We start from the raw sequence: 57,671 nt of genomic DNA on the forward strand, positions 1-57,671 counted from the left end.
GCTATCGGCGCCGCCACATCGGCTTTGTCACCCAGTTTCTCAAGATCCTGCCCCGTATCCCGGCCCTGGATGTGGTGGCGGCCCCGCTCATCGAAACCGGAACCCGAAAGGATGAGGCCAGGGAACGGGCAGCCGAAATGCTCCGCGCCCTGCACATCAGGGAGGAGCTCTTTTCGATCTCCCCGCTGACCTTTTCCGGCGGCGAGCAGCAGCGCATCAACATAGCCCGGGGAATCATTGCCCCCAAAAAGCTTCTACTCCTGGACGAGCCCACGGCCTCCCTGGACGAGCAGTCCGCCTCCAGTGTCCTGCAGCTGCTCCAGGAGCTGAAACGACAGAAGATCTGCATGGTCGCCATCTTCCACGACAGGGAGCGCATGGTGCAGGTCGCGGACAACGAATATCACCTTGAGCAGGAGACCTGATGCAGACAACCATACTTCGTTCGACCAGGGTCCTGGTGGAGAAGACTGTCACACCGACGGATATCGTCCTTGTCGGAGGGCGTATCCGCGAAATCGCGGCCCATGGCTCCTTCATGGGCGAGACCATTGACCTGGGCTCGCTGCTTGTCCTGCCCGGGCTCGTGGACCTGCACTCCGACGCGGTAGAAAAAGAGATCGAGCCCCGACCGGGCGCCACATTTCCGATCCGCGCAAGCCTGGTCGAACTGGATAAGAAACTGGCCATGGCCGGCATAACCACCATGTTCCACGCTGTTGCCTTCAATGATGAATCCATTACCAGCAGCCGGGGGACGGAAATGGCGGCCGCGATCATCCGGGAGACCGGAGAAGCCAACCAGAACCTTCTCGGGGTCGACAACTTCATCCACGCCCGCTTTGAAATCACCTCGTTTTCATCGGCACCCGTCATCAGGGAGTTGATCGCCAAAGGGCATGTCCACATGCTTTCGATCATGGACCACACCCCGGGCCAGGGGCAGTTCAAATCCATCGAGACCTGGAAACGGTTCCACCTGCCCACCTACGATCTCTCCGAGTCCCGGGCCGAAGCCATTATCAGAAAAAAGCTGGCCGACCAGGAACTGGCTTACAACCGGGTCCGAAGCCTGCTGGAATTTGGCCACCGGCATGGACTGGTCCTGCTTTCCCATGATGATGACCGGCCGCGTAAAATCGATCTGATCCGGGAGATGGGAATCACGGTTTCGGAATTTCCTCTTGATGTGGACGTGGCCGTCTACGCCCGGGAACAAGGCATGACCACCGGTATGGGGGCACCCAATGTAGTGCGGGGAAAAAGCCAGAGCGGCAATATTTCCGCCCGGGAGCTGATAAGAGAGGAGTGCTGCGACTTTCTCTGCTCCGACTACCATCCCAGCTCCCTGCTCCAGGCCGCCTTTGTCCTCCACCGGGAAATGGACCTGGACCTTGCGGCGGCCATGGCCATGGTTAGTTCCTTTCCGGCGGACATCGCCGGTCTGACCGATCGGGGCCGTATCGCCCCGGGCCTGCTGGCCGACCTGACCGTGGTGGACGACCGGGATGTCCCCAGGGTAGTCGCCACCTTCAAGACCGGTGAGATGATCTATAGTTCGCGCACCTGTGGCCGGCGACAGAGCGCCTGCCCGAACCCGGCCGGGCAGACGCCGGAATGGAACCATCACCCCTATCCTGGACAGGCATTATGAACATCGCCCTGATCGTCGGTGCCAGCGGCACCGGCAAGGACACCCTGCTTCGGACTGCCGGGCACTACTTTGCCAGCAATCACAGGATCGTCTTCCTAAAGCGCTATATCACCCGGCCCCCGGACATCCACGAAACCAACTACTTCCTTGATCCGGGCGCCTTTGAACATCTGCTGGCCGGCAACTTTTTCATCAGTCACTGGCAGGCCCACGGCCACCGCTACGGCGTCGCCCGGGACCATCTGCGGCAGGTACCTTCCGGCGGCCTGGGCCTGGTCTCGATTTCCCGCACAGCGATAGCGGATTTTGAAACGCACTATCCCCGGGCCGTCACCATCCAGGTCCAGGCCGACCCGGATACACTCGGCAAGCGGCTGCGCGTGCGGGGTCGGGAAGAACCGGATAAAATAGACAACCGGCTGGCCCGAGCCAGGCTCCCGGTGGCAGCCCGAAACTTGATTCTCTTTGACAACTCCCGCCCGCTCTCCAGGACAGGCCCGGCATTCATCAGCCTGCTCGAATCTCTCCTGGACCGATCCGCGCCGCCCCGGCGGCCGGAAACCTAAGAGCATCCGGCCCCGGTTGTCAAGCAGGCGTACCCCTTGCCGCGCTCTTGCGGGTGGTCCAGATAAAGATCAGCGGAATAAAGAGCAAGGTGAGAAAAGTACCCACCAGCAGCCCGCCGATGGCCACAGCCCCCAGCGGTGCCAGCCGCTCCAGGCCGATGGCCGAACCAAGGGCGATGGGGATCATGCCCACAGCCACCGCGAAGGCGGTCATCAGGACCGGTCGGGCACGGATACGAATACTCTCCAGCATGGCGGCCCGCCTGTCCATGCCCTCGTCCATCTTCTCCTGGGCGAAATGGATCAGGAGGATGGCATTGTTGACGATGATGCCGGACAGGAGGATAAAACCCATCATGGCCGGCATGGAGACGTGGTAGTCGAGCAGGAGCAGGGTCCAGGAGGCGCCGATGATGGTCAGGGGGATGGAAAGGATAATCATCAGCGACACCTTGACCGAGTCGAAAAAGGTGATCAGGGTGAAAAAGATCAGGATCACCGCAAAACCAATGGCCGTGACCATGCGCCCGGCCGAATTCTTGAACTCCTTGATATCGCCCACCTGTTCCAGGGTCACCGAGGGTGGTAGTTTCGTACCGGTAAAATTTTCCTGGAAATTATCCATGATGTGGGAGATGGCCGCCTTCTCCCGGTATCCGTAGACGTTCAAGGTGTAGTTGAGCCCCTCCCTGTTGATCACCCCGGGTTCAAAGTCCCGGGTTATGGTCGCCAGGGCGCCCAGGGGAATCTTCTCGCCCCCGGGGGTATCGATCAGGATGGTGGAGAGCAGCTCCAGCCGATCCCGCTGGCTTGCGGGCAACCAGACCCGAACCCCGAAATCGCTGCTGTTGGCGGCCGGGAAGCTGGACACCAGGGCGCCGCGGAGCAGGGCCTGGAGCTGACCGGTGATATCGGAGTTACGCAGACCGTACAGGGCCGCCCGCTCCCGATCGATCTCCAGGTTGTAGACCGTCTTGTCTATATCCCAGGTCCGGCCCACGGACACGACGCCCCGGGTCCTGTAGAGGACCTTTTCGACCCGGTCGCCGGCCTGGACCAGGTCCTCGAAATCCGGGGCGGAAAGCATGATATCGATATTGGCCCGGATACTGGAAAGGGCTGTAGCCCCGTAATCGGACACATCGACCCGCTTGACGTTTTCGATCCCGGCCAGCTGTTTGCGCAGCCGTCTCTCGATCTCCCAGACAGACTCGTCACGCTCGTATCGATTGACGTAGGTGGCGGTCACCGCGATGTGATCGCTGCCCGAGCCACTGCCGATACTCAGCACCCCTGCCTCGCTGCCGATAGCCGCCGAGAGCCGGTCCAGCTTGCCGTTTTTCTTAACGATCCGACTCACCTCCCGGGCCACCTGGATGCTCTTTTCAATGGGCAGGTTGGGATCAGTTGTCACCTTGATCTGTACTCCGCCGGTATCCATGGGCGGCATCAGCTCCCTTCCGACAATAGGCATGATTCCCCGGACACTGACCACAAACAGACCGATCAGGAAGATAAAATAGAGCACGGCAACCACCCTGCGGCGCAGCGCCAGGTCCACGGCTGAGGCGAAGAACTGCTGGATCCCATCGTTGACCCGGCTGGTCAGCCGGTGAAACATGGCCTCGGCCTTGAGCAGCCAGGGATAATCCAGCCTGAGGATGGCCAGGGACAGCAGCGGCACCGCAGTGATGGAGATCACATACGAGGCCGCCAGCGCCAGGAGCAGGGTCGAAGTCAGGGGTCTAAACACCGTCTGCGGATAGCCGCCGACAAAGAGAATCGGCGCTAGGGCGATCATGGTGGTTACGGTACCGGAGAGATCGGCGAACATGATCTCCCTGGTCCCCTCCATGACCGCCTTGTGGATCTCGGATCCCAGTTCCCGGTAATGGCGCTCGATGTTCTCCATGACCACCACCGCGTCGTCAAGCAGCAGGCCCAGGGCCAGAATGATACCGGTCAGGGTCACCACGTTGAACTCGATGCCCACCAGCCACATCAGGGCCACGGTGGCGGCATAGACCAGGGGAATGGTGAACAGCACCACCAGGACCTGCCGGAAACTGGCCAGAAAGAGGAAAACCACGAAAATGGACATCAGGATCGCATCGCGGAGCGACTCGAACATGTTCTCGGTGGACTGGACAATGGTGTCCTTCTGGGTATCGGTAATTTCAAAATGCAGCCCGGGATAGCGGGCCCGGATCCTGTCCAACTCGGCCTCCACCCGATCGATGGTCCGGACCACGTCGGCATCAAGGCCGCGTTGCACGGCCAGGGCGATGGCCTCCCGGCCGTTACCGAAATAGGAGGCTGAGTTCTCGTAATGACCGAAATAGACCCGGGCCACATCGGCCAGGGTCACATCCGGGGTCAGGCGCAGGGAACGGATACCCTCGATACTCTCGGCCCGGCCCGGAGATTTGAGCAGGTACCGGCTCGACTCGCTCGAGAGAAAACCGATGGCATAATCCCGGTTGTTGGCCTGGAGAACCGACAGCACCTGACCGATGCCAAGCCCGTAGCGGTCCAGTTTCTCCTTGTCGACGATGACCTGGATTTCCTTTTTATAGCCGCCAAAGACATCCACGTTGGCCACCCCGGGGAGCTTGATCAGCTCCTGTTTGAAAGTATTGTCCGCCAGCTGGCGGATATCCTCGAGCGGGATGGAGTCATCGCCCGGGCTTATGGCGATCACCACCACCGGCGCGGTGGCCGAGGAGATCTTGTGGATCTGCGGCTCCAGGATATCGGCCGGCAGGGAGGAGCGGATCTTGCCAATCGCCGTGGTCACGTCGCTGGCCGCCATCTCCAGGTTCCTGGAGTACTCGAACTCGGCCCGGATCACGCTGACCTCGTCGATGGTTGTGGAGTAGACCCGGCGGACCTTGTCCAGGGTATAGAGTTCCTCCTCCACCGGCACGGCGATATTTGCGGCAATGGTCTTGGCCGAACCGCCTGGCTGGACGATAACCACCGCGATCTCGGGATAATTAGAATCGGGAAAGAGTTTCCGGTCCAGCCGGCTGTAGCCCAGGACCCCGAGAAAGAGAAAAAGGGTCAGAAACGAATAGATAAAATAGGGCCGCCCGAGCAGCCTCTCAATCCAGCTCTTATTCATTGGTCTCCCCGGCAAACACTTGAACACCAGAGGTCGGCAGCAGGCCCAGCTTGGCCTCGGAGGCCACGGCCACCGGCCCGTCCACGCAGGGCTCGATCAGAGCGTAGCCGGCGTCACGGGCCAGCACGGTGACCGACTGTTCGCGGAACCGACCGTCCAGGTAGAGCATCACGCTCTCGCCGTCCGGCCGATGCAGCAGCGAGCGCACCGGCACTCCGCAGCCGGTTCCCTGCCCGGTGACCACCTCAATGGTCAGGTAACTGCCCGACGGCCGCTCCAGCCGGTTGTCCAGGACAACCTCGGCTACCCACAGTCCCTGCCTGGCATCATCATAGACCAGGGCCACCGTACCGATCTTCACCCCTTTGTACAGTACATCCTGCCCGGTCTGGACTCCGCCCGGACAAGGCATGAAGGAAAAGGTTAGTTTCTGCGGCAGGGAGTTCAGGCGCAGAACGGGCCGTCCCGGGGTGGCCAGGTCTCCCTGGTGCAGGAACACGGTACCCACGATCCCGTCAAACGGGGCCATGATCCGGCTGTAAGCCAGCTGGTTTTCCAGCCCCCTGATCTTCTGCAAAATCTCCTCTACTGTAGCCGATGCGGTATTGCAGGCCACCTCGGAGGCCTCCAGTTTTTCCCGGGCCAGGCCACCGGCATCGAACAGGGCCCTGTTACGGTCCAACTGTTTTTTCGCGTAGTCGCGCTGCGACCTGGCCGAAGCAAGGGAGGCCCGCAAGCCGTCGATGGAGGCCTGAATCTCCAGGTCGTCCAACTGCACAAGCAGGTCACCTTGGTGCACGACCTGGCTTTCCCGGACCGGCAACGCACCTATCCGCCCGTTCAGCTTGGAGGCGATCTCCACGCTGTGGCGCGATTCCAGCCTGGCGAGAAAGGTATTTGTCTGTCGCACGGTGCGGGAGGAAGGCTCGACCGTGCGGACCCGGTAGGTAACCGGAATCGGCAGCGGGGTCTGGACCATGGCCTGTTTCCGTTTTTTGACCAGCTTGACACCGCCGACCACCAGGACGACAAGCAGAAGAACAAGGACTATTTTCTTCATCGGTTTTCTCCCTTCTCAAGCAGGTAATCAAGATAGAACCTGGCTGAGGTATAGTTGTACGAGGCCTCTATGAGGCTGCTTTTCGCCAACTGACGGCGGGCCTTGGCATAGAGCAGATCATTGATGTCCGCCGCCCCCTTATCGTAACGCACCTGTTCGATCTTTTCGGTTTCACGGGTCAGGGCAAGTTCCTCACGGGCGCTGTGGTAGCTGGATACGGCGGTATTGATTTTTGCGACAGCCTCCTGCAGGGCCCGCTGGATCTCCAGCCTGGTCCGGGCGAGTTCGTAGCGACTCTGGCGTTCCATGTTTTTTGCTTTGCGAACCCTGGCCCGGTTGGTACCGAAATCAAAAACTGTCCACTTCATGCTCAGGCCCACCTGCCACACCTCCTGATTCTCCCAGTCGCCGCTGTCGGGATTGGTGGAATCATTGGGACCGTAGTTCCAGCCATAGGAGGTATTGAGAACCAGCTGGGGGTAGAAACCGCTCCTGGTCTTTTCCGCCTGTTTGGCGTTTTTCTCCACCGCCAGCCGGGCTGCGCGCAGACGCTCCAGGGTGTCGAGGTCTCCGGCCGGTTTGTCCTGGAGAACAACTTCCGACCGCTCGGAGGGGGGCAGCTTTTCCAGAGTATCAAGTTTATCCACACCCAGCAGGGCAGCCAGGCCGGCCTTCAGGATGACGATGTTACCTTCGAGCTGCTCCACCCGGGCCCGTGCGTTCTGCAGGTCCGCCCTGGCCTTGAGCAGGTCGATTTTCGCCCTGGTTCCCACCTCAAACTCGCGGGCAATCTTGTCGTGCAGATGGATGAGCGCCCGGACATACCCTTCCTGGGCTTCTTTTTGCGTCATTTGGGACAAGATGTTTACATAGAGCGTCCTTACATTGTAGATCAGCTGCTCCCGGTTCAACTTCAAGGTGGCCGCGGCCATTTCCCTCTGCAAGGCAGCAATCTCCACCGCCCGGGTCCGGGCGAAGCCGGTAAAGAGGGGCACCTCATAGACCAACCCGGAAAAAAACAGGTCTTCGGTGGTGGGTATTGTGCCGGTCCCGGCCGTGGCTATGGTGGCCGGGGTCATGGGAGTGAGGGTCCGGGGCAGGCTATAGTGGGTGTAGGAGGAAACCAGATCCAGCCGGCCGAAATTCTGCGCCTTCTGCTCGACTACATCCTGGTCAGCCAGCTTGAGCCCAAGGCGTTGTTTCTGCAGATCCGGATTGTTTTTCAGGGCCAGGCTGACGCATTCATCAAGCGTCAGGGCCTGGCTTTGCATGGGGGTAACCACGCAGAGTATCTGGGCAATGATACACAGCAAGAGGCCCAACTTGAACAGGTTCATAACAATTTCTTTGACATATAAATTAAGTTCTGCTTGAATAGACCCAGGCCTTAAACAAACGTTTAATCAAGAGTAATGGCGTGACAAAAAAAGTCAACAGTAAACAGCGCAAAGGGTCCTCCCGGGAACGAATTATCCATGCGGCGGTCCGTCTCTTCGCCCGACATGGATTTGCCGGCACCGGCCTGCGCGAGCTGGCCTCGGCTGCCGATGTCAACCTGGCCATGATCAACTATTTCTTTGGCTCCAAGAAGGAACTGCTCAAGGAAATTCTTGATATCTTTCTTGCCGGATACCTGGAACTGGCCCGCCTGGAACTGGCAGGCAACGAAGAGCTGGAGGTCAAGCTGGATCGGTTTATCCGCAGTGCGGTGACCTACTTTGCCCACCACCGGGACTACCTGCTGGTCACCATCACCGAACTGCCCCACGACGACCCGGAAATCATCGAATACAAGGCCACCTGGGGCCGGCAGATCATGGAGATAATGGAAAAGGAGGTTTGCCGCCACCTCTCGACCCGCACCGGCGAGCGGATCTCACCCGTGGTCATCGGACCCATGTTGACCTCCATGATGGCCTCACGTTTCCTTTTTGCCCCGGTGATGAACCAGGTACGTCCTGAACATGAAAAGGAACCGCCGACCGGTGACTACCAGGAGATCATCAGCCGGATCATCCTCGGGGGCTTAGAGATTTTCGAAACGATGCAGAGAAGGAAGAGAGGGGAAGATAAGAGGCGGTGGCGGTCTCAGGGCTGACAGGAGTCTTGGAACCGCGAGGCGACCAAACGACAAAAACGACAAAAGCCCGAGGGAGATCCCCTCGGGCTTTTTTATGCAAACATCCTGAAGATGGTTTTATCTGGCTCCTCGGGAGGGACTCGAACCCCCGACAGGGTGGTTAACAGCCACCTGCTCTACCAGCTGAGCTACCGAGGAACACACGAGGCATCGCCTGTTATGACTCCTGCCTCGTTGAAAGGCAACCTTTAATAGCACAGCGCAGAAAACGAGTCAAGAGAAACTTTAGCCCGGGCCGGGCGATTTTCATTTTGCAGGGTTTTGTCCACCAGGAGCACGTAACAGGAAAAACCACTTATAATTATTTAATTTTTTTCAATCCACAACTGGTCAGAACGCGGAACCCAGATTTAAAAAATGGTTGCGTTCACCAGGAAAACCCAGTATCAGAGTATCCACTTTTCATCTACTGCCGACCGGGTCGGGGCGTAGCGCAGCCTGGTTAGCGCGCCTGCCTTGGGAGCAGGAGGTCGCAGGTTCGAATCCTGCCGCCCCGACCAAAAAATTTAACTGCCACAATGAATTGTGGCCATTTTTTGTTTTATTCCCTCCTGTAGACTTGCTGGTTTTTAGCAACATGCTGTCCCAGCAGGATACGGACGTACTCCTCGAGTTTCTTGCTTGCCCTGTCCACTCCCCTTACAAGGAAGCGAGGTATCGCTGCAAGCGATCACCTCGTGAAGGTCGACCGATATTCTGGGCTTGATCGATGGCATATTCCCCGTTCTCTGTTCCATGATCTTCTATTCCTGCCTTTCCCTGTCCGCAAACTCTCCCGTGGACAGGCTGCGGTCCACCAGCCGACCGCCGGCATAGATCAGAAAAACCAGAAAGCCAAGCCCCCCGAGTATCAGCAATGCCTTGCCGTCTCCGCTCCGACCGGGAATCAGGCAGGACTGCCCGGGATATGCCGGATTGTAATAGACCTGGACCCGGCTGCCTACCTCATAGGGTGCCACCAGCTTTTCTGCAAGTTTTCTCCCGTTGTCTCCCTGTTTACAGGGTGACCCGCCGTAATAGATATCATCGTTTACCCATCGGCCCGTGGGACTGTCATAACTGTATCGGACAATTCCCTGGTAACAGGTGCCGGTGGCGCCACCCCGTCCCATGTACAGGGTCCCGGTGGTGATTTCTCTGGAAAGGACCACTCCGGGGACCGATAGCCAGGAGGAAGACAGGTCCGAAGTTCGCAACATCAAAAAACCGCTGCCCACCGCGCCCAGCGAACCGAGCAGCAGCAGGGCTGCCCGAAGGACGAACTTCCTGCTGAAATAGCCTGGATCAGCCATAACAAAAAGATCCCGTCCCGACCGGTCAGCTGTCCGGATGTTCCAGTGCCGGCCGGTACTCCTTGAGGTAGATATCGGACAGGGTGAGAAAGCCGGTCACGATCAGGGGCCCGTAGATGATACCGAGCACCCCGAACATGTTCATCCCGCCGATAATAGCCAGGAAGACCAGCAGGGTATGCATCTTCACATGGCTGCCGACAAACTTCGGCTTGATCAGGTATTCGACAGAAAAGGAGAGGACGACGTAAAAGACCAGGGTAAACATGGCCTTTTCAAAATAGCCGTTGATGAGCAGAATGGCCGCAGTGGGCAGCAAGACCAGGCCGATTCCGAAAATGGGAAGAAAGGCGAGAATGGCCATAACCCCGCCCCAGAGCACAGGCGATTTGAACCCCAGGAGGACAAAAAACGCACCGCCCATGATTCCCTGGAAGACACCACTCAACCCGTTGCCCACCAGGATGACGCCGGAGATCTCGAGAAATTTTTTCATCAGCAGATCGTCCTGAGTATCGGGCAGCGGCGAGAGGTGCTTTATGAAATTGATCAGCCGCTCAAGTTCGATGAGCAGAAAAAAAATCACCAGGATCAGGATACAGAACTGGAGGACGAAGTTCATAATATTGGCAGCCCAGTTGGAGGCCTTGCCATAGATGAACAGCCCCACGGTTTTACTCAAATCCGATACCAGGCCAATGACATCCGTGGGTTCAACATTTATCCCCATGTCGGCGAGTACCACTTGTGCCTGTGCGAGCAATGTATTATTCTGAATGAATTGCTGCAGTTTAAGGAGAACATTGGAATCCTTGCCCAGATGGTAGAGGCTGAGAGCCTCAGATGAGAGGGCGCCGATACAGAAGGTCAGCGGCACAAAGACGATGAGCACGATCAGGCCGCAGGTCAGAAGCGAAGCCATCCAGGGCGAAACCCAGCGGGTCAGCCAGAGGTAGATCGGCCGGAAGATCCCGGAGAGCAGGAAGGCAAGGACCAGCAGTTGCCAGAATGGCGACAGAACCAGCCCCAGCAGGCAGAGCGCTGCCAGGAATATAAAGAAGAAGTACCGGGTCTGCACCGGTCCGGGCCGGCCGCTGCCCGCGCCCGTTGCTGTTCTCTCCCGACGGACGGCGGCAGATTTTTCCAACTCGGATTGTTTCATCGGTTAGTAATCTGCAGGTTCTGTTTATTTTCAAAGACTGGCATCACAGTAAATACTACCGCTTATGGTTAAAAAAGAAAATTATAACATGCAACAGGATCCCGACCATGCTGTATAAAAATCTCGAAATCACCCTCCACAAGGCTTCCCCGGAACAGAAAAAAGAAAAACCGGACCAGGACAAACTCGGTTTTGGCGTCCACTTCAGCGACCACATGTTCACCGCCCGTTGGAACCGGGAAAAGGGCTGGCACGACGCCGAGATCAAGCCCTACCGGGATTTCGAACTGGACCCGGCGGCCATGGTTTTTCATTACGGGCAGGCCATCTTCGAAGGCCTCAAGGCCTATCGCGGAAAAGACGGCCAGGTGCTGCTCTTCCGGCCCAAGGACAACCTCGAGCGCCTCAACCGCTCGGCCCTGCGGATGTGCATGCCGCGCATTCCGACGGAGCGGTTTCTTCAGGCCCTCAAGGCATTGGTCTACCTGGACCGTGAGTGGATCCCCGAGGCAGAAGGTGCCACCCTCTACATCCGCCCGACCATGATCGCCACAGAACCGGCGCTGGGGCTTCGTCCATCGGACGAATACCTCTTCTTCATCATCAACAGCCCGGTGGGGGCCTACTATTCCGAAGGGTTCAACCCGGTGAAAATCTACGTTGAGGACAGCTATGTCCGGGCCGTACCCGGCGGCGTGGGCGAGGCCAAAACTGCAGGCAACTACGCGGCCTCGGTCAAGGCCCTGACCGAAGCCCAGAAAAAAGGCTACACCCAGGTCCTATGGCTCGACGCCATCGAGCGCCGCTACATCGAGGAGGTGGGGACCTCCAATATCTTCTTTGTCCTCGGCGACGAGCTGGTCACCCCGCCCATCAGAGGTACCATCCTGCCGGGTATCACCCGTGATTCCGTGCTCCAGCTGGCCCGGGACTGGGGACTCAAGGTCGCGGAACGACCGGTGACCATCGACGAGGTCATCGAGGCGGCGGAAAACGGCACCCTGAAGGAGGCCTTCGGCACCGGCACCGCGGCGGTTATTTCCCCAGTGGGCGAATTCTGCTACAAGGACCGCAACATCGTCATCAACGACGGCCGGACCGGGAAACTCTCCCAGCGTTTCTTCGATGAACTCCAGGCTCTGCAGCGTGGCTTTCGCGACGACGTGCACAACTGGGTGGTCCGGGTCGGATAATTTTTCTCCCGCCATCTTTCCCTCCAATCAAAAAATTCCTTTTTTCAACAGATTAGGCGGAAAAATTTTTTTCCGCCTGATCCCTTGATTTTTCAAAAACCGTCCCTATTGTTTTGCGCAGCATGAAGCACGAAACAGTGTTTTTGTCCGGTCATGGCGGATTTGGGTCGAATACCGGACTCAATCATTTTTTACGGCTCAAATCAATTTCACGTTAAAAAATCAGCAATAGGAGGTTTGTCCATGAAAATTCGTCCATTGAATGACCGCATCCTGGTCAAGAGATTGGAAGGAGAAGAGAAAACCGCTGGTGGAATCATCATTCCCGATTCCGCCAAGGAAAAACCGGCCGAGGGCGAGGTTATCGCTGTAGGTCCCGGAAAGCTTGGTGACAATGGCGAGCGCGTGGCCATTGATGTCAAGGTGGGTGACCGGGTTCTGTTTTCCAAGTACGGCGGCACCGATGTCAAACTGGACGGCGAAGATTACCTCATCCTGCGTGAGGATGACATTCTCGGTGTTGTTGAAAACTAAGGACGATAACTACTGCTTATAAAAAGGAGAAAAGGATATGGCTGCAAAAGAGTTGAAATACAGCGCAAAAGCCCGCGAGGCTATGCTTGCAGGTGTCAACACCCTGGCAGATGCTGTCAAGGTTACCCTTGGTCCCAAGGGTCGCAATGTGCTGATTGAAAAATCCTTTGGCGCACCCGTCATCACCAAGGACGGCGTGACCGTTGCCAAGGAAATTGAGATCAAGGATAAGTTTGAGAACATGGGCGCCCAGATGGTCAAGGAAGTCGCTTCCAAGACCTCGGACGTTGCCGGTGACGGCACCACCACCGCCACCGTGCTGGCCCAGGCCATCTACAAGGAAGGCGCCAAGCTGGTTGCCGCCGGCTCCAACCCCATGGAGATCAAGCGCGGTATCGACAAGGCCGTGGACGCCGTTGTCGCAGAACTGGCCAATATCGCCAAGCCGACCAAGGAGCAGAAGGAAATCGCCCAGGTCGGTACTATTTCTGCCAACAACGACGAGACCATCGGCAACATCATTGCCGAGGCCATGGACAAGGTCGGCAAGGAAGGCGTCATCACCGTCGAGGAAGCCAAATCCATGGATACCTCGCTGGACGTGGTCGAGGGTATGCAGTTTGACCGCGGCTACCTGTCGCCCTACTTTGTGACCGATGCCGAGCGCATGGAGGTCAACATGGAGGATCCGCTGATCCTCATCAACGAGAAGAAGATCTCCAACATGAAGGACCTGCTGCCGATCCTCGAGTCGGTGGCCAAGATGGGCAAGCCGCTCGTCATCATCGCCGAAGACGTGGACGGCGAGGCCCTGGCAACTCTGGTTGTCAACAAACTGCGCGGTACCCTGAACGTTGCCGCGGTCAAGGCTCCCGGCTTTGGCGATCGCCGCAAGGCCATGCTTGAGGATATCGCCATCCTCACCGGCGGCCAGGTCATCACCGAGGATCTCGGTATCAAGCTCGAGAACGCCACCGTTAACGACCTTGGTTCGGCCAAGCGAGTGGTCATCGACAAGGACAACACCACCATCGTTGACGGTGCCGGAGACAAGGAGAAGATCGAAGCCCGCGTCAAGCAGATCCGGGCCCAGATCGAGGAGACCACCTCGGACTATGACCGTGAGAAGCTGCAGGAGCGCCTGGCCAAGCTGATCGGCGGTGTGGCTGTTATCAACGTTGGTGCTGCCACCGAGGTTGAGATGAAAGAGAAGAAGGCCCGCGTCGAGGACGCCCTGAACGCCACCCGCGCCGCAGTTGAAGAGGGCATCGTTCCCGGCGGTGGCGTGGCTTACCTGCGCTGCCTCAAGGCTCTGGAAGCCCTCGAACTGCCGGCTGAGCAGGAGCTGGGCAAAAAGATCATTGCCCGGGCCCTGGAAGAGCCGGTTCGCCAGATCGCAGCCAACGCAGGTCAGGAAGGCTCTGTCATTGTCGAGAAGGTCAAGGAACTCGACGGCCCCAACGGCTTCAACGCCGCCACCGAAGAGTACACCGATCTGCTGGAGGCTGGTGTCATCGATCCGGCCAAGGTTACCCGTACTGCCCTGCAGAACGCAGCTTCTGTATCTGGCATGCTGCTGACCACCGAGTGCATGATCGCCGATGAGCCGGAAGAAGAAGGCGCCGGCGGCGGCGGAATGCCTGCGGGCGGCATGGGCGGCATGGGCGGCATGGGCGGCATGATGTAACATGACCGACCAGCTTATGCTGTGATTTCCAGTCCTTTTCCTGCCCCTGCGGCGGGAAAAGGACTTTTGTCTCCAGGGAACCGGTAAAATGCACGGTTTCCTGTTGACAAACTCTGAAAAATTTTGAATATTGGCACGGTTTCAATATACCGCTGCAAATACATGGCGATGTAGCTCAGCAGGTTAGAGCATACGGCTCATATCCGTAGTGTCCGGGGTTCAAGTCCCTGCATCGCCACCAGATATACCCGGCCAGGCCGGTTTCCATAAAACCCCGAGTCCTTGTGGACCCGGGGTTTTTCTTTTTCCTCTGTTTTCCAATAAAACAGCCTGGCTGAACCACTCCGCAGTATGCTCCAGCCAGGCCGGTTGACAGAGATACCGTTATCCGCAACTCCATATCAGAGTATCCAGACACACTGGCTTTTTTCATGGTCCACTCCCCACTCTGAAAAAATCGCAAAACCCGGGGTACTTCACAGACCAAGGGCCACTTCTTGCCTCATCTTCCTTCCTCAGTCTGCTTTTTTCTTTACGTTTCATTTACTTTTTGCTATTTCCCTGCCTAACGTTCGTTAAGGACAATTGTTCCAGCTGGACAAAAAGGAGATGGAAACATGTCAACCATACGGGTTTGCCGCATTTTTCTTTTTTTCGCTGTGTTCTGGACAGCGAGCAGTGGTTGCCTGGCTGGCACGGGCGGAAAAGGGACCGTGGTAACAGTTGCCCCGGTTATCCGCGACACTGTGGTTATCACCGAAGAGTCCATGGGATGGATCGAGGCGGAAACCAGCCCGGCAGTGGCTGCGGAAGTGGCTGGTAAAATAGAAAATATCTTTGCTGATACCGGTCAGACAGTGCAGGCCGGCACCCTCCTGGCCTCCATCGACAATACGCGGCAGAAGCTTGAAATAAAAGCCCTGAAGGCAGAGATTGGCCGGCTCAAGGCTCTGATCACGAACCAGGAACGGACTGTTAAACGCTACCGCAACCTGTTGGCAAAAAACTCCATTTCCCGGAACAGGTTGATAACGCGGAGGTACAACTTGTAGCGCTTCGCAAGCAGCTTGAAGCTGCCCATGCCCGTCTGGCCGACAGCGGACGCCGTCTTGGCAAGACCTCGGTGGTTGCCCCGGTAGATGGCAGAATCGAAAAACGGTTTGTCTCGACAGGTGATTTTGTCGATACAGGAACCCCTCTCTTTCGGATGGTGGCAACTCAGAAGCTGCGTATCGTGCTGCCTTTTCCTGAAAATGCCGCGGCCAGGCTCACGGTCGGACAACAGGTTACATTGACTTCACCCCTGACTCCCGGCCGCCTGGTCGAAGCTGGAATCGATCAGATACGCCCGGCAATAACTCCACGAAGCCGGGCGGTGGAAATTCTTATCTATATTGACAATCCTGGCGGGTGGCGGCCCGGAGGTACCGTCAACGGAACGGTCATCATCGACAGACACGAACATGCCCTGCTGGTTCCTGCCCAGGCTGTGGTCAGACGCCCGGCCGGGGAGGTTGTTTATCAGGTTGTGGACAATACTGCCCGCCAGATCCAGGTGACCACTGGACAGCACCAGGGCAATCTTGTGGAGATAGTCAGCGGCCTGTCCGGAAACGAGCGGATCGCTGTTGACGGGGCAGGCTTTCTTACCAATGGCGCCACGGTTTACGAGAAACAGGTACACCGAAACCAAAAAAATGAATCTTCCTGAACTCTCTATCAGACGCCATGTTCTGGCCACCATGCTCAGCGCGGTGATCATCCTCTTTGGCCTGGTGAGCTATAACCGCATTGGTGTGGACGAATATCCGGAGATCGATTTCCCGATGATCTCCATCACCACCACCATGATCGGCGCCGATCCGGATATCATCGATACCACGGTCACCAATGTCATCGAAACCGCGGTCAACTCGACGCCCGGTATCGAGCATATCACTTCCCGCTCCGCGCCCGGAGTTTCCGTGGTTGTTATCAAGTTCGAGTTGAGTCGGGATGTGGACGTGGCCTTTAACGAGGTCCAGGCCAAGGTCAACCAGTCCCTGCGTGACCTGCCAAAAGAGGCTGATCCGCCGGTGGTTGCCAAGGTTGAGGTCGGCGCCGCGCCGGTGATGTGGCTGGCCCTGCTGGGTGACCGCACCCTGCAGCAGCTCAACCAGTATGCCCGCAATACAGTCAAGAAACAGCTGGAATCCATCGATGGCGTGGGCGAGGTCAGAATCGGTGGTAAGCGTGATCGCACCATTCGGGTCAATCTGCACCCGGAGGCCATGGCCGGCCTGTCCATAACCATCGGTGACGTCATCCGCGCCTTTCAGATCAACCACATTCAGCTCCCGGGCGGTTATCTCGTGGGCGGCATGACAGAAGACCTCATCAAGCTCAATCTGGAATTCCACAGAGTCGAGGACATTGGTGATCTGATCATTGCCTACCGGGAAGGAGCCGCCATCCGTCTGGACCAGATCGCCACGATTACAGACGGCCTGGAAGACAAACGCAAGCTGGCCCAGTTCAACGACCAGCCCTGCGTCAGCCTGGGCATTGTCAAGGTAACCGGTTCCAATACCGTGGCCATTGTCAGGGCGGTCAAGGAAAAGCTGGACCATGAGATCTCTCCCCAGCTGCCGCCGGGATTGCGTATAGAGATTGCCTCAGACGACTCCAACTTCATAGAGGAATCGGTGAACGCCCTGAAAGAACATATCATCCTGGGCACCCTGTTTGCGGCCCTGGTCGTCTTTGCGTTTCTCCAGTCCTTCCGTTCCACCCTGATCATCTCGGTTGCTATCCCTGTTTCCCTGCTGGGAGCAGTGATGGTGATGTATTTTTCCGGTTATACGTTCAACAAGATGACCCTGCTGGCCCTGCTCCTGCTCATCGGTGTAGTGGTGGACGATGCCATTGTGGTTCTGGAAAATATTTTCCGGATCCGGGAAGAAAACCCTGCCATGGATCCGCACAAAGCCGCTCTCATTGGTACCAATCAGGTGGCCTTTGCGGTGCTTGCCGCCACTTTTTCCCTGGCCTGCATCTTTGCACCGGTCATCTTCATGGGGGGCATAATCGGGCGTTTCTTCACTGCCTTTGCCGTGGTGGTCACGGTTGGCGTGCTGACCTCTCTGTTCATAGCGATCAGCCTCACACCCATGCTCTGCTCCCGTTTTCTGCGCATTGCCACCAGACGAGGACGGCTCCATGGTCTGCTGGAATCCTTTTTCCAGACCATGGAACGGGGTTATGCAGCCACATTGCGTTTTGCCCTGCGTTTTCGCTGGACAGTGGTTCTTCTCACCGTTGTGGTAGTCGCCCTCCTCTTCCCCCTGTTTGGCAAAATCGGAAAAAGTTTCATGCCCAATGAGGACAAGGGCCATTTTCTCATTACCCTGAAAACCCCGCTGGGCTCATCCATCGAGTATACCAGCGACCGCCTTGCCGAAGTCGAGAAGGTGCTGCAGACCCATCCCCACGAAATTGCCTCCTACCTTTCATCCATCGGCACCGATGCCACCGGGCAGGTGTCCAGGGGAGAAATTTCGGTACGGATGAACCCCCGCTCGGAACGTACGCTGAAACAGTATGAATTCATTGATATCCTGCGTAAGGAACTGGCTGCGATTCCAGGGGTCCTGGCCTTTCCCGCACCCGTATCCGTGGTGGGCGGCATGCGGGGAGAGCCGCTGCAGTTCAACCTGACCGGACCGGAACTGGGCCGGGTCGCGGAACTGGCCCACAGGTTGAACCGGAAACTGGCAGCGGATCCGGACCTCGGCACCATTGACCTGGATCTGCAGCTCAACCTGCCCCAGGTCAAACTGGTGATTGACCGCACCAGGGCGGCTGACCTCGGGTTATCCGCGCTTGATGTGGCCCTGGCAGTCAATGTTCTGGCTGGCGGCTATGACGTGGCAAAATACAATGATGAGCCCGGCGATGGCGAACGCTATGACATCCGGTTGAAAACGGCTGCCGGAACTATCAATACGCCACAGGATCTGCGTCGTATCTATCTGCGGAGCAGAAGCGGCGAGCTGGTCCGGCTCGACACGGTGGCCCATCTGGAAAAAGTGGTGGGCCCGGCGGTGATTTCCAGGTACGATCTGCAGTACGCGGCGGAATTTTTTGCCACCCCGGCGGTTCCCCTGGGCACGGCTGTGAACAAGGTCAAAACAGCGGCCAGGGACCTGCTGCCCCTGGGGTATCAGATCAAAATGACGGGCCGGGCCGAGGAATTCGGCAAGACCGTGCATTATATCAGTTTTACCTTTCTCATGGCCGTTATCCTGGTGTATATGGTCCTGGCCAGCCAGTTCAACTCGTTCATCCAGCCCCTGATCATCATGGTGGCCCAGCCCCTGGCCATTGTCGGCGGGATTGGCGGCCTGTATCTTTTCCACCACGGCCTCAATATCTTTTCCATGGTCGGCCTGGTGCTGCTCATGGGCCTGGTGGCGAAAAACTCCATACTCCTGGTGGATCTCACCAACCAGTTCCGGGCCGAAGGCAAGTCCATCCTTGAGGCCCTGAGCACGGCCTGTCCGCTGCGGCTGCGGCCGGTTCTCATGACCTCCTTTACCGTCATCCTGGCCATGCTGCCGGCAGCGCTTGGCTATGGCGCAGGCGCCGATACCAACGGTCCGCTGGCTGTGGCGGTTATCGGTGGTATGCTCAGCTCCACCATGCTCACCCTGGTGGTGGTTCCAGCGGTCTATTCCCTGGTTGAAAACGGCCTGCTGCGGCTGCGAAACCGGTGGACAAAACAAGGCTGATTTTTAAAGCAACCAGACAGATGGCAACTACTCATGAAACCTGATCTGCCAGTGTAACCCATGTTCTCTCCGCACCCATGTACCCATGTCTGACTCTTCCTGTTTTCGTCTGCAACTGACTGTCTTTGCGCTGGTGTCTGCTTCGTTTACGAACATATACATCACCCAGCCGGTGTTACCTGTGCTGCAGACCGAATTTGGTGCTGACATGGTAACAGTTTCCTTCACAGTGTCCGCTGTCATCCTCGGCATAGCCCTGTCCAATCTGCCTTTCGGTATTCTGGCAGACCGGTTGCCGATAAAGCCCATTATTCTCACCGGCGGTGTTCTGGTGGCGTTAAATGGCATCATCTGTGCCATCACCCATAATCTCTGGATTTTAATTGGCGCCCGATTTCTCCAGGGTGTTTTTCTCCCTGCTTTGACAACCTGCCTTGCGGCGTATCTGGCAAAGACCATTCCCGATTCAAGGCTGACCGTTGTCATGGGATCCTATGTGTCGGCAACGGTGCTCGGTGGCATGGGAGGGCGCCTGCTTGGCGGCTGGATTCACCCGCCCCTGCACTGGCGCTATGCATTTGTCTCTGCAGCAGCACTCATCCTCGTTGCAACATTTACTGCTCTGCGGACACTGCCGGCCACTGAGACCGGCAGAGGCCGACAACAGGAAACCACCGGGTTTGCAGCTTTATTAAAACGTCGGGAGATCCTGCTTATCTATTTCTGTGCATCAGGCAGCTTTGCAATTTTTTCCTCGGTTTTTAACTATCTGCCGTTCCGGTTGAGCACAGAACCTTTTCATTTTTCCACCCAGTCAACGACCATGCTGTATCTTGTCTATATCATGGGCATCTTTATGGGGCCAACAGCCGGCAAAATCAGCAACCGCTTCGGCAGCGGCAACACTCTGATCGCAGGCAGTATTCTCCTGGGGATTTCATTGCTCCTCATTTTGCTGCCTTCTGTTCCTGCGGTGGTGACCGCCCTGCTTGGAATCTGTGCCGGCTTTTTTACCGTCCATGCTGCCGCTGTCGGTTCTCTGAACCGCAAGCTGACCAGTGGCCAGGGAAGGGCCAACGCTCTCTATGTTCTGTTTTATTATATGGGCGGATGGCTTGGCATTACCGGCGCCGGGTTCGCGTATAAACACGGCGGCTGGAGCTTTGTGGTGTATATCTGTCTGGTTCTCCTGCTCATTCCCTTAAGCGCCGGTATGGGTGAGCGGAAGATGAATAACGCGCAGGAAGCATCCGCACACACTGGATGCACATAAACATCGCCCTGAAATCCTGTAATAATGAGTGCTGGTAAACAAAAAACAAAAGCGGAAATACTGGATATCGTCATTCCCCTCTTTGCCAGGAGCGGCTATGCCGGAGTAAGCATGCGCCAGATAGCCCGGGCAGTGGGCATTAAAGCGGCCTCACTGTACCACCATTTCCCGGACAAGCAGACGCTGTATGTCCAGGCCCTTGCCCAGGCATTTTCCAGGCGTACCGCTTTGTTGCATGACGCCCTGGCCCTGTCTGCCGATCCGGAAGAGCAGTTTCGCCGGCTGGTGCACAGCCTGTGCAGACTGGTGCATGACGATACTGATTTCAGCAGGCTCATTCAGCGAGAGATCATGGATGGCGACGAAAAGCGGCTGCAGCTGCTTGCAGACAACGTCTTTGGCAGTTTTTTTCAGGAAATGACCATACTTTGCCGTGCACTTGCCCCTGACCGGGATCCCCATCTGCTGGCCATTTCTATCCTTGGGCTGATCATTTATCATTTTCAGATCACGCCAATCCGGTCTTTTCTTCCAGGGTTTCAGGAATCCCATAACGACCCGGAAGCTGTTGCCAACCATGTTATTTCTCTGCTGAAAAATGGATAACTTTCCTGCACTGGCCGGAATTGCCGGCACGTCATTTATCCTGGCCCTGTCCGGGGCGCTGATGCCCGGACCGCTTTTCACCCTGACCGTGGCAGAAGCTGCCAGAAGGGGAACACGGGCCGGACCGATGATTATCACCGGTCATGGTCTTCTTGAGCTGCTGCTGGTCGTTGCCGTTATCAAGGGGCTGGGTCCGTTTCTCAAGGAGCCACCGGTTATTGGCACCATCGCCCTTCTCGGCGGGATTATCCTGCTTGTCATGGGGATAGACATGGCGCGCAAGGCTGGTTCGCTTTCCCTGGAGCAGGATACGGTGCAGAGCGATCAAACCCCTGCCCGCCATCCCATTGTGCTCGGATTTGTCGGCAGCCTTGCCAATCCGTACTGGATCATCTGGTGGGTGACCATAGGTCTTGGTTACCTGATCACAGCCAGTCACTTCGGCTGGCCGGGCCTTGTGACGTTTTTTCTTGGCCACATTGCTGCCGATTATGCCTGGTATATCCTTATAGCACTGAGCGTCAGCCGCGGCAGGGGCCTACTGTCTGACAATAGCTATCAGACAATGATACGCTGCTGCGGCATATTTCTCATTGGCTTTGGCACCTGGTTTTTCGGCACAGCTTTCAAGCATTTGTCAGGCAGTATTCTGTTACTGTAGCGAAATGATGGGGTACATCACCCGGAACACTTCTGCAAAACAGGCTTTGCCCGAAAAGGCTATTGAATAACCAAATCAGGAGAACAGGAGAAAATTATCTCGTGGATCTGCAAACTTTTTTCCAGAAAGATTCATTTGCCCGGTATGTCGGCATTGAACTCCTCGACGTTGCACCGGGCTACGCCCGGGTACAGCTCGATATCAGCAGCCATCATTTGAACGGTGTCAATATTGCCCATGGCGGCGCCATTTTCGCCTTGGCCGACTATGCCTTTGCCGTGGCTTCCAACTCCCATGGCACTGTAGCTCTCGGGATCAACGCGACCATCTCCTACCTGAAAGCCGCGGGAGAAGGGCTGTTGACTGCCGAGGCAAAAGAAATTTCAAGAAATCCAAAACTTGCCACATATCAGGTCAGCATAGCCGATGCCGATCGCAACCTTATCGCCGTTTTTCAAGGCACGGTATACCGGAAGAAAGATAAAATCGCCAACCGATAGAATACAGGTACGTCAAGCCCTCTACCCGTTCTGTTCATTTGCAGTTACCGGGAACGTGCTTACTCTATTTATGAAGGGCAGGGAGCAAGTCAAACCCACAGGGGAAAAGGTGCTGCCTTTTTGTCTGCCTGATCTGTCAGTCGGAAGATCTTAATGACCCGTTTACCGGAAGAAACGACCTGCGATGAAACGGATTATTAGCACAGAAAAGCGGCCCATCAAACTCTGGCTCGACGATGTTGAAGCCGGAACCATGGAGCAGGCGAAACATCTTGCCAACCTGGATTTTGTCCATGGACATATTGCGCTGATGCCGGATGCCCATCTTGGCTACGGCATGCCCATTGGCGGGGTTATGGCAACGACGGATGTGATCGTGCCCAATGCGGTGGGAGTTGACATCGGCTGCGGCATGTGCGCTCTCCAGACGTCCCTTACCAATATCGACACTGATCAGCTCAAGTCCATTATGGCCCTGATCCGGCAAACTGTCCCGGTGGGATTCAAACACCATAAAAAAAAACAGGACCCTGCCCTGATGCCGCCAACGCCAGGGAATGTTCCCCTGGAAGATCTCTATGTTGTTTCGCGGGAATACAACAATGCCCTGACGCAGCTGGGCACCCTGGGCGGCGGGAACCATTTTATCGAGATCCAGAGGGGCAGCGACGCTCAAATCTGGATCATGGTGCACAGCGGCAGCCGTAACCTGGGATACAAGGTGGCCAATTATTACAACAAGCTGGCAATTCAGCTCAACCATAAATGGGGCGCAGCGGTACCGCCGAAATGGCAGCTTGCCTTTCTGCCCCTGGACACCGAAGCTGGGCGAAAGTATCTTCTGGAGATGCAGTACTGCGTGGATTTTGCCCTAGCAAACCGCCAGGTAATCATGCAGAAAATAAAAGATGCCTTCACTATGGTGATTCCCGGAGTATTTTTCCCCAAGTTTATCAATATTGCCCATAATTATGCGGCAATGGAGACCCATTTCCACAAAAATGTTGTTGTCCATCGCAAGGGAGCGACCAGAGCCAGACCGGACGAACTGGGTATTATCCCCGGTTCTCAGGGAAGCCCCAGCTACATTGTTCGCGGCAAAGGAAACGAAGAAAGTTTTATGTCCTGTTCCCATGGCGCTGGCCGGAAAATGGGCCGTAAACAGGCAAAAAAACAGTTGGATTTACGTGCCGAGCAGAAACGACTCGAAGATCAGGGAATTATTCATGCCATTCGGCACCGGGGGGACCTCGATGAAGCAGCCGGGGCCTATAAAGACATCGATGAAGTTGTGGAGAACCAGCTCGATCTCGTCGAAGTGGTGGTTGCCCTGAAGCCACTGGCGGTCATCAAAGGGTAGCCGACCACCCGGACGGGATAATCTGTCAATTCAGGTGCAAGGGAGGGAGCCATGAGTAAGCAGATTTCCTTTACCAGGATCGAGAACGACCTGCTGCCCGAGTACAGAAGAAAAATCAGCATGGCCGAGTCCACCGAGGACATCAGAAAATTTTTTGTCTACACCATCCAGGAACTGCTCCAGCGGGCTTGTAACGGGAATATAGCCATTACCTATGAGGATATCGTCCTGGACCAGGACAATCCTCCCCACTACCGGCTCTCCGAAACCCTGCAGACCCAGCAGGAGTTCGCCGCTGTCTGGACCGGTTCGGATCTCGCTCATATCATCGCCCGGTTCACCGAAACAGCCATGAACCATTACAGGCACCTGGCCAGGAACCCGGATAAAACCGAGGCCAAGATCAGAATGTAATGACCTGCAGGGGTAATCACGTCATGACCGCCACCAAACGGCAGCAGCTCATGGATATGCTGCGGCAGGAAGAGCTCACCAGCCTTGACATCTCCGCCATGCTGGGCATCCCTGAGAAGGAGGTCCATACCCAGCTTGGGCATATCCGCCGCAGCCTCTCCCGTCGGGGAGAAAAACTGGTGGTCACGCCGTTTTCCTGCCAGAGCTGTGGCTACCTGTTTAAGAAACGGCAGCGCCTGGACCGGCCAGGCCGCTGTCCGAAGTGCAAAAGCAGCCACATCCGCCTGGCAACCTTCCGGGTAGGGTAGGTTCCGGGCTGCCCCCAGGAGGGAGTGCGGCGGACAAAAAAGTTGGTCAAATCGGGAAAAATGCAGTATAAAGAGTAGTTGCTCCGGAGCAGATTCCGTACCTGGAATCTGCCGGACACGCTGTGCATCTCACACATCACGTCCTGGTCAGGCAGGATAATCCAGGCAGAACAGAAAATAATCTTTTTGGGGGTATACTCATGGGAAAAGGTGATCTGAGAACCAAACGGGGAAAAATCGTCCGCGGGACCTTTGGCAACAGTCGTCCCAAGAAGAAAAACGCCAAGAAAAACAAGAAATAACCTTAAGGGTGCCTTCCTGGGGCCTACCCCGAAAGCAACTGCAATCGAGTAGGGTGAGGCAAGTTAATTACGCTTGCCTCATCCCTCTCACAGAACCGTACGTACGGGTCTCGTATACGGCTCCTGTTTATTTTCCTTCATATTGAAACAGAGATTCCAGTAGATACAGCACCAAGATCAAAGAGACCCAAGCCCCGGTGTAAATATCCGTTGGGCAGGGCATAATGGCTCAAAGGACTTGCCGCATTGGCCCAGGAGTTCATTTTGATCGCATCAAACTTCCCCCTGTATCCAAGCTGCCTCAGCCTGCGGTGAAGCCGATTGGGCTTCTTCCACAATTTCAGCTGGATGGCTCGCAGTCTTCTCCGAATCCATCTCATCAGCCTTGAAAATTCTCCTGTGCAGTTCGCTATCCGGAAGTAGTTGGCAAATCCCCTCAAGAGCGGATTGAGATCTGCAATCACTTTCTCAAGATTCACCGGGGAATTACGCCGGGTCATTGCCTTGACCTTTGCCTTGAAAGACTTAATCTTGCCTCGCTGGATTTGCGTATACTGAGAGCATACGGATACTCCCAGAAAGTTTACGCCCCGACTGCTGTGGCAGATATGGGTCTTTTCACGGTTGACAGTCAGCAGCAATTCTCCTTCAAGATAGTGCCGTGCCTGCTCAAGAGCATTCTCGGCCGCTTTCTTTGATTGGCACAGAATCAGGATATCGTCCGCATAGCGGACTATTCGGTGGCCACGATTCTTCATGAATTGATCAAAAGAATCGAGATACACATTGGCTATCAGAGGGCTGATCACGCCGCCCTGTGGACTGCCGATCTCGCTAGCCGTAAATCCCGAATCCGTCATTACACCGCTCTTCAGAAACTTCTCCAGGAGACCGAGGATACTCCCGTCCCTGATCCGGCGACGAAAGGCGCTGAGGATGAGATCATGGTCCAAGGTGTCAAAGCATTTGGACAGATCCATATCAACTACCCACTTTCGATCGTAGTCACGGATAAACATCGTCGCCTTGGACAGGAGTTTATAGAATCCTCCATACTTTTTCATTAAAATGACGGTATTCCAGAGTGATAAATCTATATTTCCTGTAAGACCCCACCGGCTATTTTCCATCCAAATGCCCGCATAATATCAGCCTGAGCCTCGTCCGGTTCTTCCAGCATACGTACGGCTTTCCTTTTTCCGGGTAACCACAGAAGGCAGGAGTGCAAATTGCCCATATGGCGCATAGCTGCCTTGGCTGTCATGTTAACACCTGCCTTCCTGAGCCTTAATTCGATGATGCGCAGGAGTGCCAGGGCTGCTATGCAGGTGAAGATGTGGCACCTGATCTTGCTGTCAGTCCAATGACGTACCGGCCTGAGCGCCACCTGTGACTCATCTTTTGTCAGCCGGAAAGCATCCTCAACAGTCCAGCGGTCCAGGCTTGCCTGGACGATTTCATCGGTTGACCAGTCGGTTATATTGGTAATGATGATATTCTTGCCAAACCGGTCAATATAGCGCCCAATCCGGTAATGGTTCTTTCGAAAATTCATTCTGAGCCGCTTGTCTGTAACATAAAATTCAACCTTGTACAGGTCTGACGGGATGTGCAACTCCGAGCAGATGTCCATGTACCGCTTGAGAACAACTGATTGCTTACGCCAGTACGGGGCCTGCCTGTTGACCCTGGATTGAAATTCAAACAGGGTATCCTGAAGGCGAAGCATCTTTTTTTCAAAGGCGTAACGCTGTTTTGCGGCCGTCAGTGGATTGTATGTAACCACCACTGTGCGCTTCCGCCCCCAGTATTCACCTTGAGTCCGCCAGGCCAGCAACCGGTCATCTTCTCTGCCCTTTTGAGCAAGTTTCCGGTTTTTCCGAGTATCAACAGGCTTGAATCTGTCCAGATCGACATGGACAAGATGGTCAGCATAATGGGTTGAATATGTGGTGATAAAGTTGACACCTTCCCTGGCATCGATGGCGGCGATATTATCCTCACTGTTCATTCCCTTGTCAAAGACAACGGTCAAGGCACCATCTTCCCCAGCAGAGTCGCGCATGACCCTGAACATATCCTCCATGGTCTGAAGAAACATTTTTGAGTCGTGCCGATTGCCTTCGTATTCCCTGTAATAGAGCGGGATTCGTTTATCCCGACTGACAAGAAGAGCAACGCCTATCTGGCGTAACCAGTTGCGCCCTTCCTTGCTTTTCCCCCTCTGGGCCAGTACCGACTCGGTATCTGTGGCCATAAAGGTGTAGTAATTGGTTGTGTCAAACATGAAGCAGTCTGAAGACGAGGACTCTATCCTGGAGATGCGCCGAAGAAAATCCTTCGCGATCTGCTGCAGTTGCCGCTCTCCAACCTGATTCCATTTGAACCAGAACATCTGTGAGTTGAGCTCGTCAATCTGAACAGGGCGAATATGCTGGATGGCAGTGGCCTTATACCATCCCGGCATTGCCCGTTTCGAACAGGCCTGGATCATCCGGTTATAGACGGCATAGAGAAAATATTCGCCCACAGATGGCGCATTATCTTTTTCTTCAGCCACGATCCCGTCAATCAGACCGGCAAGGTCTATTTCCTTTTCAACGAGATTCGCGAGCCAGAGTGCACCAAAGGCTTGCGCCTGGATTTTTTTGGGCATGCTGTTGCCGCCCTGTGCCATCTCGAGAATACGTTCAGGTGACCCCAGGTATATCTGATTGATGACCTTGGGTTTGCCGTCGACCCGCGCGATCTCCCGGACATAATAGTAGGGCCTTCCCTTTTTCATCTTTTTATGCAGGTGTGCCATATCCACAAGATATCAGTAGGGTCTTACATGTGCAAGCGAAAAACGCCCATTATCTTGTTTTTCTATATTTTTTTGGGATGAAATCTTGGGAGGCGTGTAGGGTCTTACATGTTTTGTGAAAGCAACTAGCTGAATTCTTGAAGTTTTTTTGTTAAAAATGGTGAATCCCTATAAACTCCTGTTGGATATCGCCTGATGACAACTGCGGCCTGGGCGATAGCCATAGCTCGACGGGTGGAAATCCCGATCGAATATCGGCAGGAGAATGTCGAGCAGTGCCTGCTGCACTACACGGTCACGGACTGCTGGAATACCGAGCAACCGAACTCCTCCGGTTGGCTTGGGTATCTCTACCCGGCGCACGGCCAGTGGCTGGTAACTCTTTTCCCACAGTTCCTTCAGGAGACAGTCGATGTTGGCTTCGGCTGATGCGGCAAAGTCCTTGATGGACTGGCCGTCTATTCCGGCAGCTCCCTTCGCAGACCTCACCTTCCCAAACGCCTTGTGCAGAGCGTCCCTGCTCAGCATCCGGTCATACAGACTGTACCAAACGTCAACCATGCTCCTGTCCTGCGTCCCCATCCCTCCACTTCTGCCTGGAATCCCCGGGTCTTCACCCAAATGAGAGCGCCTTCTATCCCAATGGGCAATGTACGCTCAACTGTTCAGGTTACTCCGATGAACGGCCAAAATCAGCAGACGGCCTCTCACAGCATACCGCCGAAAATGTGCCCCGCCCCGTCGGGCAGCTTGTGTTCTGACTCCAGACCTCCATGATCTTCAGGGAACCTTCAAATAAACTTCATCCCTTCGCAACTGATACCGCTTTTGGCAAATACCAGCCCCTGTCAAACAACGCTGACAGGTCATCCCGGTTTTATCCTCCACGCTGTTACCAGGCTTCTCCGGCCGGGATTTCATCACTACTACGGAATCATCTGCCACCTCCCACCGCTTCGGTAGGCCTTGGATCTCTCCTTGAACCTTCCTTAACTCTCGTACTGCAAGTACGCTAGGAGGCTTCCCCGGTTAAGGCGAACTCCCGGTGAGCAATCCCATCCTCAATCACGCCAAAGGTCTGACCAGGTATCGGGCTTCACGCTATTGTGCACGCTTACCCACCTATGACGCCGAATCAGGTTCACTTACGCTATGTACCGCTCACTTCCTATCGCTTCCTTCAGACCCTGCCGTTGCCAGCAACGCCCTTGCGATTCGGATTGTCTTCCCCCTGGTCGGGGTGACGCCTGCGTTCCGCAGGCTGGGTTTGCCCGCCATGCCGGGCAAACACAAAAAGGCAGGAACCGGACCGGTTCCTGCCTTTTTGTTTTCCAGATCAGGCCAGCATCAGGACAGGGCCTGCTCGATGGCCACCGAGACCGCCACCGAGGCACCGACCATGGGATTATTGCCCATGCCGATAAAACCCATCATCTCCACATGGGCCGGTACGGAAGAACTGCCCGCGAACTGGGCATCGCAGTGCATGCGACCCATGGTATCTGTCATGCCGTACGATGCAGGTCCGGCAGCCATATTGTCCGGATGCAGAGTCCGGCCGGTACCGCCGCCCGAAGCCACTGAAAAATATCGTTTTCCCTGCTGGACACATTCCTTCTTGTAGGTTCCGGCCACGGGATGCTGGAACCGGGTGGGGTTGGTAGAGTTGCCGGTGATGGAGACATCCACCCCTTCCAGGTGGTTGATGGCCACACCCTCGCGGACATCATCGGCACCAAAACAGCGCACCTTGGCCCGCTCTCCTTTTGAATACGGTGTTTCCTTCACCACCGCCAGTGTACCGTCCTTATAGTTGAATTTTGTCTCCACATGGGTAAACCCGTTGATCCGGGAGATTATATGGGCCGCATCCTTGCCAAGCCCGTTTAAAATAACCCGCAGCGGCTCCTTCCGGACCCGGTTGGCGGAGCGGGCAATGCCGATGGCCCCCTCGGCGGCGGCAAAGGACTCATGCCCGGCGAGAAAGGCGAAACAGCGGGTCTCCTCGGAAAGGAGCATGGAGGCTAGGTTGCCGTGGCCGATACCCACCTGGCGTTCCTCGGCCACCGAGCCGGGGATGCAGAAGGCCTGCAACCCCTCGCCCAGGGTGGCGGCGATATCGGCGGCCCTGGTCTGGCCCTTTTTCAAGGCAATGGCCCCGCCGAGGATGTAGGCCCAGCAGGCGTTTTCAAAACAGATAGGCTGGACATCCCGAACAATGGTATAGGCATCCACCCCCCGATCAAGCAGCATCTGCCGGGCGGTCTCCAGGCTCTCGATCCCGTACTGATCCAGGACTTTCTCTATTTTCTCAATTCGTCTCTCGTATCCTTCAAACTGCGCCATGGTTCTCTCTCCTGCTACTGATGTCTCGGATCAATGGTTCGGACCGCCTCTGCAAAACGGCCATAGGTGCCGGTGGCCTGGGCCAGGGCCTCGCCAGGGTCCAGACCGTCCTTGATCGCATCCATCATCCGGCCGAGGTTGACAAACTTGTAGCCGATGATCTCGTCGTTCTCGTCCAGCCCCTGCTCCAGGACATATCCCTCGGCCATCTCCAGGTAGCGGGGCCCCTTGAGATTGGTACCGTACATGGTCCCGGTGACCGAACGCAGCCCCTTGCCCAGGTCCTCGAGCCCGGCCCCGACGGGCAGTCCGCCCTCGGAAAAGGCCGACTGGCTGCGGCCATAGCTGATCTGCAGAAAAAGCTCTCGCATGGCGACATTGATGGCATCACAGACAAGGTCGGTGTTCAGAGCCTCGAGGATGGTCTTGCCGGGCAGGATCTCCGAAGCCATGGCCGCGGAGTGGGTCATGCCGGTACAGCCGACGGTCTCGATCAGGGCCTCTTCGATGATGCCATTTTTTATGTTGAGTGTCAGCTTGCAGGCACCCTGCTGCGGCGCACACCAGCCCACTCCGTGGGTCAGTCCGTTAATATCGCCGATCTGGCGCGCCTGGTTCCATTGCCCTTCCTGGGGGATCGGGGCCGGACCGTGATTGGGTCCCTGAGCGACACAGTACATTTTCTCGACTTCAGGGGTATACTCCATACTGTTCCTCCATAATGCTGTTACTTTCCGCCTGGGCGGTGTTGTTCAAAAAATTCCATGAAAACCGGGACAGGTGCTACGAATCGGAGTTGTTGTCCGCTGGCGTCTCCGTCCCGGTGGGATGTGCCTGGGCCAGCAGATACTGAAGAAAAACCGATGCCACCGGCGAGAGCTCCCGCCTTTTTCGCCGGATAAGGTAAAACGGCCGATGCATAACCACGTCGTTGACCGGCACGGTGACCAGCTGACCGCAACGCTCATCATCGGCCACAGCCCGGCTGGAAAGAATGGAAATACCGATTCCGGCCCGGACCGCCTCCTTGACCGCGGCGGTGGAACCGATCTCCGCCACCTCCTGCAACTGCGAAGGCCGCAGGCCGTGCTGTTCGAGAATCTGGGTGAATACCCGCCGGGTACCGGAACCGGACTCGCGGAGAATAAAGGGCTCGTGAAGCAGCTCCTCGAGATCCACCGAGTTCCTGGATGCCCAGGGATGGCCCGGCGAGACCACCAGCACCAGCTGATCGGAGAAAACCTCCTCCCAGATCAGGCCGGTTTCATTCCAGCGGGCGCCGATCACGCCGATCTCCAGTTCCCCGTGCAGCACTTCCCGGGCTATATGACGCGATGCGGAAATACGCAGCGTCGCCCGGATGGAAGGATATTGCCGCCGGAAAGAGCCGATCAGCCGGGGCAGAATATAGGTGCCCGGGATGGTACCGCTGCCGATGAGGATCCGGCCGATCAACCGGCCGCCGTACTGCTCCACCGCCTGCAGGGCATCCTGGTGCAGTCGTATCATTCTCCGGCCATAATCGTAGAGCAGCCGCCCCACCGGGGTGGGTTCGATCTCCCGTCCCAGCCGGTCAAGCAGCTTCTGGCCCAGCTCCTGCTCCAGACTGCGCACATGTTCGCTCACCGTGGGTTGTGACAACAGCACGGCCTCGGCGGCGCGGGTAAAGCTGCCCAGTTCCACGACTTTGCAGAAGACTTCCAGTTTCCTCAATTCCATTATCGGCTACCCCTGTATATCACCTGGATCTCTCTGACCTCGAAGTCATTTTCACCATCAGATTCCGGCACCCCTCATTATCGGCATCACACAAGGTAACGATTCTGGTTCCCCAGCCAGGATCCCGCCTTCATACCATAGATTTTTCCGATCTGCATTATCCAGGAAACCGGGAAAGATGAATAAAAGAATACCTGAGCAGGCGGGCAAGGGCAGAACGTCTCAACTACGAAAGTATCGGGCAGGAAGGTTTCTGTCCGAGAATCCGATGGACGACCCGGGCTATCTCTTCCAGGGTGTAGGGTTTTTTGGTAAAGCCACAGGCTCCGAGGGCGCAGGCCCTGCGAACCTCCTCGCTCTCGGAATAGCCACTTACAATCAGGGCCTTCTGGCCGGGACGTATCTTGAGGATTTCCTCCAGGGTCTGGCGGCCGTTCATGCCCGGGTCCATGATCATGTCCAGCACGACAAGGTCCACCGCCCGGTGGCGAAGAAATTCCACCGCCTCCTCGCCACTGCCGACGCTTTCCACCCGGTAGCCGAGCATCTCCAGCATGCGGGAGGCGACATCGCGCTGCATCTCGTTATCATCCACCACGAGAATGGTTCCCTCACCGCGCCCGAGGACTTCAGGAACTACGGAATCATCCCGGCTGTACGGCTGCTCCTCGGCTGCGGCTGGCAGCAGGACACTGAACCGGCTGCCGTCCGACCCGGACTCCACGGTGACTGTGCCGCCATGGTCCTGGACCGTGTTCCAGACAATGGCCAGCCCCAGGCCGGTACCGCTCCGACCCAGCTTCTTCTTGCTGTAAAACGGTTCAAAGATATGCGGCAGGTCCTCATCTGAAATCCCCGCTCCGGTGTCCTCCACCACAAGTTCCACATAGGGCCCCGGCGCCAGACTCCGGTCCGGCACGCTGTCCGTGGTCACCATGGTGTTGGCGGTGCTGATCCGGACCCGGCCCGGACCGCTGATCGCTTCGAAACCATTGGCCAGCAGATTCATCAACAGTTTCTGGATATGCACAGGGGAACAGCGGCACCAGTGCAGGTCCGGGGCCAGGTGGGTCTCCAGTTCCACCTCGGGATACGTCTTGCCCAGCAGGGCAAATTCCGGTGAACCAAGATACTGCTCCACCAGGTCGTTGAGGAGACAGAGTTCCCGCACGCTTGCCGCGCCCCGGGCCACAGTAAGCAGGTCGGCGACAATGGCAGCCGCCCGCCGGCCGGAATCGCGGATGGCGGCCAGGATTTTTCTCTGCGGGCTCTCCGGCGGCGTCTCCAGCAAAAGCAGCTCCGGATAGTTGATGATCCCTGAGAGGATATTATTGAGGTCGTGGGCCACGCCACCGGCCATCATGCCGATCATCTCCATCTTTTCCGCGCTGCGCAGCCGCTGTTCCATCTCCCGATGGAGTTCCTGGGCCCTGACAGTGGCGGAGATATCACGGATCACCAGAAGCGCGCCCCTCAATTCGTCCTCGCCGCAGGTAAAGGGCACCAGGGCCACATCGAGGTGCCGGTCCAGGTGGGGCTCGTAATACTGCCGGTGCTGCAGCTTGTCGCAGCAGATCTCCCGGAAACAGTATTGCGGCGGCCTGCTCGCGCCATGGATCAGTTCGTAGCAGTAGCGCCCTGCCACTTCCTTGACCGGCACTCCAACCATGTTGGCAAAGGGAATGTTGGCCCGCCGTATCCGGCAGTCCGGGGTGATGATGGCGATCATGTCCGGCACGGCATCAAAGGTGCGCTCCCACTCGGTTTTGGCCCGATGGATCTGCTGCTCCACCTGGACCCGGGCCGTGATCTCCTTCCGGAGCTTTTCCATCCGTTCGTTGAGCTGCCGGGCCATGATATTCATTGCCTGGCGCAGCACCTGCAGTTCCTCCAGTCCGTGGCGTTCCAGGGGAATCTGATAGGAAGGATCCCTGGATATCTTTCTTGTCTGGTCGACAATGGTCTTGAGAGAGCGCAGAAGATGCCTGGCCTGGAAAAAGAGCAGAAAAAGGAGCAGGCCCGCGACCAGCAGACTGGTCCTGGTGATAATGAGGGTCCGCTGCCAGAACCGTTCCCGTTCCTGCCGCACCTTCTGACCGGCCCAGGCAAAGATATCCATCATTCCCTGCCGGTTCTGTGCCAGGCTGCGGCCCACGGCCTTTTCCTTTTTCTCCAGAGCCACGATCCGCCTGAAATTCTGTTCGAAGATCCGCCCGTTTTCCAGGAGCGCCTCCACCAGCAGCCTGTCCTGGTCCTTGCGGGACGAGGCGGCAAAGCTGTCCACCGCACTGTAGAAGGCCCGCATGTTGGCTGAGAAGCTGGAACTCACCTGCCGGAAATCGTACAGCCCTTTAAGCGCTCGAAAATCACTGAGAATATCAGAGAGGAGATGCTGCAGTCCCACGGCTTCCTGAATGACATCGGGCTCCCGCCCGGAAGAAGCGGAATCGTTGCCGGCAGGAGAGGCAGAAGCCCCTTCCGGACGGGATCGGCCGTCGGCCTGGAGTATCTGCCGCAGCGTCAGCAGGTGGTTTTCATGGGCCGCACTGATCGCATTGGTCAGTTCCGCCACCCGGTGCTGGACATCGCGCCGCAGGTGGGAAAGTTCACTCTTGTTTTCCTGGGACGAGATAAGCAGGTCAATGCGCTGTTCGGGCAGGTCGGATTTCCGTTCGTGGCAGGTGGTGCATCTGCGGCCGAATTCCTTTTCCCGGAGGATGAGCTTATTGTACTGAAACGGATCTTCCAGCAGGCGGGATTCATCCACGGCCAGGCGGAGGAACTGGCTCTCCATCTCCAGCATCCGGGCATAGGTGTTGTTGAGACGGGTGAACCGGTGGTTGAAAAAGAAGGTAAGCCCCAGAAGAATCGTAAAGAGGAGCAGCCCGGAGAGCATCATGTAGAAGTTGCCCCGAATGGATCGCGAATGCAGCATTATCTATCTTCTCCTTACTGCCGTCTTCGGGACATGCCAGAAAATGGTTCGGCGTCAACCATTACCATGCATCCCCCGGAGTTCCACACCGGTTCGCCGGTTTATCTCCTCCGGATCAGGCAGCGGGAGGGAAGCCGTTATGGTGTCCTGGTCCGCTGCCGATACCGGTGACCGGACCGGCAACAGAAGGGCTGGTACACGGGCTGAAAAACTGGCGGGAACGACAGGGTGGTACATCACGATCTCCGAAACATGGCACAGCAGAACATTTTTCTGCTAATGGGTATTTCTCTTTTTATACCATAAAGTGGCACTCAATTGAAGGCATGGTTTACTTTATTGCCTTGGCCGGTATCCGTTGCCGCAAAAGCCTTTTGCGCTTTCACCTGAATCAGTGAAGCTGGAATTTCGCCGCAACCGCCAGGTAAACGAAGACTCCGGGAAGAGATCCATTGATTAGAGTGACGCTCTATCAATCGTTGATGATGCAGCGAATGGTACCTGTCCTTTTTGATGGTGACTCAAGTAAGATAACAAAAAAGCAATAATTTTTCCGTCACTGATTCAGGTTGCAGGCAGAATCGGTGGCCAGGAGGTCGGCAAGACCGGAAAAACGGACGACCCGGCGCTGGACAGCGGTGTGCAGGGTCTGCACGGACGAACAGATGGTCAGCCTGCCACTGGCCCGGGTGATCCCGGTATAGAGAAGTTCCCGGGTCAGGAGGGGCAGGTATCCTCCGCCCCGACCGCCATCCTGCCCGGGCAGAAGAAGAAGGACATGTTCAAACTCCGAGCCCTGGGCCTTGTGAACGGTTATGGCCCAGGCGGTCTCATGACGCGGTAACCGGGCCGGAGCCACGGGCCGCAGGGTCTTGTCCGGGCGGAGGAACCAGGCCATGAGCTGCCCCTGTCCGTCGGGCCAGAGCACCCCGATATCCCCGTTGTAGAGTTTGAGCCCGTAATGATTGGCCAGGATCATGACCGGCCTCCCCCGGTACCATCTGGTTTCCGGCGGAATCAATCCCTGGCGGCGAAGCACCTGTTCCACCAGGCTGTTCACCCCGGCAACCCCGAACGTCCCCTGGCGCAGAACACAGAGGATCCGGAACCTGTCCAGGGCCGCCAGGGCCTCGCCACCATCCCTGGCCGTAAAAAGCGGCCGGTAACGGGCCACGATCTCCCGGGCCAGCCATTCCCGCTGCCCGGGACCGGTGGCGGAGACCAGGGTAAGATCCGTTCCTCCGGAGGCCATGATTTCTTCCAGCTCCCGGCCATCACCCCGGTTGACCGCCCGGGCCAGGCGACCGATGCCGCTGTCATCATGAAACCGGTAACTCTTGCGCAACATGACCACAGCATCGTTGAACGCGGGAGGGGACGGGTCACCCGGTTCCAGCGCCATACCGGTGAGCCGGCCCATGACCTGACACAGCCCGCCGGACCAGCCCGCATCCGCCCGACTGCAGAGATCACCAAACAGGCTGCCCGCCTCCACCGAGGCCAGCTGATCCCGGTCACCCAGGAGGACCAGGCGGGCCTGGTCCGGCAGGGCGTCGAGCACACTGGCCATGAGCTCCAGATCGATCATGGAGGCCTCGTCGATGACCAGAACGTCCAGGGCCAGCGGACGACTCGAATCGTGCCGGAAACGGCCGGAACCCGGCACCACCCCGAGAAGCCGGTGCAGGGTCATGGCCCGGTCCGGAACGTCGATGTCCAGGTCGGCAAGAAAATCACGGATCCCGGCCGACTGCAGCACCTTGCCAATGGACTCCTGCAGCCGGGCTGCGGCCTTGCCCGTGGGCGCGGCCAGGCCGATACGCAGGGCGCCGCCGTGCATACCCTGCAGCAGGGCCAGCAGCCGGGCCACTGTATGGGTCTTGCCGGTACCGGGCCCGCCCGATATCACCACCAGCCGTTTTACCAGCGCCAGGGCGGCCGCGGCCCGCTGCCAGTCCACTCCGTCGGCAACCGGGCCAAACAGCCGCCTGAGCAGGGAGGCTCCCCTGGCAGTATCCACCTCCTCCAGCGAACAGCTTTTTGCAAGCAGCCTCCGGGCGACCGCCTGTTCATAGCGGAAATAACGGCCCAGGTAGAGCCGGTCACGCCTGTCCAGCACCAGGGGCGTCGAGGGGTCGCCGGAGACAACCCCGGACTGCAGCAGGCTGCGGCGCCAGCTGTCAAGATCCGGTGCCAGCAGCGGGGGCGGATCTTCCCCTCCCGGCGCCACTCCGAAAACCGGCCGGCCGGCCACGGTTTCCAGGGGCAGACAGACATGACCTTCGCCAACGGCCCTGCTGGCCAAGGCTGCAGCCAGCAGCAGCCAGGGCTGATCACCGCCGGCCAGCCGCTCGAGAAACAGGGCCACGTGCCGGTCCAGGTCCCGGAGCTGGCCGCTGTCAACCGCCTGCTTCAGCAGGTCCGCCATCTGCCTGTCTGCGCCATCCGGCCCCATCATCCCACCTCTGCTTCCCGGCCCTGGCAGGCCCGGTCAAGAGATTCAATCAGTTCCCGCTGCGGCCGGGCATGGAAGATGCCCGTACCCGGCGGGTTAGCCGGCGCCATGCCCCGCAGGAACAGGTACAGGGCGCCGCCCATATGGGTGTCGTAGTCATAATCCTTCAGCCGGATCCGCAAATAGCGGTGCAGGGCCAGGATATAAATAAGGTACTGCAGGTCGTAACGGTGCTCCAGCATGGCCTGGTTCAGCCTGTCCGGACAATACTCTTCGACCCCGGAGCCGAGAAAGTTGGACTTGTAATCCACCACCCAGAAACGGCCGCGGCCGCGGAAGACCAGGTCGATATAGCCCTTCATCAGCCCGCGCAGAACTCCGGGTTTTTCAGGCAGCGGGGCCATACCGTACTGCTCGAGTATCTCGTTCCAGCGGCCGATGCGCAACCCGTCCAGGGAAAAATAGAACCCCATCTCGCATATCCTGCTGTCGGGTTCCACCCGGGCAAGGGTCAGGCCATCGACAAGCGGAGTGGTGACCACCTGTTCCATCCAGCCGGTGACCACCTCTGCCCAGCTACCGTCAATGCCGGCTAGTCCGAGCTGATCCGTGACAATGCGGTGCAGCCGCTGTGTGTTGAAAACAGACAAAGCCTCAGGCGAACCGGCGCCAGTCTCTGACACACCGTCTGTCTGCGACACACTGTCACCGGCCAGGAACTCCTCCAGGATGCCATGCAGACAGGTACCCGCCGCCGCGCCTCGGGGGAAACCGAACCGGTCCCGACCTGCCATAACCACCTCCTCCCCCGGCCCGGCAGTGTGTCGCAGACAGACGGTGTGTCGAAGACTGACGGGATCGGTTTCCAGTGGCTCATCGGCCTGTTCCAGCTCCGGCTCATACCCCGAGACCAGGCCTGAATAACTGGTGATACGCCAGCCGGTATCGACGTGTCCGGTGAAGACCCGGGGAGCAATCTCGGCCGGCATGGTCATCGCCGCGGGAGTGTGTCGCAACCGGACGAGCTCCTGTCCGGCCAGCTCCTCCGGGACGGCCTGACCCACGGTGATCACCTTCCGGTCACCGGCCCGGGCCGCGGTGCTGCGGGCGAGCTCGTACAGCTCTTCCATGATCCGGTCCCCGGAAAGTTCCTTCACCGGGACCACCCGGCCATTCCCGTCCCGATGGAGGAGCCAGGCCAGGGCAGAATACTCCATGGACCGGAACCGGCCCCAGCAGATCACCGTGCCATAGACAGCCCTGGTCACGGCCACGTAGAGAAGGCGCAGGTCCTCGGCCAGCCTCTCCTGCTCGGCCTGGCGGTAATGGCCCTCGTCATCGCTGCCCAGGTCCACCTGACGGGCCAGGGTATGCGGATCATGGAAGGCAAAGGGTCTGTTGCGGTCACACACCTTTCCATCCCAGAGAAAGGGCAGAAAAACCATGGAGTACTGCAGTCCCTTGGCCTTGTGGATGGTCACGATCCGGACCAGGTTCTCGTCACTTTCCAGCCGCAGCTGCTGACTTTCGCTCTTTTTTTCCGCCTCCGAGCTCTGCAGCTGCTGATCAAACCAGCGGACCAGTCCGGCCACAGAGGTGGCCGTGCGACTCCAGGCCTCCTGCAGCAGCTCGGCCAGGTGCATGTAATTGGTCAGCTGCCGCTCGCCGGAGACAGTGCGCGGGACACTGACAGGCTGCAGCAGCCGGTTGGTCACCCCTTCCCGGGCCACCAGATACTGCAGCATGGTAACCGGCCCATGCTCTTCCAGCCGCTGGCGATATTCCTGGAGCATGGCCAGCCGCTCCTCCCAGGCGGCCTCGTCGTGGCCGAGCCGGTCGAGCCCGGCCGCATCCAGGCCAAAGAGCGGACTCACCAGAGCCAGACGGACCAATCCCTCGTCTTCCGGGTTTTCCAGGGCCAGGAGCAGATGGAACAGATGCTCGGCTTCGGGACTGCCAAACACCGACTCCTGGCTGTAACAGACCGAAACAATATTATGCGCAGCCAGAGCCCTCTGCATTACCGCCGCCTCGCGGTGGGTACGGACCAGGACCGCGATATCGCCCGAGGCCAGGGGCCGGGCCCCGATCCCGGTGCCGATCAGAGCCCGGCCACCAAGCCCGGCGGCCAGCAGGCGGCTGATCCGGGCCGCGCAGAGCGCAGCCGCCGCCTCCCTGCCCCTCTCGCGGGCCAGAACGCCACCGGAGCGGGGCCCGGCCAGCTCTTCGGCGGGCAGAACGAGAAATTCCATGGCCGGCAGCTCGGTACCGTCCACCAGCAGCGGTTTTTCCTCCTCGATCCGGCCGGCGGCCTGCACCGGATGCAGGCGAATATCACTTGCGAAGATAAAGCTGTCCCGGGCACCGAAAAGGTGGTTCACCGCCTCCACCATGGCCGCGGTGGAGCGGTAGTTGGTGCCAATGGTGAAACGGTTTTCCTCCGGTGTATCGCGACGGGCCTGGATATAGGTGAAGATGTCGGCCCCGCGAAACGAGTATATGGCCTGCTTGGGATCACCGATCATGAACAGACCGCACCGGTCGTCCCGGCCGGCATAGATGGTTTTGAAAATCCGGTACTGGACCGGATCGGTGTCCTGAAACTCGTCCACCATGGCCACCGGGAAACGGGTCCGGATGCGGCGGACCATCCGGCCATCGGTGTCCCGCTGCAGGGCCCTGTCAAGATGATGGAGCAGGTCGTCGAAGTACATGGCGTCCTGTTCCTTCTTACGCTGGTCCAGCTCCCGGATCATATAATCCCTGGCCTCGGTCAGGATCGCTATCCTCCTCCGGGCAAGCAGCCGGCCATGGGCGGTAAAAAAACTGTCAAAGAGGAAAAAAAACGGGTGCTCCGGCCGGGTGCCCTTTTGCTTCATCCTCTTTTCCATCTCCGATCGGGCCAGCAGTTCGATGGGCGGAACCAGTCGCCAAACCAGGGTTTCTTCGTCCGCCAGGCGGTCCATGCCGGTCAGGGCCTGTTCCACCCGCTCCGGGGAATAGCCCTTGCGCTTGTCGCGACTGAGGCCCGTGGCCGAGGTCAGGGCCTCGGCGACCTCTTCCCGCACCCCGGGCCAGACCTGCTGTATCTCCCTGAAACGATCCTCACAGGTCTGGCGCAGATCGTCGAGCTCTTCCCGGTCTATGGCTGGAAAACAGCGCACGCCTCTTTCCAGTAGCGGGCCGTCAAGGGCACCCAGGATCTTTTCCGGGCCCGCCCACTGTTTCAGGATCCAGGCGGTCTCGGGCGGCTCCAGGCCATAGAACCGGCTCCGCCAGAAATCTTCCATGATCTGCTGCCGGAGCAGGCTCTCGTTCTCGAGGAATTCGGTGTCAAAGGACATACCTGATTCCACGGCATGGTCCTGGAGAACCCGCTGGCAGAAACCGTGGATGGTGTGGATGGCTGCCTCGTCCATACGGGCCAGGGCGTCCTGGAGGAGCGTGGCCCCCTCCTCCCGCCCAATCCGGGCCAGCAACCCCTCCAGGAGCTGGTCACCGGAGGCTGCCGGTCGCTGCTCCAGCAGGTCCAGGGCCTCACGGATCCGGTTCCTGATCCGGTCACGGAGTTCCTCGGTGGCTGCCCGGGTAAAGGTCACCACCAGGATCTCGTCCACCGGCAGCCTCTTTTCGAGCAGAAGACGGAGGTAGAGAAGAACAATGGTGTACGTCTTGCCGGTCCCGGCCGAGGCCTCGATCAGCTGCCGGCCGGCCAGGGGAAAGGTCAGGGGGTCAAGCGGCTGCATCGTCTTCCTCCAGTACATCCAGGACCGGGTCCCAGATCCGGGTCAGTTCCCGGAATCCCTGATCCAGGGGATCACGCCCCCGGAGGGCGATCCGGTAGGCCAGATCCTGCTGTTCTCCCGGTGTCTTGAACGAATCATACCAGACCTTCTCGGCCTCCCGCTGTTCCGCCCCCCTGCCCGTTCGCCTGGCCCTGGCCCAGGCAAGGCTGGTCCCGGGAAAGAAATGAAGTGGTTCCCTCAGGCCGCACTGGTACCAGTGGAGCAACTCCGCCAGCTGTTCCCGGGCGGTTTCCACCGGCTGGAGAGAGAGAACAGAGTCCGTGGCCAGGTGGAAACTGCGGTGCCCCGTACCCTCCGGCGCCGCCAGGTTCAGCACCAGATGCAGGACCCAGAGCCGGATCAGATCACCACCCTTCCACCTGGTGGGTCGCCAGGTCACCAGCCCTTTGGCGTGGAGCCCGTCCAGGGTGCCAACCAGCCGGATTCCCGCCACATCCAGGTCAACGGACACCGGCTCCCGCCGTTCCTGGCCAAGCATCGAGAGATTGCGCACCAAAAATGACGTCCTGTCATACAGCTCCGCCATGAGGCTCTCACCAAAACCACCGTGGGGCAGCAGCCCCCGAGCCCGGAGCCTGCGACTGCACTCCCCTGGCTCCCGGCCGGAGAGCAGACAGTCCACGCTCTGCCTGGCCAGCTGGTAGCGCTCCAGCGCGTCCGGGGCAAACGGCTCGTTTTCAGCCAGGGCCTCCTCGCCCACCCACAACCGCAACCCGAGCCGTTCCTGGAGAAAAAAACGGACCGGATGACTCCAGAACCTGGCCAGGAGATTGATATCAACGCTCTCCCATGCACCGCCCGGGCCGCTGTCGTCTCCAGGATCGGACAGGGCCTGACGGACAAAGGCTGGAGAATCGACCCGGGGGTCCCGGGGGGGCAGCCAGTGAGCGGCATGACTGCGGTACACCGTACCGGTGAAACAGCTCGCGGAAAAGGGTTGCAGGGGATACTCCACGGTCAGCAGCGCGCTGACCGGCAGTGTGTCGGAGACAGACGGTGTGTCGGAGACAGACGAATTCCCGGCCCCGGCGGCCACGGAACTGCGGTCGATATAGTCACGCAGCTCGCTGACCACCACCGAAGGCGGCAGCAGGCTCATGTCCCGCTGATCCCGGCCGATCCAGGAAATATGGAGATGCTCGCGGGCGGAAAGCAGGGCTTCGAGGAACAGGTACCGATCATCGTCACGCCGGTTGCGGTCGCCGATCCGGGGTTCCCTGGCCATCAGGTCAAAGGAGAGCGGCCGCTGCACCCGGGGGAAATCACCATCGTTCATACCCAGCAGACAGAGAACCCGGAAGGGTATGGCGCGCATGGGGACCATGTTGCAGAACGTGACCTGACCGGACAGAAACGGATAGGGCGCCGGAGCACCGTTCAGGGCATGCTCGAGCCAGGCGCGGACCAGGTTCTGCTCCAGGGGTTCGGTGAACCCGGCCCTGGAGCAGGTGGCGCCAAAGCGACCGATGGTCTCCCGCAGCTGGACCAGGCTGTACTGCTCCTCGCTCTCCACGCCGGTAAAGAAATCATCCAGCAGGGCGACCAGCACCTCCTGCCAGCGTGAAGGGGCGGCCGGCTGGCGGAGGCGGCGGCTCCAGAACCGCAGCCGCTCGACGAGAGAGGCCAGGACACCAAGGAGATGGGTATCACGGGAAGAGAGATCACCAAACGGCTCCATGTCCTCCCAGGGCCTGGGGGTGGACGACACACCGTCTGTCTGCGACACACTGCAGGGGGGGGGAGGGAAGGGCCGGCCACGTGGCCGAGCAGCAGGCGGTCCAGACCAAAGGCCCAGGTGTGCAGGCCGGAACCGGGAGCTTCCCCTGCTCCTCTGCCGGGATCCTGGCTGTCTGCGACACACCGTCTGTCTGCGACACACTGCGAGCGGTGGGCCTGGTCGAGGCCCCAGCGGATGCCGGAGTGCCCGACCAGGGTGCGCAGCCGGCTGACATCATCCCCGGTCAGGCCGAGACCGTTCCGGACAGCCCCGGTTTCCAGCAGGGCCAGGACCTGGGGCGCGGTCATCCGTCCCGAGAGGACATCCAGCAGGTCGAGAAAGGTCCGGATAACGGTATGGTGGGCGGCGAGGGAACGGTCGGCCAGGGACCAGGGAATCCGGCCGGGCTCTTCCGCCGTCCCGAAGACCCCGGCAATGGCCCCGTGGTACCGTTCGATATCCGGTGCCATGACCAGGATATCCGAGGGCAGCAGGTCGGGATGCTCCTGGAAAAGTTCCAGCAGCCGGTCGTGGAGGACCTGCACCTCGCGCAGCTCACTGTGGCAGGAGTGAAAGGTGATGGACCTGTCTTCGGGCCGGACGATAAAAGGGGAAGCGTCGGCGTCACTGCGGTCATGGAGATTAAGGATATCCTGCTGCACCGAACCGAGCAGGCAGGTTGCATCTTCCTCCTGGTAGAGATCGTATTCCCGGACAGGAACGGAACCGTCATCGACCGTCCCGAGCAGGAGTCGAAAAAAGTCCCGGCCCACCCTGCCCAGGGAGGCCAGCAACGGATTGCCCTGGGCATAGAACCCACTGACGTCAGCCTGCTCCTGCCGCCGCCAGTTCTCCCGTTTCCTGGCCAATTCCCGGCCGGAGACCACGTCTTCCCAGAAACTGCGACAGGGGCTCAGATGAAAGAAATGCACCTCGGTGAACGTGGCCACGATCCGGAGCACCTCGAGATAAGCCGGGGCCAGGGAGCTGATTCCGAAAAGACAGACCCGCTCCGGCAAGGCGTCAAAGCCGGACCCCCTGATCCGGCCGGACGAGAGCACCTCTGCGCAGCGAGCCCGGAGCCTGTGGAGTAAAGCCGCCCGATGCGGTTCATCACCGCCGACCAGAGCCCGCCACAGGATGGCCTGCCAGCTGTCATCTGTCTTCGACACACCGTCTGTCTGCGACACACTGTCTTCGCCCCGTTCCCAGGCCAGGATCATATCCGGCCGGAACACCAGGTACTGGTCAAAAAGATCACTGATCCGACCGGCGAGCTGAAACCGTTTTCGCTGATCGGTGTCGGTGTGAAGGTAAGAGGCCAGCTCACCAAAACCGGGTTGCCGGCACAACTCGGGCAGCAGGGCCATTATCCTCCACTGCAGTATGTTGCGGTCAAAGGACGACTCTTCGGGCAGCGGCCCGAGAACCGTGGCAAACACGTCCCAGACAAAACGGGCTGCCAGCGGAAAAGCCAGGTTGGCGGCAATACCGGAGTGACGGGCAAGCTCCAGGGAAAGCCAGCGCCCCATGCCCGGGCTCTGGACCACCACGATCTCAGGAGCCAGGGGATCACGAAGCGGCGTCCCCAGCACCGCGGCCAGGGCCTGCAGCAGATGCTCCTGCCTGTTGGACTGATAGAGAAAGAGGTTACCCATTCCCGGTTCCTGACTTATCGTTGTTGATGGCAAAAATGTTTTTCTTGTGCCGCGCACCATCTGCTATACTGCAAGAGAAGCTGTTCTGCCACAGATGTAACTCCCTGGATGAAATCAGGTACCCCACCGGCACGCCCGGCGTGTTTCTGAAGCCCGGGCAGGTTCAGCATAGAGAACGACCACCACAGGTCAGGCTGACATATGATGAAATATCTCTCACTTACCAGGATCCTCCTGGTCCTGCTGACCATTGCCTGCCTCAGTGGCCTGTTCTACCTTCCCTACCGTTCGGTCCGCACTGAAACCATCGAGGCCTACAACAAGGAACAGTTCATCCTCGCCTCCCAGGCGGCCCGGGAAATCGAAGCCTTCTTCAATACCTGCACCAGCGCTCTGTACTACCTGGCCAGCCAGCCCTCGATCATTCGGCTCGACAACATCGGCCGGAGGCTCATGGAAGACTTCCACACCATCCATGCAACGGAAATTTCCGCGGTAACACGCATTGATGCCACCGGTCGTATAATTTATACCGTACCTTTTGACAAGAAAGCCATCGGCGCAGATGTTTCCAGTCAGCCCCACAACAAAAGAATCATGGAAACCCATAAACCCGTGGTCAGCGAGGTCTTCATGGCCGTCCAGGGTTATCCGGCGGTGGCCTATGTCTATCCCGTCTTCGACGGCGCCACCTACCAGGGGACGATCAGTTTTCTGATCCCCTTCGAGGAACTGGCCAAAAGATATGTATCGGCCATTGAACAGGGCAACAAAAGCCGGGCCATCCTGATCAGCCGCACCGGGGTTGGCCTCTACTGTCCGCTGGATACCCTGGAAGAAAAAATCGCTCATCCGGCCTGGTCTCTGAAGGACCGGCTGACCGACTCACCGAGCATGCTCCGGATGATCGAAGAGATGATGGCCGGCAGAACCGGCCGGGCCGTCTTCACCGTGCCCCACTCCATCCACTCGCCAAACGGTGGCGCCACCATGCACGCGGTCTACCGGCCCATTCACCTCCCCGACAACAACTACTGGTCCATTGCCGTGGCCACACCGGAACACCTGGTGCTGCAGACCATGACCGATTTCCGCAACAAGTGGCTTCTGGCCACCACCATTGCCATATGCGTGGTCCTGGTGCTGAGCTTTTTCCTCTCCTGGTCACTGGCCACCAGTACCGAGGAACACCGGCGCCTGGCCGTGGAGGCCCAGCTGCACCGGCTGCTGGAACATCTGCCCATCGGGGTTGTGCTCTGGGACCAGGACGGCCGGATGATCTACGCCAACCGCGCTGCCCTGGAGCTCCTGGAGGAATCCCGGGAGGAGGCGATCCTTGGCCGAAAGATGCTGGATTTTATCGATTCCGAGTTTCACGACCAGTTCCGCAGCCGCCACGAACAGCTGCTGCGCCGGAAACCCGTCCCGGCCACCACCTACAAGATCATCACCAGTAAAAACAATTGTCGGACCGTGGAGGTCGACACCGTTCCGTTTCATTTCAACGAACAGCCCTGCCTTATATCCCTGATCCAGGACATCACCGAACGGTTCGCCGCCGAAGAAACCCGCAAACGGCTGGTCACGGCCATTGAACAGACCCGGGAATCCATCCTCATCACCAACCGCGAAGGTATCATCGAGTATGTCAACCCGGCCTTCACCGCCATCACCGGCTACTCCCGGGAAGAGGCCCTGGGCAAGACACCCAGTATCCTGCGCAGCGGTAAACATGACCAGGCCTTCTACCGCTCCATGTGGCAGACCATCACGTCGGGCGAGGTCTGGCAGGGGCGGATCGTCAACCGGAAAAAAGACGGCAGCCTGTTCGTCGAGATGGCCACCATTTCACCGGTCCGGGACAAGGAGGGCAAGATCACCCATTTCGTGGCGGTCAAGCGGGATATCACCCATGAGGTGGAACTGGAAGCGCAACTGCAACAGGCCCAGAAAATGGAGGCCATCGGCACCCTGGCCGGCGGCATTGCCCACGACTTCAACAACATTCTCGGGGCCATCATCGGCTTCACCGACATGGCCCTGCTGCTGTGCGATCCCGACTCACCGGTCTACGAAAACCTGGAACATATCCGTCAGGGCGGCCAGCGGGCCACCGATCTGGTCCAGCAGATTCTTACCTTCAGCCGCCGCGGGGCCACGGCCAAACACCCGGTTTCCGTGGCCCCGCTCATCAAGGAAAGCCTCAAGCTGCTGCGGGCCTCCCTGCCGGCCACCATCAGGATCAACCGGCAGATCAAGGCACCGGACGCCAAGGTCCTGGCCTCCCCGGTCCAGATTCAGCAGATCATCATGAACCTGTGCACCAATGCCTTCCATTCCATGGGCGAAAAGGGTGGACAGCTCGATATCATCCTGGAAACCGTGCCACAGGGAGAGGACAAGACGACAAACTGGGTCCGCCTGGTGATCCGGGATACAGGCTGTGGGATTGACAAGGAGATCCTGAACCGGATCTTTGACCCCTTTTTCACCACCAAGGAACCGGGCCAGGGCACCGGCATGGGGCTCAGCGTGGTCCATGGAATCGTCCACGACCTGGGCGGCATCATCAAGGTAGAATCGACTCCGGGAGAGGGATCGATCTTCACCGTGCTGCTGCCGGCCACCGGCCAGGGACTGGAACCGGAGCTGGTGGAAACCGACGAGCCCCTGCCCCGGGGCAACGAGCATATCCTCATAGTCGACGATGAGCGCGATATCTGCACCACCTACCGGATGATGCTCGGTCACCTCGGATACCAGGTCACCGACCTGTGCAATCCAGAAGAGGCCCTGGAGTATCTGCGAAAAAATCCCGAGGCCTTTGACCTGGTGATCACCGACCAGACCATGCCGGAGATGACCGGCCTGATCCTGCTCCATGAAATCCTGGCCATCAACCCGGACCTGCCGGTGATTCTCTGCACCGGCTATTCGGAGCAGGTCGATGAACCCAGGGCCCGGGAGGCCGGAGCCCGGGGCCTGCTCATGAAACCCATCGATCTGCAGGCCATGGCCAGGACAGTGCGACGGATTCTGGACGAGGCAGGCAACAGTACCGGGAACTGACACGCCCTGCCCTTCCGGATCCCGTCCCCTCAGCCCCTTTTCGCCCCGGCCACCCCTGCCGGCCGCCGCTCGTCTGTCTTCGACACACTACCGTGATCCGGCATCATCCGTGGTCGTGGCCGACCTGGCAAAGGCGGCCAGGTTCTGGCCGGTGGCCGCCAGCAGCCGCTGGCGGGCCAGGTGGTAGTTGACCAGAGCCTGGGCCAGACGGACATGGGTGGTGGTCAGGTTGCGCTGGGCCTCGTTGAGCCGGACAATGGAAGCGGTCCCGGCCTGGTATTCCGCCTCGGCCAGCTCCCGGTTTTCCCGGACCAGCTCCACGGTTTGCCGCTGGAGCTCGACCTGTTCCTCGGCCGCCTGCAGGAGTGCCATGTCCTGGCGTATCTCGGAGGCCACCCGGTTGCGCAGATCGGCATACTGGTAGCGCAGCTCCCGCAGCCGTAACCGCGCCTCGACCTGCCGGGCCCGGTCACCCCCGCCCGAATAAAGATTCCAGCCCAGGCTGAGCATGATACTGGAACCAAAATCATCCACCCCGAGTCCCATATCACCCTCCCGAGCGCCGTTCACACCCCCGGACAGCTGAAGACGGGGATAGTCGCTGGCTTTCGCCATCCCGGCGGCGGCTTCGGCCTGCCTTATCTGCATGGCCAGCGTCTGGATATCCGGCCGCGTCTCCAGGGCCTCGGCAAGCAGCCTGCTTACCTCTGCCTGCCGGTCCACGGCGGCAGGGTCCGGGCAGATCACCTCCCGGTCCAGCGGTGCCAGCTTCATGTTCGGGGGCAAGGCGCCTTCGGGCAGTCCGAGCAGGGCAGCCAACCCGTAGAGCGCGGCCTCGTACTGACGCTTGCCCAGCAACAGGGCGGTGCGGGCCGAATTGAGCTGGACCTTCATATTGAGCACATCGCCCCGGGAGCCGGTGCCCACTTCAAAGCGATTCTGCGCGTCCTGAAGCTGCTGGGCATAGAACCTGGCATCGGCGGCGGCGATCTCCACCGCCGTCTGCTGGAGCTGGGCATTATAGAAAGCCTCGGCCACCGCGGCCAGGAGCAGACGCCGGGCATCCCGGCGGGCCGCCTCCAGCGATTTCTCCCCGAACTTGGCCTGCTGCTGGTTGAATTTGCGGTAAAAGCCGTCAAAGAGAACCCAGGTGGCCTGCACGCCGAGGGAATAGTCATCAACGGTCCGGTCGGCAGTACCGCCATAGAGCATGGCCATATCCCGGGCCGCTTCATAGTCGTTATCCGACAGCCGGACCATCCGGCCCGAAGCGCTGAGATCAAGCGAGGGGTACCAGGCAGCCATGGCCTGCCTGACCCGGGCCCGGGCCTGTTCCAGCCGGGCGCCAGCCGCCGCCATGGAGGGATTGGCCTCCAGGGCGAGGTGCTGGGCGGCCTCGAGATCGAGGGCTGTACTCTCCTCCTTCCCCTGAATCTGTGCCGGCAATGGAGCGGACTTGCCTCCAGGTAGCTCCCCGGCCTGTGCGGCCATACTCCAGCAGAAAACGACCAGAAAAAGCATCAGCTGCAACCGTCTGCCTCCAGCGACCCTTTGTTTCATTCTTCTTCTCCGGTATGCCATACAAGATTTCATGCTTCCTGCCCAAAGGCGCCTCCCTCCCTGGACTTTTTTTCCATTTAAGTCGCCCGTGTCCGCCGGCGCAAGCACAACCACTATAAAAAAACTTCAGCCGGCCCGATCCGTGCTTTCCTGCCATGGCAGGGGAGGCTCCGTTGCCGGCTGCCTTCGGCCGGATGCCGGTTCCACCGTCTCCCTGGTGGGGCAGGTACCGGTCCGCAGTCGGACCGCCAGCCGACGCAGATCATTGACAATGGCCAGCAGGGACGGGATGAGCACCAGGGTCAGCACAGTGGCAAAAGTGACTCCAGCGGCCAGGGACAGGGCCATGGGGATAAGAAACCGGGCCTGGAGATCCGTCTCCATGATCAGGGGAGCCAGCCCGCCCACCGTTGAAATGGAGGTGAGCATAATGGCCCGGAACCGTCGGGCCCCGCCTTTCTTGACGGCCTCGAAAAAAGTCATGCCTTCGGCCAGGTTCTCGTTGATCCGCTCGATGAGGACAATGGCGTCGTTCACCACCACCCCGGTCAGAGCCACCATGCCGAACAGGGACATCATGGAGAGATCGTATCCCAGCAGCAGGTGCCCGATGATGGCACCGATAATACCGAACGGCACGGTGAAAAGGATGACCAGGGGCTGGAGATAGGAACGGAAAATGGTCGCCACGATGACATAGATGCCGAGCACCGCCAGGGGAAAGGTCACCTTGAGGCTGGAAAACGATTCGCGCATGTTCTTTTTCGCCCCCTGGAGCGACACATGGAGGCCGGGAAACTTGCGCTTAAGCTCGGGGAAAAAGGTGGCCGAGAGGTCGGCATAGATCTCCCCGGCATTGGCCCGGCGGGCGTCCACATCCGCGGTCACCGCCACGCGCCGCAAACCGTCGGTGCGAACAATGGCGGAAAATCCCGGACCATAGGAGATATCGGCCACCGAGAGAATGGGCACCTCGGCCCCGTCCGGAGTCCGGATCCGCAGCCGTTCAAAGTCGGAAAAACGGCTCCGCTCGGCCCGGGTGAGCCGCACCTTGACCCGGATGTCGTCGCGCCCCCTCTGCAGCCGGTACGACTCCACGCCGAAATATCCCGCCTGCACCTGGCGGGCCAGGTCTTCCGCCGTCAGGCCCAGCGCCCGGGCCCCGGGTTTCAGGGCCAGGCGGAACTCGTTCTTGCCCGGACTGTAATCGCTGCGGATCTGCGTCACCCCGTCGTAAGAGCGGAGTTTGTCCATCACCAGGCCGCTGGCGGCCAGGATCTGTTTCATGTCCCTGCCCTGGAGCCATATCTCGATTTCAGGTCCACCCGGACCGGCGGACAACCCCTCAAAGGTCAGGGAACGGGCCCCGGGAATCTGACCGATCTCACGCTCCCATTCCACCAGCAGTTCATTGGAGTGGACACCCCGCCGGGCCGAATCCAGGAGAATGAACTGGACCGAGCCCATGTTGGGCCCGGTACGGCCCATGGTCCCGGACAGGGTCTGGCCCAGCAGCCGCAGCCGTTTCTCGATCATGGGCTCACCGGTCCGGGTGGGAATCCGCTCGGCCACCCGGACAAACCCCTCTTCGATCCGGTCCAGGGCCCTGAGCGTCACCTCGGGCGGCGTACCGTCGGGAAACTCCACCGTGGAGGTGATGACAAACCCATCGATCTTGGGAAAGACCTGAAATTTCACCAGACCGCTGCGAACCAAGCCAAGCGACAGAAGCAGGACCGCCAGGCCAGTGGCCAGGGTGACGTACCGGTATCCCAGGACCCGGTCGAGGAAAGGGATATAGTGCCGGGACACGAAACGCTCCATGCCCTCCTGGGTAAACCGCTGCATCCCGGCGAGCACTCTGGCCAGGCGATTTCCGGGCCTGGTCGAACGGTTGAGATCCGGCAGATGGCTGAGATGGGCCGGGAGGAGAAACAAACACTCGACCAGCGAAATCAGCAGGCAGGAGATGACCACCACCGGCAGGATGGCAATGAACTTGCCCATGATACCACCGATATAGGCCAGCGGAATAAAGGCAACCACGGTGGTGAGAACCGCGGCAATAACCGGCATACCCACCTCGCTCACCCCGTCCACCGCCGCCACAAGTGGCCCCTTGCCCAGCTTGCGGTGCACATAGATGGACTCGCCCACCACAATGGCATCGTCGACCACGATCCCGAGCACCATGATGAACCCGAACAGGGAAACCATGTTGATGGTCGCGCCCATGGACCAGAGGATGAACATGGCGCCGGCCAGGGAGATGGGAATACCCATGCCGGCCCAGAAACTGAGCCGCAGGTCGAGGAAAAGCCAGAGGAGAAAAAAGACCAGGGCCATGCCGAGGAGACCGTTGCGGGTCAGCAGGTTGATCCGAGCCTTGAGGGCCTTGGTATTGTCGTAAAAATCGGTCAGCGACACCCCGGGGGGCAGCTGGTCCTGTTTCTCCTGCACATAGCGGCTCACGGTCTGCGATATCTGCAGGGAATCCTCGGTACTGGTCTTGAACACCATGACAAAGACCGATGGCCTCCCGTCGATGATGGCCACCACCGGATCTTCGGTGAACCCGTCCCGGATATCGGCCAGGTCACCCAGACGGATCAGCTCGCCTCCCGGACCGGTGAAGACTACGATCCGGGCCAGCTCCTCGTCGGTGTACTTCCGGTCCACGGTCCGGATCCGGACCTCTTCGCCCCGGGTCCGGATGGTGCCGCCATGCAGATTGATACTGGCCCGGCGGATGGCCGAGGCCACCTGGGAGAGCGTCAGTCCATACTCGCGCAGACGTGCTTCGGAGATCTCGATGGAGATCTCGTAATCCCGGACCCCGAAGACCTCCACCTGGGAGATACCGTCCAGCAGTCGCACCTCGTCCCGCACCCGCTCGGCCCAGGTCTTGAGCTGTTTTTCGCTAAGCTCCCCGGAAAGGGCCAGCAGCATCACCGAATCACGTATGGTGATCTCGGTGGTCACCGGCCGTTCCGCATCCACGGGAAAGGTGGAAATGGCATCGACCCGGGCCTTGATGTCATCGAGCACCTCGCTGACATCATAGCCCTCGCTCACCTCGACCACGGCCGAGCCGATCCCCTCGGACGAGGTGGTGGTGTACTGCTTGATGCCCTCGACATTTTCCAGGGCCTCTTCCAGCTTGAGACAGATTCCCTCCTCCACCTCTTCCGGGTCAGCTCCGGGCCAGACCACCCGGATGGAAATTCGGTCCAGGGAAAACTGGGGAAAGGACTCCCGGATCATGGACGAGGCGGCCAGGATACCGGCCATGAAAATCAGGACCAGGACGATATTGGCGAAGACAGTGTTGCCGGCAAAGGCGGCCAGAACTCGTCTCATGGGTGCTCACCGGAGGGGCTGGGGATGTCGTCTGTCTCTGACACACCGTCTGTCTCTGACACACTGCTGATGGAGAGCAGGGCGTTCTCCAGGGGATTTTCCAGCCGGGTGGTGATCACCAGGTCGCCTGGTTTCAGGCCGGCGGTGACCAGGGCCCGCTCCTCTTCGACCCGGGCCACCTCCACCTGCCGGGTCTGCAACCTGCCATCCACGGCCACATAGACCCGGTTGTCAAAGGTGACCGCCCGGCGCGGCAGGACAAAGACGTTCTCCAGGGCGGTACCGGGAATCGCCACCCGGCAGTACATGCCCTCGACCAGGGGAACCCCAGTCCCGCTATCCGGTTTCGCAGATAGACGCAGGGCCACCACCACGGTCCGGCTTTTGGGATCGAAACGGACCACCCTGTCCACCACGGCCTGCCCCTGGACCCGGGCATCCTCGACCCACTGCACCCTGCCCGTTACCGGCAGGGGCGTCCCGAACCAGTATCCATCGCCGGCCCGGCCGTCAAACCGGAGCCAGCGGGCCGCCTCGCGGCTGTCCAGACCGACCTCGATCTCCAGGTCCCGGTCATCGACCAGGGTAAAAAATTTCCGGCCAGGGCTCACGTAGCTGCCCTCTTCCACCTGCACTTCGGCGATCCGGCAGGTGAAAGGGGCCCTGATGACACACCGGTCCATGCGCAGCCTGGCCAGCCGCATGGCCTGTTCCAGCTGCCGGATCTGGTTGCGGACCGCGTTGTAATTGCTCTCCGCCCGATCAACGCTTGTGATGGTGCCGGCCCTGTTACGCTTATAGAGTTCCCGCACCCGCTCCAGCTCCCGGCGGGCCAGCACCTGGTCGCGCTCAAGAATCTCCAACCGGTCCCGGGCTGTTTCATATTCCAGCCGGTAATCGCTATCATCGATGACCACCAGCACCTCTCCGGCCTGAACCTCCACCCCTGATTCCAGGTCACCCCTGCCGTCGCGTTCCCGGCCATAAACCGAGACAACCCGGCCGGAAACCTCGGCCGATATCTCCACCCTGCTCCGGGAGCGGATTTCACCATACCCGTCAAGGGAGATAGTCACCTGACCGGGCTGCACGGCCATCACTTCGACCGGCAGGGCGTGTTCGCCCGGAGCGTTGTGCCGTGGTGGTTTCTTCATCTTCTGGAGCAGGACAAAGCCACCGGCGCCACCACCGAGAATCAGCAGGCACAGAATAAGCCGCAGGAGGAGAGAGGGGGAGGGTTGGGTTGTGTTCATCATCTGCCTGTACGGTTTCCATTCATGTCTGCAGCTCCGGACCCGGACCGGGAAACACCTCCCTGGCGGCCGAGACGCTGCTGGAGGACCTTTTCCACCTGCTGCAGGACCCTGTACCACTGCTGGGCGGTTTCCGGCCCCAGTTCGCGCACCAGGTCGACAAAGGAGGCGATCATCTGTTCCTCGATCCGATCAAGATCGTCAGTGGCATCCGGACTCAACCCGATCACCACCTTGCGCCGGTCGGCCGTGGACCGTTCCCGGACCAGCAACCCCTTATCCACCAACCGTTCCACCATCACCGACACCGAGGGCGGCGAGACGCCGAGCAGGTCCGCCAGTTCGGTGAGGGTCAGCTCCTGCTGACCACGCACGGTGAGCAGCAGATTGAGCTGGGCCAGCGACAGTTCCCCGTGGCAGCAATTATCACCCCGGGCAGCGGTTCCAGCCAGTCCCTGGAGCAGGTGCCGGCGCAGCATCTTGCCCACCGTGAAGATATACCGGGCCTGTTTACGCAACAGGGCAGCGTCTGTTTCCTTGTTATCCAACATCAACTCCTTTCCCTGTCCCACCACAACCCGGCAAGACCGGGCCCTGACCATTATTTAACAAAACAAACAATTAGACTGTCTAATAAATAAAAGGCAAAAAAAATGTCAAGGGATAAACACCCCTCTCCCGACGACAGGCAGGATTTCCGACATGAAAAAAGCAAAAAAAAAGCCGCGCATGAGCGCGGCCGGGCTGGAAAACAGACAAAAAACCTCAGACAGCGTCGGGGTAAGGGAAATCCGGCTCCTTGAGCAGTTTGAACATTCGCTGCTTGGTCTTGGTCTTGCTGTCATGGTACAGTACAAGCTCCCGGATCAGGGACAGAACCTGCTCTTCATCGGCACCGCGGACCACCCGGCGACCGATCTGGGGAAAAGCGCCCAGCTTGCCGCCCACGTACACATCCATGCCCTTCGGGGTTCCGACGATACCGATATCCGTGGTCAAAGACCCGGGACAGGCCACGGTACAGCCGCTGATGGCGATTTTCAGCTTGGGCTTCACCGGCGCCATACCGGCCAGCAGTGAGGAGATCTTTTCCTCCAGACCAAAAGTGTCAATCCGGCCGAATTTACAGTGCGGGGTGGAGACGCAGACCTTGGGCAGCGGGTGCTTGACCTGACCCTTGAACCGGGCTCCGACCCGGCTGGCCAGCTCATCCATGATGGCCTGGCGGTCGCTCTCCTTCACCTCCAGCAGCCGCAGGTTCTGGGTCGTGCTCAGATAGAGAGTGAGCTGATATTTCTGCACCACATCGTTGACTGCCTGCAGAAATTCCGGGCTAACCAGCCCGGCCCCGCAGAGAATGGTCAGTGACTCGGTTTTCTCCTGTTCCATTGACGACGCATGCCTCCTGAAATGTTATATTGGAAACGGTTGAATGGTAAAAAATTATGTAATTACCACTGAAATTCAGCCACTGATGGATAAAGGTGTCGGCGTCACTTGTTGCACGGGTGTCTGTGGCCTGGATGGCCACAGTCAAGCCCCCAGGGACGGGTTTATGGCGTCCCGTGAAACAAGGGAGGTCGACACCGGTTTCAATGCCAAGGATTGATGGTAATCAGAAAAAATTATTTCCGCCGCCGGCTCCAGAGCGGATCCTGACCGAACCGGTCCATCCACCAGTCCTCGGCATCATAGATATCGTGTTCTCCGGGACGGAGCGGGAAACGGTAGTCCTTTATATAGCGCATGAGCAGCTCGTAGGCCGCGGTGATCCGGTACATGATCGCCTCGGTCTCCTGATCCGGCTTACCGGCGGTATCGGGATGATATTTCTTGCACTGCCGGTGATAGGCCCGCTTGATCTCACCCAGGGTGGCCCGATCACCCAGGCCAAGCAGTTCCCTGGCCTCCTCCACCGCCTGCCGCCATTCCTTACTGTTCACAGTCCGTGGCTTCCCTGTTTTCGTCTGTTTTCGACACACTCCAGCTCTTCTCGGTCCCGCTGAGCAGCCGGCCGATGTTCTGGTAATGCTTGATCCAGATCATGACCGCGACAAAGGCCCCCAGCCACAACTTCCAGGCAGGCTCGCCCAGCAGCCAGAGCCAGAGGATCACCGTGGCCGAGGCCAGGAGCGAACCCAGGGACACATAACCGGACAGCCAGACTGCGGCCACGAAAACCACCAGGCAGCCGAGCACGGCCATCGGTGCCAGGTACAGAAACACCCCAAGGCCAGTGGCCACCCCCTTGCCGCCCCTGAATCGGAGATAGAGCGGAAACATGTGGCCGATAATGGTCGCGGCCCCGCACAGGGCAATGACCAGGGTGTGCTGCCCCTGGCCACTGGTGAAGAAACCGGCCAGGTACATGGGCATAAAGCCCTTGGCAATATCGAGCAGCAGAGTCAGCAGCCCCAGTTTCTTGCCCAGCAGCCGGGCCACGTTGGTGGCCCCGATATTCCTGCTGCCCCGGGTACGAATATCGATTCCGCTGGGGCGCGACACCAGCAGACCGAACGGTATGGCCCCGATCAGATAGGAGAGCAGGATAAGGAGAATGTCTTGTGGCGCCATGATGTTATCTTCGGTTCAGGTTACACTCGCAGGTGAGGCTGATGGCCTGACCGAGACGCTGAAAGAATTGGTGCGCCTCTGCCGAGTCGGGATTTCGCTTAAGCTCGTCTTCATACATGGTGAAAAGCCGGGTGATAACGTGCGCCGCCTCATCCTCGGCCAGTTCACCCAGGGCTTCCCATATATCGTTTGGATTGTTCATGACCCCTCCACGGGATTAAAATCACCTAACTGGCAGAGCCTACAAAAAATTCCCTGGAAAAACAAGACAGACGCCCTTCTTTTCAGTGGCGTTTGCCCAACCTATCCGGTATGTATGCAGTTATAAATGAAGACGGAGTGACACGGATATCTGGAGTCTCTCCCATGACATATGCAGGACAGGTGTCCTGCCCGACCCCACCCCCTCCGCGGTGATGGCACGGCGAGGGAAAGGGTTGTTTTTCTATTCCTGAACAAGCAGCAGCAACCGATGGCCGTACTAAAAATACTGAAATACCCTGACCCGATCCTCAGACAGAAGGCAAAGAAAATAACCGTCTTTGACGACAAGCTCAAAAAACTGGCCGCAAACATGGGTGAGACCATGTACGATGCCCCGGGCGTCGGCCTGGCCGCCAACCAGATTGGTGTTCTGCAGCAGATCATTGTCGTTGATGTTTCCAAAGAGGAAAACGAGAAGAAATACATTGTCCTGATCAACCCGGTCATCTCCAACGGAGAAGGCGAGGTGGTGGATGAAGAGGGGTGTCTCAGCGTCCTCGACTACACCTCCAGGGTCCGTCGCTTCCGCAAGATCCACGTTTCAGCCCAGGACCTGGACGGCAAGCCCCTGGAATTCGACGCCGAAGACCGGTTTGCCCGAATCATCCAGCACGAGGTGGATCATCTGCACGGCAAACTGTTCATCGACCGGATCAGTGCCCTGAAAAGGGGGTTGTACAAGAAAAAACTCAAAAAGATCCTCAAACAGAGGGGAAAATGAACGATCAGACGGAACATGCGGCTCCAGACAGAAAGCTCCGCATCCTGTTCATGGGCACGCCGGACTTCGCAGTGCCCGCCCTCCAGGCCCTGCTCGAGGGTCCGGATAACGTCATCGGCGTGGTCTGCCAGCCGGACAAACCCCGGGGCCGGGGCAAAAAGCTGAGCCCGCCGCCGGTCAAGGTGGTGGCCCTCCAGCACGACCTCCCGGTCCTGCAGCCCACGTCCATCCGCACCGACGAGTTCCTCGACCAGGTCCGGGAAATGAACCCGGACCTGATCGTGGTGGCGGCCTACGGCAAGATCCTCCCCGGCCGACTCCTCAACCTGCCGCCCATGGGCACCATCAATGTCCACGGCTCACTGCTCCCCAAATACCGGGGCGCCGCCCCCATCCAGTGGGCAGTGATCAACGGCGAGACCGAGACCGGGGTAACCATCATGCAGATGGACGAGGGCATGGACACCGGCGATATCCTCCTTCCGGCCCGGATCGAGATCACCGACGAAGACACGGCCGGGACCATGTTCGAAAAACTGGCCCGCCTGGGCGGCGAGACCCTGCTCAAGGCCATCGCCGGCCTCAAGGACGGAACCCTGAAGCCCATCCGCCAGGATGACAGCCAGGCCACCGAGGCGCCCATGCTGAAAAAGGAAATGGGTCACCTGGACTGGTCCCGCCCGGCCAGGGAACTGCACTGCCTGATCCGCGGGCTCGACCCCTGGCCCTCGGCCTATTCGTTCCTGGACGGCCGGCGCTACCGTTTCTACAGTCCGGCCCTGGTGGAAGGCGCTGTCAGCGAGCCTCCGGGCACCCTCTGCCG

Annotated in this window: 41 protein-coding genes, 3 tRNA genes and 4 pseudogenes (2 of these 48 only partly in view); 23 read left to right on the forward strand and 25 right to left on the reverse strand. The window is 58.8% G+C overall.

The window, feature by feature from the left end; genetic code table 11:
• The 3 genes in view from phnL to GF1_RS13830 are tightly spaced (each overlapping or abutting the next) and all read left to right on the forward strand, a layout consistent with a single transcriptional unit that may run on beyond the window.
• Positions 1 to 425: the 3' portion of a phosphonate C-P lyase system protein PhnL gene (gene phnL, locus GF1_RS13820; protein WP_267927138.1), read on the forward strand. It extends 286 nt beyond the left edge of the window; the window shows 425 of its 711 coding nt (coding positions 287-711); its start codon lies off the left edge, out of view; it ends in the stop codon at positions 423 to 425.
• Positions 425 to 1,654 (forward strand): alpha-D-ribose 1-methylphosphonate 5-triphosphate diphosphatase, encoded by a 1,230-nt coding sequence (locus GF1_RS13825; RefSeq protein ID WP_267927139.1) that lies wholly within the window; start codon positions 425 to 427, stop codon positions 1,652 to 1,654. The genes phnL and GF1_RS13825 overlap by 1 nt, the downstream gene beginning before the upstream one ends.
• On the forward strand, positions 1,651 to 2,220 hold the full coding sequence (locus GF1_RS13830; RefSeq protein ID WP_267927140.1) for a ribose 1,5-bisphosphate phosphokinase PhnN: 570 nt from the start codon (positions 1,651 to 1,653) through the stop codon (positions 2,218 to 2,220). Before GF1_RS13825 ends, GF1_RS13830 begins: the two co-directional genes overlap by 4 nt.
• A gap of 19 nt (positions 2,221 to 2,239) precedes the next feature.
• Here the strand turns inward: GF1_RS13830 and GF1_RS13835 are convergent, their stop codons facing one another.
• Genes GF1_RS13835 through GF1_RS13845 form a run of 3 tightly spaced genes read right to left on the reverse strand, consistent with a single transcriptional unit; the run spans position 2,240 to position 7,741 of the window.
• Entirely contained in the window at positions 2,240 to 5,344 is a 3,105-nt protein-coding gene (locus GF1_RS13835) for an efflux RND transporter permease subunit (protein WP_267927141.1), read from the reverse strand.
• Positions 5,337 to 6,404 carry an efflux RND transporter periplasmic adaptor subunit gene (locus GF1_RS13840; protein ID WP_267927142.1) on the reverse strand — a complete coding sequence of 356 codons (1,068 nt, stop codon included), beginning with the start codon at positions 6,402 to 6,404 and terminating at the stop codon, positions 5,337 to 5,339. Before GF1_RS13840 ends, GF1_RS13835 begins: the two co-directional genes overlap by 8 nt.
• Positions 6,401 to 7,741 carry a TolC family protein gene (locus tag GF1_RS13845; protein ID WP_267927143.1) on the reverse strand — a complete coding sequence of 447 codons (1,341 nt, stop codon included), beginning with the start codon at positions 7,739 to 7,741 and terminating at the stop codon, positions 6,401 to 6,403. The genes GF1_RS13840 and GF1_RS13845 overlap by 4 nt, the downstream gene beginning before the upstream one ends.
• A gap of 80 nt (positions 7,742 to 7,821) precedes the next feature.
• Between GF1_RS13845 and GF1_RS13850 the strand changes: the two genes are divergently transcribed.
• Entirely contained in the window at positions 7,822 to 8,502 is a 681-nt protein-coding gene (locus GF1_RS13850) for a TetR/AcrR family transcriptional regulator (protein ID WP_267927144.1), read from the forward strand.
• Between the two features lie 104 nt (positions 8,503 to 8,606).
• On the opposite strand, the gene GF1_RS13855 is transcribed toward GF1_RS13850, so the two are convergent.
• Positions 8,607 to 8,682 (reverse strand) — tRNA-Asn (locus tag GF1_RS13855).
• A 284-nt stretch (positions 8,683 to 8,966) separates the two neighbouring features.
• Between GF1_RS13855 and GF1_RS13860 the strand changes: the two genes are divergently transcribed.
• Positions 8,967 to 9,044 (forward strand) — tRNA-Pro (locus tag GF1_RS13860).
• A 243-nt stretch (positions 9,045 to 9,287) separates the two neighbouring features.
• Here the strand turns inward: GF1_RS13860 and GF1_RS13865 are convergent.
• The gene (locus GF1_RS13865) at positions 9,288 to 9,836 is read right to left on the reverse strand and encodes a DUF3592 domain-containing protein (protein WP_267927145.1); all 549 of its coding nucleotides are present in this window, start codon (positions 9,834 to 9,836) and stop codon (positions 9,288 to 9,290) included.
• Between the two features lie 25 nt (positions 9,837 to 9,861).
• Positions 9,862 to 10,998, reverse strand: a complete 1,137-nt coding sequence (locus GF1_RS13870; protein ID WP_267927146.1) for an AI-2E family transporter — start codon at positions 10,996 to 10,998, stop codon at positions 9,862 to 9,864.
• A gap of 107 nt (positions 10,999 to 11,105) precedes the next feature.
• On the opposite strand from GF1_RS13870, the gene GF1_RS13875 reads away from it, so the two are divergent.
• From GF1_RS13875 to GF1_RS13945, 15 genes and pseudogenes are all read left to right on the forward strand, one after another.
• A complete protein-coding gene (locus tag GF1_RS13875; protein ID WP_267927147.1) occupies positions 11,106 to 12,191 on the forward strand; it encodes a branched-chain amino acid aminotransferase in 1,086 nt (361 codons plus the stop codon).
• 243 nt (positions 12,192 to 12,434) lie between these two features.
• Positions 12,435 to 12,725, forward strand: coding sequence for a co-chaperone GroES (gene groES, locus GF1_RS13880; protein ID WP_267927148.1), 291 nt, complete (start codon positions 12,435 to 12,437; stop codon positions 12,723 to 12,725).
• A gap of 37 nt (positions 12,726 to 12,762) precedes the next feature.
• On the forward strand, positions 12,763 to 14,412 hold the full coding sequence (gene groL, locus GF1_RS13885) for a chaperonin GroEL (protein ID WP_267927149.1): 1,650 nt from the start codon (positions 12,763 to 12,765) through the stop codon (positions 14,410 to 14,412).
• 164 nt (positions 14,413 to 14,576) lie between these two features.
• A tRNA-Met gene (locus tag GF1_RS13890) sits at positions 14,577 to 14,653 on the forward strand.
• Positions 14,654 to 15,125: 472 nt separating this feature from the next.
• Complete coding sequence (locus tag GF1_RS13895; protein WP_267927150.1) at positions 15,126 to 15,464, forward strand: efflux RND transporter periplasmic adaptor subunit; 339 nt, start codon at positions 15,126 to 15,128, stop codon at positions 15,462 to 15,464.
• A gap of 23 nt (positions 15,465 to 15,487) precedes the next feature.
• Positions 15,488 to 16,123 (forward strand): annotated as a pseudogene (locus tag GF1_RS13900) (efflux RND transporter periplasmic adaptor subunit); the annotation flags it as partial.
• Positions 16,110 to 19,181, forward strand: coding sequence for an efflux RND transporter permease subunit (locus tag GF1_RS13905; protein WP_267927151.1), 3,072 nt, complete (start codon positions 16,110 to 16,112; stop codon positions 19,179 to 19,181). The pseudogene GF1_RS13900 and the gene GF1_RS13905, both read left to right, overlap by 14 nt.
• A gap of 85 nt (positions 19,182 to 19,266) precedes the next feature.
• Positions 19,267 to 20,454 (forward strand): MFS transporter, encoded by a 1,188-nt coding sequence (locus GF1_RS13910; protein ID WP_267927152.1) that lies wholly within the window; start codon positions 19,267 to 19,269, stop codon positions 20,452 to 20,454.
• A gap of 24 nt (positions 20,455 to 20,478) precedes the next feature.
• Positions 20,479 to 21,060 carry a TetR/AcrR family transcriptional regulator gene (locus GF1_RS13915; protein WP_267927154.1) on the forward strand — a complete coding sequence of 194 codons (582 nt, stop codon included), beginning with the start codon at positions 20,479 to 20,481 and terminating at the stop codon, positions 21,058 to 21,060.
• Positions 21,053 to 21,721: a LysE family transporter gene (locus GF1_RS13920; RefSeq protein ID WP_267927155.1), complete on the forward strand. Its 669-nt coding sequence runs from the start codon at positions 21,053 to 21,055 to the stop codon at positions 21,719 to 21,721. Before GF1_RS13915 ends, GF1_RS13920 begins: the two co-directional genes overlap by 8 nt.
• Positions 21,722 to 21,822: 101 nt before the next feature.
• The gene (locus tag GF1_RS13925) at positions 21,823 to 22,221 is read left to right on the forward strand and encodes a PaaI family thioesterase (RefSeq protein WP_267927156.1); all 399 of its coding nucleotides are present in this window, start codon (positions 21,823 to 21,825) and stop codon (positions 22,219 to 22,221) included.
• A 184-nt stretch (positions 22,222 to 22,405) separates the two neighbouring features.
• Entirely contained in the window at positions 22,406 to 23,581 is a 1,176-nt protein-coding gene (locus tag GF1_RS13930; RefSeq protein ID WP_267927157.1) for an RtcB family protein, read from the forward strand.
• A gap of 51 nt (positions 23,582 to 23,632) precedes the next feature.
• Positions 23,633 to 23,995, forward strand: a complete 363-nt coding sequence (locus GF1_RS13935) for a hypothetical protein (protein WP_267927158.1) — start codon at positions 23,633 to 23,635, stop codon at positions 23,993 to 23,995.
• Positions 23,996 to 24,018: 23 nt separating this feature from the next.
• A complete protein-coding gene (locus tag GF1_RS13940; protein WP_267927159.1) occupies positions 24,019 to 24,303 on the forward strand; it encodes a transcriptional regulator in 285 nt (94 codons plus the stop codon).
• 200 nt (positions 24,304 to 24,503) lie between these two features.
• The gene (locus tag GF1_RS13945; RefSeq protein WP_267927160.1) at positions 24,504 to 24,605 is read left to right on the forward strand and encodes a 30S ribosomal protein THX; all 102 of its coding nucleotides are present in this window, start codon (positions 24,504 to 24,506) and stop codon (positions 24,603 to 24,605) included.
• A 137-nt stretch (positions 24,606 to 24,742) separates the two neighbouring features.
• On the opposite strand, the pseudogene GF1_RS13950 reads toward GF1_RS13945, so the two are convergent.
• The 11 genes and pseudogenes from GF1_RS13950 to GF1_RS14000 all read right to left on the reverse strand — a co-directional run.
• Positions 24,743 to 25,639, reverse strand: a pseudogene (locus GF1_RS13950) (reverse transcriptase domain-containing protein); the annotation flags it as partial.
• 59 nt (positions 25,640 to 25,698) lie between these two features.
• A complete protein-coding gene (locus tag GF1_RS13955) occupies positions 25,699 to 27,411 on the reverse strand; it encodes an IS1634 family transposase (protein ID WP_435051694.1) in 1,713 nt (570 codons plus the stop codon).
• Positions 27,412 to 27,582: 171 nt separating this feature from the next.
• Positions 27,583 to 27,972, reverse strand: a pseudogene (locus GF1_RS13960) (reverse transcriptase domain-containing protein); the annotation flags it as partial.
• Between the two features lie 786 nt (positions 27,973 to 28,758).
• Positions 28,759 to 29,757 carry a GGGtGRT protein gene (locus GF1_RS13965; protein ID WP_267927163.1) on the reverse strand — a complete coding sequence of 333 codons (999 nt, stop codon included), beginning with the start codon at positions 29,755 to 29,757 and terminating at the stop codon, positions 28,759 to 28,761.
• A 14-nt stretch (positions 29,758 to 29,771) separates the two neighbouring features.
• The gene (locus GF1_RS13970; protein WP_267927164.1) at positions 29,772 to 30,464 is read right to left on the reverse strand and encodes an iron-sulfur cluster assembly scaffold protein; all 693 of its coding nucleotides are present in this window, start codon (positions 30,462 to 30,464) and stop codon (positions 29,772 to 29,774) included.
• Between the two features lie 76 nt (positions 30,465 to 30,540).
• The gene (locus tag GF1_RS13975) at positions 30,541 to 31,476 is read right to left on the reverse strand and encodes a selenium metabolism-associated LysR family transcriptional regulator (protein ID WP_267927165.1); all 936 of its coding nucleotides are present in this window, start codon (positions 31,474 to 31,476) and stop codon (positions 30,541 to 30,543) included.
• Positions 31,477 to 31,702: 226 nt separating this feature from the next.
• A complete protein-coding gene (locus GF1_RS13980; RefSeq protein WP_267927166.1) occupies positions 31,703 to 34,411 on the reverse strand; it encodes a hybrid sensor histidine kinase/response regulator in 2,709 nt (902 codons plus the stop codon).
• Between the two features lie 556 nt (positions 34,412 to 34,967).
• On the reverse strand, positions 34,968 to 36,869 hold the full coding sequence (recD, locus tag GF1_RS13985) for an exodeoxyribonuclease V subunit alpha (RefSeq protein WP_267927167.1): 1,902 nt from the start codon (positions 36,867 to 36,869) through the stop codon (positions 34,968 to 34,970).
• The gene (gene recB, locus GF1_RS13990; RefSeq protein WP_267927168.1) at positions 36,866 to 40,612 is read right to left on the reverse strand and encodes an exodeoxyribonuclease V subunit beta; all 3,747 of its coding nucleotides are present in this window, start codon (positions 40,610 to 40,612) and stop codon (positions 36,866 to 36,868) included. The genes recD and recB overlap by 4 nt, the downstream gene beginning before the upstream one ends.
• A complete protein-coding gene (locus GF1_RS13995) occupies positions 40,599 to 42,350 on the reverse strand; it encodes an exodeoxyribonuclease V subunit gamma (RefSeq protein WP_267927169.1) in 1,752 nt (583 codons plus the stop codon). The genes recB and GF1_RS13995 overlap by 14 nt, the downstream gene beginning before the upstream one ends.
• Positions 42,351 to 42,430: 80 nt before the next feature.
• Positions 42,431 to 44,107 (reverse strand): annotated as a pseudogene (locus GF1_RS14000) (exodeoxyribonuclease V subunit gamma); the annotation flags it as partial.
• Positions 44,108 to 44,248: 141 nt separating this feature from the next.
• On the opposite strand from GF1_RS14000, the gene GF1_RS14005 reads away from it, so the two are divergent.
• Complete coding sequence (locus GF1_RS14005; protein WP_267927170.1) at positions 44,249 to 47,116, forward strand: hybrid sensor histidine kinase/response regulator; 2,868 nt, start codon at positions 44,249 to 44,251, stop codon at positions 47,114 to 47,116.
• 87 nt (positions 47,117 to 47,203) lie between these two features.
• Here the strand turns inward: GF1_RS14005 and GF1_RS14010 are convergent, their stop codons facing one another.
• From GF1_RS14010 to GF1_RS14045, 8 genes are all read right to left on the reverse strand, one after another.
• The gene (locus tag GF1_RS14010) at positions 47,204 to 48,676 is read right to left on the reverse strand and encodes a TolC family protein (protein ID WP_267927171.1); all 1,473 of its coding nucleotides are present in this window, start codon (positions 48,674 to 48,676) and stop codon (positions 47,204 to 47,206) included.
• A gap of 126 nt (positions 48,677 to 48,802) precedes the next feature.
• Positions 48,803 to 52,036 carry an efflux RND transporter permease subunit gene (locus tag GF1_RS14015; RefSeq protein WP_267927172.1) on the reverse strand — a complete coding sequence of 1,078 codons (3,234 nt, stop codon included), beginning with the start codon at positions 52,034 to 52,036 and terminating at the stop codon, positions 48,803 to 48,805.
• A complete protein-coding gene (locus tag GF1_RS14020) occupies positions 52,033 to 53,292 on the reverse strand; it encodes an efflux RND transporter periplasmic adaptor subunit (protein ID WP_267927173.1) in 1,260 nt (419 codons plus the stop codon). Before GF1_RS14020 ends, GF1_RS14015 begins: the two co-directional genes overlap by 4 nt.
• A complete protein-coding gene (locus GF1_RS14025) occupies positions 53,289 to 53,840 on the reverse strand; it encodes a MarR family winged helix-turn-helix transcriptional regulator (RefSeq protein ID WP_267927174.1) in 552 nt (183 codons plus the stop codon). The genes GF1_RS14020 and GF1_RS14025 overlap by 4 nt, the downstream gene beginning before the upstream one ends.
• Positions 53,841 to 54,054: 214 nt before the next feature.
• Positions 54,055 to 54,678 carry a ferredoxin-like domain-containing protein gene (locus GF1_RS14030; RefSeq protein ID WP_267927175.1) on the reverse strand — a complete coding sequence of 208 codons (624 nt, stop codon included), beginning with the start codon at positions 54,676 to 54,678 and terminating at the stop codon, positions 54,055 to 54,057.
• 236 nt (positions 54,679 to 54,914) lie between these two features.
• Positions 54,915 to 55,232, reverse strand: coding sequence for a J domain-containing protein (locus GF1_RS14035; RefSeq protein ID WP_267927176.1), 318 nt, complete (start codon positions 55,230 to 55,232; stop codon positions 54,915 to 54,917).
• A complete protein-coding gene (gene plsY, locus GF1_RS14040; protein WP_267927177.1) occupies positions 55,222 to 55,863 on the reverse strand; it encodes a glycerol-3-phosphate 1-O-acyltransferase PlsY in 642 nt (213 codons plus the stop codon). The genes GF1_RS14035 and plsY overlap by 11 nt, the downstream gene beginning before the upstream one ends.
• Before the next feature lie 4 nt (positions 55,864 to 55,867).
• Positions 55,868 to 56,065 (reverse strand): hypothetical protein, encoded by a 198-nt coding sequence (locus GF1_RS14045; RefSeq protein ID WP_267927178.1) that lies wholly within the window; start codon positions 56,063 to 56,065, stop codon positions 55,868 to 55,870.
• A 270-nt stretch (positions 56,066 to 56,335) separates the two neighbouring features.
• On the opposite strand from GF1_RS14045, the gene def reads away from it, so the two are divergent.
• Together def and fmt are read left to right on the forward strand one after the other, a co-directional pair.
• Positions 56,336 to 56,848, forward strand: a complete 513-nt coding sequence (gene def, locus GF1_RS14050; RefSeq protein ID WP_267927179.1) for a peptide deformylase — start codon at positions 56,336 to 56,338, stop codon at positions 56,846 to 56,848.
• Positions 56,845 to 57,671, forward strand: the 5' portion of a protein-coding gene (fmt, locus tag GF1_RS14055; protein WP_267927181.1) for a methionyl-tRNA formyltransferase. It continues 142 nt past the right edge of the window; 827 of the gene's 969 nt are visible here — the first part of the coding sequence; it begins with the start codon at positions 56,845 to 56,847; its stop codon lies off the right edge, out of view. Before def ends, fmt begins: the two co-directional genes overlap by 4 nt.

The organism is Desulfolithobacter dissulfuricans (assembly GCF_025998535.1).
GTDB lineage: Bacteria > Desulfobacterota > Desulfobulbia > Desulfobulbales > Desulfobulbaceae > Desulfolithobacter > Desulfolithobacter dissulfuricans.

What these genes read in the sequence shown, in the direction of transcription:
- GF1_RS13825 (WP_267927139.1), top strand. Translation starts at nt 425, where the DNA reads ATGCAGACAACCATACTTCGTTCGACCAGGGTCCTGGTGGAGAAGACT.
- GF1_RS13830 (WP_267927140.1), top strand. Translation starts at nt 1,651, where the DNA reads ATGAACATCGCCCTGATCGTCGGTGCCAGCGGCACCGGCAAGGACACC.
- GF1_RS13835 (WP_267927141.1), bottom strand. Translation starts at nt 5,344, where the DNA reads ATGAATAAGAGCTGGATTGAGAGGCTGCTCGGGCGGCCCTATTTTATC.
- GF1_RS13840 (WP_267927142.1), bottom strand. Translation starts at nt 6,404, where the DNA reads ATGAAGAAAATAGTCCTTGTTCTTCTGCTTGTCGTCCTGGTGGTCGGC.
- GF1_RS13845 (WP_267927143.1), bottom strand. Translation starts at nt 7,741, where the DNA reads ATGAACCTGTTCAAGTTGGGCCTCTTGCTGTGTATCATTGCCCAGATA.
- GF1_RS13865 (WP_267927145.1), bottom strand. Translation starts at nt 9,836, where the DNA reads ATGGCTGATCCAGGCTATTTCAGCAGGAAGTTCGTCCTTCGGGCAGCC.
- GF1_RS13870 (WP_267927146.1), bottom strand. Translation starts at nt 10,998, where the DNA reads ATGAAACAATCCGAGTTGGAAAAATCTGCCGCCGTCCGTCGGGAGAGA.
- GF1_RS13875 (WP_267927147.1), top strand. Translation starts at nt 11,106, where the DNA reads ATGCTGTATAAAAATCTCGAAATCACCCTCCACAAGGCTTCCCCGGAA.
- groES (WP_267927148.1), top strand. Translation starts at nt 12,435, where the DNA reads ATGAAAATTCGTCCATTGAATGACCGCATCCTGGTCAAGAGATTGGAA.
- groL (WP_267927149.1), top strand. Translation starts at nt 12,763, where the DNA reads ATGGCTGCAAAAGAGTTGAAATACAGCGCAAAAGCCCGCGAGGCTATG.
- GF1_RS13905 (WP_267927151.1), top strand. Translation starts at nt 16,110, where the DNA reads ATGAATCTTCCTGAACTCTCTATCAGACGCCATGTTCTGGCCACCATG.
- GF1_RS13910 (WP_267927152.1), top strand. Translation starts at nt 19,267, where the DNA reads ATGTCTGACTCTTCCTGTTTTCGTCTGCAACTGACTGTCTTTGCGCTG.
- GF1_RS13915 (WP_267927154.1), top strand. Translation starts at nt 20,479, where the DNA reads ATGAGTGCTGGTAAACAAAAAACAAAAGCGGAAATACTGGATATCGTC.
- GF1_RS13920 (WP_267927155.1), top strand. Translation starts at nt 21,053, where the DNA reads ATGGATAACTTTCCTGCACTGGCCGGAATTGCCGGCACGTCATTTATC.
- GF1_RS13930 (WP_267927157.1), top strand. Translation starts at nt 22,406, where the DNA reads ATGAAACGGATTATTAGCACAGAAAAGCGGCCCATCAAACTCTGGCTC.
- GF1_RS13935 (WP_267927158.1), top strand. Translation starts at nt 23,633, where the DNA reads ATGAGTAAGCAGATTTCCTTTACCAGGATCGAGAACGACCTGCTGCCC.
- GF1_RS13940 (WP_267927159.1), top strand. Translation starts at nt 24,019, where the DNA reads ATGACCGCCACCAAACGGCAGCAGCTCATGGATATGCTGCGGCAGGAA.
- GF1_RS13945 (WP_267927160.1), top strand. Translation starts at nt 24,504, where the DNA reads ATGGGAAAAGGTGATCTGAGAACCAAACGGGGAAAAATCGTCCGCGGG.
- GF1_RS13955 (WP_435051694.1), bottom strand. Translation starts at nt 27,411, where the DNA reads ATGGCACACCTGCATAAAAAGATGAAAAAGGGAAGGCCCTACTATTAT.
- GF1_RS13965 (WP_267927163.1), bottom strand. Translation starts at nt 29,757, where the DNA reads ATGGCGCAGTTTGAAGGATACGAGAGACGAATTGAGAAAATAGAGAAA.
- GF1_RS13970 (WP_267927164.1), bottom strand. Translation starts at nt 30,464, where the DNA reads ATGGAGTATACCCCTGAAGTCGAGAAAATGTACTGTGTCGCTCAGGGA.
- GF1_RS13975 (WP_267927165.1), bottom strand. Translation starts at nt 31,476, where the DNA reads ATGGAATTGAGGAAACTGGAAGTCTTCTGCAAAGTCGTGGAACTGGGC.
- GF1_RS13980 (WP_267927166.1), bottom strand. Translation starts at nt 34,411, where the DNA reads ATGCTGCATTCGCGATCCATTCGGGGCAACTTCTACATGATGCTCTCC.
- recD (WP_267927167.1), bottom strand. Translation starts at nt 36,869, where the DNA reads ATGATGGGGCCGGATGGCGCAGACAGGCAGATGGCGGACCTGCTGAAG.
- recB (WP_267927168.1), bottom strand. Translation starts at nt 40,612, where the DNA reads ATGCAGCCGCTTGACCCCCTGACCTTTCCCCTGGCCGGCCGGCAGCTG.
- GF1_RS13995 (WP_267927169.1), bottom strand. Translation starts at nt 42,350, where the DNA reads ATGGAGCCGTTTGGTGATCTCTCTTCCCGTGATACCCATCTCCTTGGT.
- GF1_RS14005 (WP_267927170.1), top strand. Translation starts at nt 44,249, where the DNA reads ATGATGAAATATCTCTCACTTACCAGGATCCTCCTGGTCCTGCTGACC.
- GF1_RS14010 (WP_267927171.1), bottom strand. Translation starts at nt 48,676, where the DNA reads ATGAAACAAAGGGTCGCTGGAGGCAGACGGTTGCAGCTGATGCTTTTT.
- GF1_RS14015 (WP_267927172.1), bottom strand. Translation starts at nt 52,036, where the DNA reads ATGAGACGAGTTCTGGCCGCCTTTGCCGGCAACACTGTCTTCGCCAAT.
- GF1_RS14020 (WP_267927173.1), bottom strand. Translation starts at nt 53,292, where the DNA reads ATGATGAACACAACCCAACCCTCCCCCTCTCTCCTCCTGCGGCTTATT.
- GF1_RS14025 (WP_267927174.1), bottom strand. Translation starts at nt 53,840, where the DNA reads ATGTTGGATAACAAGGAAACAGACGCTGCCCTGTTGCGTAAACAGGCC.
- GF1_RS14030 (WP_267927175.1), bottom strand. Translation starts at nt 54,678, where the DNA reads ATGGAACAGGAGAAAACCGAGTCACTGACCATTCTCTGCGGGGCCGGG.
- plsY (WP_267927177.1), bottom strand. Translation starts at nt 55,863, where the DNA reads ATGGCGCCACAAGACATTCTCCTTATCCTGCTCTCCTATCTGATCGGG.
- GF1_RS14045 (WP_267927178.1), bottom strand. Translation starts at nt 56,065, where the DNA reads ATGAACAATCCAAACGATATATGGGAAGCCCTGGGTGAACTGGCCGAG.
- def (WP_267927179.1), top strand. Translation starts at nt 56,336, where the DNA reads ATGGCCGTACTAAAAATACTGAAATACCCTGACCCGATCCTCAGACAG.